The following is a 53,261-nucleotide window of genomic DNA, read 5'->3' as shown; positions in this document are numbered from 1 at the left end:
ACTGCACTTAATTGAGAATGTGCACTTAATATGATAATCAAACCGAGCCATTGGCATTCAATGTGAGAAGCAGTGTCGGCAACGTAACGGCATCGAATTTACCCAAGACGGCGCATGAAATTCAAAAGATTCATGACCTTCACACTGATGCGAGTGCAGTTAAATTGAGAATCTGAGCTACCCCATTCTCACAATTAACTGCCAAACCAAACCGAAACGACCGCATTCTCCCGATTAACTGCCAAGCGACACTTTTAGTAAAGAATACGTGGTCCTCATGACATGGCCGCGGCGGCTTTGGCGCGCTGGGAAAAGCCGAGCCTCGTGAGCCTGATCTGGATCTCCGGACAGCTCATGAAGAGGCGCCACAGAAGCCCGCTCCGGTAATTCTCGATCATGACCATGATCGGCCCCTGATCGATCGCCAAATAGGAGTCCGCGTACCAACCCAACGCAGGGCTGAATGCATCCCTGAAGCCATACTCGCCCCACAGCCGGTCGCCGCGCGAAGCGAAGTGGCGAAGCGCCAGCTCGCATTCCGCCGGGGCATAGGGGAAGGAGCCGAGCGCAGCGGATGGAGTGATCACGCCGAGGTCGCGGTCGGGAGCGTGCGCGACATAGCCGTCAATACTGTCGCTCGCGGTCAGACCCCAGCACTCGGCGCTATAGCCGTCGAATTTCTGGGGATTGCGGATGCAGTGCGCCTGATTGATGCGCGTGCAGGCGACGTTCTGCTGCCAATAGTCGGCGTAGCGGTCCCGAAGCCATCGTGGGTCGAGCCCCAGAAAGGAATAGTGCGCGAAGAAGAGGGGACCTCCATGATCAGGCCCGAGGGGGAGCGGAATGCCATCGAAGCTTCGGCCGTTGGCGAAGGCTTGGCCCGCGGCCCAGCCGCGGTGATAGACACTCGGCTCGATTGCATGCCGTGGGGCGGACGCGGCGAGAACGAATGCGATCAGGCATTCGTTCCAGCCGTTGATCGCGTGATCCATCGCCCATCCGTGCACCGGGCTCCAGTGCCAAAGGAGCGAGTCGGAGCCGTGCGTGAACCAGTCCCATTCGACGTCGTGCCACAGCGTGTCGATGAGCCTGCGCAAGACGCGCTCCTTGGCTTCCGGGCCTCGGAAATATTGCCGCGCCGAAAGTAGTCCCACCATCAGATAGGCCGTCTCGACGATGTCGCCGCCGTCGTCGAACTGGCTGAAGGGAATTGTTCGGCCGCTGTCGCCATCCATCCAGTGAGGAAAGGCACCGTGGTGGCGTTCGGCCTCGCCGAGAAAGTACACCATGGTAATCAGGCGATCGAGAGCGACCTGTCTGCCGATCCATCTGCGCTCAACCCCAGCAAGGATTGCCATAATGCCGAAGCCGGAACCGCCGGTCGTGACGACATGCAGTGTCGCGTCGCTCCGCTCTCGCGCAAGGCCGCTCGTTGGATGGCCAAAATCCCAGAAATATTGAAGCGTCTGTCGCTGCACGGTATCGAAGAGTTCGTCCGAGGACGTGTCCGGCCGAGGGGTGCGGTCATGTTTGCGGTGAATGGAGGTTCTTGGCGGGGTTTCAATCGCGGGCGCAACGGGATCGGCGAATTCGGATTGTCTGCTGCTGAAAAGAGAGCTCCGATCCCCCGCCGGCAGTTGGTGGTCATGGAACAATCGCGGAGTACTGCTGTCGAACGGCGCTATCACGCCAGTGTGCGCCAGAAGCGCGTTCGTCAACATGGTGTCGCACCTTCGGAATTTGGGGCTGAGATGTACATTGCAAGGTTCCTTTTCGCTTGCGGTATGCGAGCGAGTAAAGACCGCCGAGGGCCCCAAATCGATCATCAAAAAGGCGGCACGATCAGCGACTACGTTTGATAGTGGGCGAATCGTTTAGCCGGGATGCTCATGTGGATAGCGAACCAAGTACGTTGTAGCTGCTCCGGAGCCGCGCCGTGCTGGGAAGCTGTGACGATAGGTGGCGAATTTGGCCATGATGGACTCTGCTTCCGTGACACTGTAGTCTTGGAGAATTCGAGGCTGGCGGTAAACCGAGTGGCTCTTGACCATGCTGTCAATCGAGGGCCACGCTTCTTATGGAGGGCGCGCACGCCCGAGGGGCAGCTCAGATGATCGAGGCAGGCCATCATCGCTGGCTGTCTGACACGGCGGTGCGCCATGGCGGCGGTGTGGCACTCGGGCAGCGGAAGGAAGCGGGCATCGGTCGGATTGCCATCCAAGATTGGCGTAGCGATTTATCGCACGACCATCCAGGAACATTGGGGATGGCTACGGGCTAGGTTGATCCGCTATAATGCCGACGATCGTGTTGCCCTCCGGCGACCGCACGGCTTGTTCCGAGTGGCAGCGAGCTGTTGGCCTCCGCATTCGACGCTTGGTCGCGCTCAAGATACGGCGCGGGAGAAATGATCATCGGCTGATGATCAAATCCTGGCTTTCCGAGCAACCGCCACCAACCCGGGGTGGGAACAAGAGCAGTGCGAAATCGTACGCGGCCTTTATCAACCAAAGACAGCTACGGCCGATTTGATGGTGATGCCGCCATCGGGGCTTCGGCGCATCTGACGTCCCGTGGCGGCGCGAAAGACAGTCGGCAGTTGCAGCGCTGGCGGCACCCGTGACCAGAGAGTTCGCATGATTTCCCGGCCGTGCCGAGTTTTCCGAACGGCGCTTCCAGACACGACGCGCTGAGACCAGCGGAAGCCGATTTCATGGAAATACAGGTCGGCATGTTGCGGGCTGATATGGTGAAAGACGCCGGCGATCGTCCGCCGGACGCGGGAATTGAAACCCTCCACCGAATTGACGTGGACCGTGTCGCGAACATATTCGTGGCTGGAATGCTTCACGGTCTCATGCTTGGCAAAACTCTCGCCGATGGCCATGAATGCCTTCACCTCATCACTCATCAAATGCGCGTGGGTTTCGATCTGTGTTTCAATCGCACGTTCGGCAGCACGCAATGAAAGACCGGTCACGACCGCGGCCCGTGCGTCACCGGCCGGAGCGCCGGGCGTGACGTCGGTCGGCCGCTGCACCATCGCCATGACCGGCGCCTTCTCCGTATTCGCCTGACCTTTCCGGCCCCGTCCCGGAGGTGGGTCATCCGGCCGCTTTCGGGGACTTCCCCCGAGATGGAAATGGTCGATCTCAACCGTGCCGTCGAGCATGTCTTCCCGCGCCACCATCAGCCGCAGTGCGTGACCCATCCGCCAGGCCGTTGGTTGGCTCACGCCAAGGATCTCGGCGAGCCGTACCGAGGACAAGCCCTTGTCCGACTGGAGCATCAGCCACATGGCTTTCAGCCAAACACGCAAGGGCAACTTGGTCGAGTGCAGCGGGGTATGGGTCGTCACCGTGAACTGGAACCGGCAAGCGCCATTGGAACATTGATAAAGGCCCGGTCGCGCACGCCGCTTGCCTGTATCGCGGCCGGCAAGCGCGATCGAGCGTTTATATCCGCAGGCCGGACAGATTCTGCCTTCTGGCCACACCATGGTTTCCAGCAATCGCCGGCAATGCTCTTCATCCCGGAAGGCCACGATCATTTCTTCAACGGTCCGAATGTTGGAAAGCGCTGCGAGCATCGTTTCAGGCATTCTCATCTCCGCCAGATCACGCTCCAAGAATCGCATGGAAAGGCCATGATCGCAAGCCTATTGCTGTCTTTGGTTGATAAAGGCCTCGTACGCTAAGGGCGAACGGAACATGAACCGTGCCGGAGCTCGGATGTGCAGCCTCTGATCTCTGTGGATTGGCACTGCCAGGCACCAGTTTTGATTTCTTCGTCCGTCCGACTCGACAACGCTCCCGGCAGATTGGTTGTGGATGGGTCGGGCGATGGCAAAACGGAAGCTTTTCAAAGTTCAGGACCGACGGAAGGTTTTCGACATACCAGCCGACGAGGATAGCCTGATCCGGCGCTATTCGTTGTCACCGGCGGATCGTCTGGAGATTGAACTGCGGAGGCGTGAGCATAATCGGCGGTGTTGTCACGTTCTCTGAAAATGATTGCGACGATCCCAGCGGTGCTCAATTCACGCGAGTTTCCCAACCGCAGCTTCCCATTCCGCCATGGCTTGCAGGCGGTGAATATGTGTGGCGAGAGCGGAGCGTTTTGAGCGAGGTGGAACGAAGAGGTTGCGCAGAGCCGAGAAGATCGAGACGAAACGCTGCAGGCTTCCTGGCGATCGGAAGCCCTGCATCACCCGCTCTCGTTTTCGCAGCGGCACATGGGAATTCTCCGCGCGGTTGTTCAATCCTTTGTGTGACCGATGCTCGACGTCCGGCATCACCTGACGCTTGGCCGCTCCATACGAGCGCAGCTTGTCAGTGATCATGCGCTTCGGTGCGACGCCCTGTTTCTTCAATAGGCGCGTCAGCAATCGCTTGGCCGCCTTGATGTTGCGGCGGTTCTGGACGATCTCGTCGAGGACATAGCCGTCCTGATCGACGGCCCGGCCAAAGCCAATGTCACCGGCGATGCTGATGACGACTTCGTCCAGATGCCAGATATCATTCGGGCCTGGACGCTTTCTTCCGAGCCGGCGGGAATAGTCCGGGCCGAATTTCAGTCCCCACCGGCGGATTGTCTCATAGGAAACGACAATGCCGCGTTCCAGAAGCATCTCTTCGACGAGGCGCAGGCTCAGCGGAAATCGGTAATACAGCCAGACCGCATGGGCGATGATCTGCGGCGAGAAACGATGGCGCTTGTAGCTGATGGCAGGCATTATCATGCCGCCGTCCCTATGCCGCAAAATGCTGACGCACGGTTTACGTGACAACACCCTCCCGTGCGACCTCGGCGTTACCCCATTCTCGCAATTAACTGCCAAACTTAACCGAAACGACCGCATTCTTGCGATTAACTGCCAAGCGACACCAGGGGCGCACTGCGGATCACCTCATGGGGGCTGACCGATGGACGCTGATCCGGAACTTGCTCAGAACTTCACGACCGTCTCGAATCCTACGAAGTGAGCTGTCTTGGATGGGCCTGTGTCCTTGATGAATTGTCCGGGCACGAATACCGAATAGGACAGTTCGGCGCTGAACGAGCGGACGGGCTCCCACCCGAGAACCACATCTGCTTGAGTTCCAATGTACCGCGATCTGCTCCCGCCAGAAGGCCGGACGAGGCCGCCACCAGCGTCGTAGATGCCATCGTCCAGGCTTTCCCGCCAATAGAAGACCGCAGCTCCTGACAGCGTCCACTGATCGTTCAGATGAAACATCAAGTTCGGATGCACATCGATCAGATTGCTCGGACCGATCAGGCCAATCTCGCCAAAGTATTTCCCTCTCGGGAACAGTGGGTTGAAAGTCTGCAGATCAGGATTGTACGGATTGCGATCGCCACTTATGATGTTTGCCCTCAGCCCGACACGCGGGCTGAAGATCAGGTTCGTGAAAGTGTAACCTGTGTCGGAGGCAATGGACCAGGCGCGGATGTTGCCACGGTTGAAACTGCCGAACTGGAACATCCCCTCGAAGTTCCAGTCCCAGCCCTGCCCCTCGCCGAAGAACCGGCTACCGAGCGTGTGTCGGATCTCGTCTCCGCTGCCTTGGTTGAACTCCGCATCGGCATTGCGATTGCCGATGTAGTAGAGATCCAGCCCTGAGCTCGGGCTGATCTCATCCAGTTCGCGGGCCGCGTAGGCCGACCACACCGACCGGTTGCCGTCGAAGCGGTCGTTGAAGCTGTCGATCTCGTTCTGGACTGGGCGAGCATAGAATGCATCGACACGCCAGTGGCCCGCTTCGATGGACGCCAACCCTGCGTCGAACGAGCGAAGCACGTTGGGTCCATACCGCAAGCTGATTAGACGTTCCGAGCCGTATGACAGCAACTGACGTCCCCCGCGAAGGGTCAGGTCAGCGCTATCGCTCAGAGGCAGCTTGAGATCGGCGAAACCCTGCAGGAGTTCGAATCCGGTCTCGTCGACGCCCGTGACGTTGGTTTCCTTGCCGGTGGCCCAAGCTCCGATCATCTGGCCGAACAGGCGCACGTTGGGCCCGAGATGCAGGTCGGCATAGGGCATCATGCGGTACCACTGATAATTATCGACCGGGACTTCACCCCAGTTGAAGTTCCAGTAGGCCTCTTCCCTAAACCGGAGTTCCGCACCAAGTGTCAGATAGCTGGTCCCGGAAGAATCGAGCGGAATATATTTGAGCGGCTCCCACCAAGCTCCGGTCCGTTTGGACGGATCCCGCAGGTATGAGTAGTCTTCCGTGTAGCGGAGATTGGTGAGACTCGGAGGGGAAGCGGAGTTTTCAGGGGCGCCGCTCTGTTTACCGGTCGGTGCGGTCTCGCCCGAAGATTGGGCGCCGGCTTCCGGAACAGAGGCCAAAGCGATTGCAAGCAGAGCGGCTCGCGAAGCCCACAGCGCGACGCAGTGTCGGAGCCGGGTGCAAGTCCGGGGAAGATGCGAATTTTCCGGACTGAGATTCTCCGGGTTTACGGTGGTGTCCACCAAACTCGACATGCCTCATATCCTTCTCGTGAATTGGACGTGACCGGCTCGCGAGAACCTAACGCACAACTTCCTCCGTGACTTGCTTTGCCGCTGTTTCGGCTACCAAGCTCTCACTTCCATCCCTAGGCCTTGATGAACGCCAGAATGTCGGCGTTGAAGGTGTCGGGGTCCACTTGGGCAAGTCCGTGGCAGCCGCCCGTGTAGACTTTCAGTTCGGCGCCCCTGACGACCTTGGCCGCTTTTTCGGCAGAGGCGGCGATCGGGACAATCTGGTCGTCGTCGCCGTGGATAATGAGTGTCGGCCCGTCGATCTTCTTCAGGTCGGCCGTGTAGTCGACTTCCGAGAATTCGTAGATGCAGTCGTACTCGCCCTTGATGCCGCCCTGCATGCCCATCAGCCAGAAGCTTTCGCGGAGGTCGTCGTTGACTTTCGCACCATCGCGGTTGAAGCCATAGAACGGTATGGTCAGGTCCTTGAAGAATTGCTAACGGTTGGTTGCTGTGCCCTTGCGGATGCCGTCAAACACCTCGAGCGGCGTACCTTCCGGATTGGCTTCCGTCTTCAGCATCAGCGGCGGCACGGCACCGACCAGCACGACCTTGGCGACACGCTTGGAACCGTGACGGCCGATGTAATGCGCAACTTCGCCCCGCCCGTCGAATGGCCGATCATGATCAGGTCCTTTAGATCGAGCGTCTCGATCAATTCGGCTAGGTCGTCGGCATACTGGTCCATGTTGTTGCCGTCCCAGGTCTGGTCGGAACTGCCATGGCTGCGGCGGTCGTGGGCGATGACGCGATATCCGTTCTGGCCGAAGAACAGCATCTGCGCCTCCCAGGCATCGCCCGCAAGCGGCCAGCCGTGGCTGAACAGTATTGGCTTGCCTTCGCCCCAGTCCTTGTAGGCGATCTTGGTTCCGTCTTTGGGTGATGATGGTACCCATCGGGTTTTCTCCTTTCGTGGAAGCGGTGGATGGAGCCGCACTCGCCCATGCCGGCAGAGTGAGGGAGGCGGTGAGCGCTGCTCCGGCAAGAAGCGTGTCGCGGCGCGTGAGTTGGAGTTCGGACTCGGGTGATTGCGGCATGGTCTATCCTTCGGTGTTCATCGGATATCTCGTGCGGGACGGTTGATCGCGAGGAAGTGCCGAACGACCGGGCTTTCGGGCCCTTTATGGAAGCGACGGACCTTCTCTTGCACGTCGGCATCGGCCTTCGAAACACGCCGGTGCTGGCGAAGATGCTCGGCCCAGGATTCCACCATGAACCACTCCAGGATCCGTTCCGGATCGGCGGCATCCTCCGTCACGCCCCATTCATAGGCTCCGTCACGGCGACGTTCGCTCGAAAGTTTCGTCAGCGCCTTCAGGAAGTCCGGACGCTCGGTCTTCTCGACCCTGTACTCGATGAGGATGAGGACGGGACCGCGGTCGTTGTCGACGGGTGCGGCGATCAACGGTTCGGGCCAATGGTTCGAAGGTACAAGATCGGCCTCGCCCTTCGGCAGCTTGATGAAATGGAAGAGAAGTCCGGCTGCGGCAAGGCCAATGGCACTGATGATGAGAGCAAGCGGGATGCCCAGCGCCTGGGCGACAGCGCCCCAGGCGAGACTTCCCGCCGTCATCGCACCGTTGAAGACGGTTAGATAGACGGCCAGCGAGCGGCCCCGCACCCAGTTGGGCAGGATTGCCTGGGCAGCGCCATTCAAGGTGGTGAGCGCCGTGATCCAGGCCGCGCCAAGGGTAAGAAGCGCAATGATGGCCGCCCACTGCGGCGGCGCGAACGACAGTGCGCCCATGACGAATGCCGTGACGGCTGCCGCACCGAGCAGGAGCACGTCGGCATCGAAACGCGCGCGCAGCCTCGGCATGATCAGAGCGCCGCCGATGGCTCCAACGCCGACCGCGCCAAGGAGGATGCCGTAAAAGCCTGCGTTCCCGCCGAGAAGATCGCGGGCGATGAGGGGTAGAAGCGCCCAGACGGCGCTGGAGAATGCGAAGAAGACGGCTGCGCGCAATAGCACGACGTGCAGCTCGCGGCTGGCCCTTGCATAGCGGAGCCCGGCGCGGAAGGCTCCAAAGAAGTGCTCGGAAAGTGCATCGTCAGCGGCGGCGGCGCGCTTCCACCAAAACAGTGCCGCGATGACGAATACATAACTGATGACGTCGACGCCGTAGGTAACTGCCGCGCCGAACCAGGCAAGCAGCAGACCACCGACCGCCGGACCGATCGAACGGGAAATGTTGATGCCGAGCGAGTTCAGGGCGACAGCGCTCTTGAGGTCCTGTTTCGACACAAGCTCGGGAACGATCGCCTGCCATGTGGGAGCCATCAGCGCTGCGCCGATGCCGCCGACAAAGGTGAGCGCGATCAACGAACTGACCGATTGAAGTCCAGTCGCAGAAAAAAGCATGAGGCCGATGCTAACGGCTGCGAGGAGGAACTGGATGAAGATCAGGAACTTGCGGCGGTCGAGAATGTCCGAGAGCACGCCAGCCGGAATTGCCAGGAGGAAGATCGGGAGCGTCGCGGCGGCCTGCACCATCGCGACGGCTGCCGGCCCCGCCGACAGCTCGGTCACCAGCCACGAACTGGCGACATCGCGGATGAAACTTCCGGTGTTGCCGACGACCGCCGCGACCCAGAGGACGGCGAAGACCTTCTGGCGAAGCGGCGCGAAGCCACTTGTCGGCGCCGTCGCGACCGTCATAGCGCACCCACCTTTCCGGAAACTGCGCGCTCGCGCAGATCATGCCAGGCGACGAGCACGAACGCGCCCGCGAGGCCGAGATGCTCGAAAAATCCGTTGGTCGCCATCATGCGCTCCATGCCGGGCGGCAGCTCCCAGAAGTGGAACGCTAGGAACGTCGCCATCAGAGTGAAGCCCGCCAGGCAGAGCGCGTCCGCCCAGCGGAAGATGCCGAGAAGGATCAGAGCCGACATCAACAGTTCGAAAACGATGATCCCGGCCGCGAACAGCGGAGCCGGGTTCAGGCCGAAATGGTTCATCTCCGCGATCGCGCCGTCGAAGTCGTATATTTTCATGAACGGCCTCTGGATGTACACCGAACAGAGCGCCACCAACGCGAATAAGCGCAACGGCGGAGATGTAAAAATGGGCCGTGCATAGGTCGCTGCACGTGCTTCCTTCGAGATGATGATCATTGTCCCGTTCTCCCCCTACACCGCCCAGCAGGCACAGCCGAGCGCACCGAAGAAACCCTTGAGGTCTGAGATCGGCAGCTGGGACGTCCATGCTGAGGCGTGATCGTGGCCATGGACGCTGCAGTCGTTGGCGCAGCCGCATGCTGCGACCGCGGTTCGGCGGAGGGATTGCTTGCCCGCTCCCTCCGGATCGCCCCAGGCAGCATAGCCGCCAAAAGTTCGCACCGGCGACCAGTCCGGCATGGCCGGCGGAACGTCATTTTCGTCGAAATCGGAGAACGGGCCCGCCCCGTAGACGATCTTGCCGCCGACCATGGTGAGGTCGGACGTCAGGAAAGAGATCTCGTCCTCGGCGCAGGTAAAGAAGTCCTTGTCCGGGACGATCAGGTCGGCGAATTGGCCTTTCTCGATCCGGCCCTTCTTGCCTTCTTCGTTTGAGAACCAGGTCACGTTCTCGGTCCACATGCGCAGCGCCGTCTCGCGGTCAAGGCAGTTGTGGCGCGGATAAAGCTGCATGCCGCCGAGAGTTTTTCTGGTGATCATCCAGGAAAGGGAGACCCAAGGATTATAGGAGGCGACGCGTGTGGCGTCGGTGCCAGCGGAGGCGTGGACGCCTTTCTCCAGCATTTTGGCGATCGGCGGCGTCGCCTGGGCGGCACCATGCCCGTACCGTTCGACAAAGTATTCGCCTTGGTAGGCCATTCGGTGTTGGGTGGCAGCAGTGGATGCTTGCCTACGGGCAGTTGTTTGTCGTGGGTCGCGCCGACGATCGGACGATTGATGGAGGCGAATGTGCCGCCGCTGGCTTTCTCCCAGGTCCAGACCTTTGACGGAATGTATTCACCGCGGTCGCACATAGCGCGTCCTCCTCCGGGATCTTGTTAGGCCGCTGGCGGGAAATTCGACGGAAAGAGCGCGGGGGTACCGGTTCACTTCGTAGTCCAGGCCTTCGGGTGCGGCGAATTGGAAATGCACGGCCTGGCCGGAGAATGGGCCGAGGCCAGAGGCGATGAAGAGCAGCCAGGAGAGCAACTCCGGTCGATCTTCAGGCGTGCCCAGAAACTTTCCTGTCTTCTCGGCGAGGTAGATGAGGATCGCGGTGGAATCGAAGACTCGTGTGTCGAGGGCGCGGGGTCCTTCAGTGTCGACGACAGCGGGAACCTTGCCGTTCGGATTCATCGCTCGGAATGAGGAAGTGTGCTGCTCATCTTTACTGGTGTCGAGCGGGATAGCTTCGTAGGGCAGGCCGGCCTCTTCCAGAAAGAGTGCGATTTTCGCGTGGTTCGGCGTTGGATGAAAATAGAAGCGGATCACGTGAATCTCTGTTCGGGTTCGGTTGCTTCGGGCTTGTTTGGGCGGCGGCTGGCCGCCTGCGCAGTGATGTTCGGCAGCATCGACGCGTCGATCGCTTCATTCGATGGAGGGATGCGAGCGAGTGCAGCGACCATGAAGATCGAGGCTTTCATTAGCTTCCCTCGTGGCTGTTCGCCAATTACCTGTCGCTATAGAATTTATATATCCCGGCTATTGGAAAACCGCGTCTCGTGCTGCGACAACTGAGCACCAGTGTCGCAGATCTCATCGAGCAACACCGCGAGCAGACAGCAACTGATGACCCAGGATTCGCCGTCAACAAGCGTTTGGAGACACAAGGAGCCCGTCTGCTTAATCGAAAAAGATCAGCGCAGCACGGGCTTGGAGATTGGTAGGCGGGGTGAAACCAGCCTTGTTACGCCGCTCAGCGCATGGATCGATCCGAAGGAGGGCATCATGCATCTGCACCACAACCTATCATCAGGGTCGAATATTTCGGCGTGCCCCGGAAGGCAGCTCAGCCACGATGAGGAGGCCAGGGTTATCGGGCCCGCCCCGGTCGATGCAGCGGGAAGGATCTTCGACTTGGGCACAAGCCCCCGGGAGGTCGCCATGTGGGACAGGACGCCGCTCGGCACGGTCTCCGTGCTGCTCAACCGCCTGCTGGGCGGTAGGCCGGGCGAGAGCTTGTGCTTCGCGGTGGCCTCCAGGCGGGGCCCGGACTGTCTGCTCTGCCGCATGGTCAGCCGGGTCCTCCGCGACCCGGGTCACTGCGAGGATGAGCTGCGGACGAGGTCCTGGCGCCTGTCCGTGGATCACGAATATGGAACTGCAGATGCGAACGGCTTACGCTAATGCGGCCTGGCTTCTAGAACGGTTGCCGCAACGCTTGACAATGTGGTCGAGGTGACACTTTGCATTCTGATCGTCGATACAGCCTTCGCCGTGGAGGGAGCCTTACGCAAGTTCGCGTACGGGACCGAGCGTCCTGCTTGCGCAAGCACGATCGCAGGAACGACGCGGCTGGCTTTCCCCAACAGTTCATCGAGATCAGCTTTACAGCTGTCCTGCCTCAGTCGAAAGCCAATGTTGCCGTCAATTTGAGTGCGCGACGGCAGCGCCTTGCCGCAGAGAGGAGACATTTCCAACGTGAGGGTTAAACGATGAGGAGAGTAAACCGAAGCTGCTCGTTGGCCAGTATTCACAGCAACGGCAGTAGGGCTTTCGCCCGGGCACGGCTCGCATCACAGGATCAGTGAAAAATGCGAGTGACAGAGAACTCGCGAGCTTATTGGCTGTCTTCGTCTTCGATTCCAAAGACAATCCTGACTACACCAGACCAGAAGCAAGGTTCTCGATAAATCGCCTGACGTTGGCATAAGGAGCATGAGATGGCCCTCAGCAGCAGCGTTCATGAATCCAATGAGGACCGGGCGCATCCTTCAATGGTGACCTGGCGCGTGCATCAGTTTGGGCCCCCAGACGTCATGAGGTTCGAGCAAGTCCTTCGGCCCAATCCTGGCCCTGGCGAGGTCCTCATCAAAGTTGAAGCCGCTGGGGTCGGTCCATAGGACGGCTGGATCAGGGCCGGCAAGAGCGTTTTGTCACAACCGCTCCCCCTTACCTTGGGCTCGGATCTGTCTGGTGAGATCGTCGCCGTGGGGTCCGGGGTTTCTGACCTGCGTGCAGGAGATCAGGTTTATGGGGTTACGAACCCCCGGTTTATCGGAGCCTATGCTGAGTATGCTATCGCTTCCGCAGCGATGGTCTCGAGGAAGCCAAGCTCGCTAACCCACATTGAAGCGGCCTCTGTTCCGGTCATTGCCGTGACGGCCTGGCAGGGGTTGTTTGATCAAGCCCAACTAAAAGCAGGCCAAACAGTGCTCATTCACGGGGCGGCAGGAAACGTTGGAGCTTATGCGGTTCAGCTGGCCCGTCGCGCGGGCGTGCGAACCTTCGCGACCGCAGCAATGGAGGATATGTCCTTCGTTCATGAGCTGGGCGCCAGCACAGTGATCGACTTTCAGACCCAGCGCTTTTGAGGAAGCGGTTCGCGACGCGGACGCGGTCATTGATCTGGTCGGTGCGAAACACAAGAGCGTTCGTTTCAGGTTCTCCGTCAAGGCGGCAAGCTGATTTCGGCAGTGTCCCGTCCAGATCAGCATCTGACGCAGACCCATGGCGTGGAAGCCGCCTTCTTTCTGGTCAAGGTCACAAGCCAACATCTGGCGGAGATCGCAGGCCTCATCGACGGTGGAAAGCTAAGAACGCGTGTGGGTGCAGTCCTACCCCTCGCGGATGCGCGCGAGGCCCATCTAATGCTCGAGGGCGTCCGGCCTCGGCCGAAGGGAAAGATCGTGCTCACCGCGGCGGGACGACAAGCGGACGGAATCGGAAATTCAGGCGGACGTACGACAGTTCATTCTGTCTGCGCCGTTCGAACTCGACTATGACGATGTCCGTATCGTAAATCTTGAAGCCCAGGTGGGTGAAACGGTTAGGAGAATACTACACCCCCGACTGGCTGGCTCATGTGATCGTAGCGAAACAGTCATTGACCCGTTGAACTCTCGAGTACTAGACGCCGCCTGCGGGTCGGGAACATTCCTGTTTCACGCGATCCGAAAATATGTGGCGGCCGCGGAAGCCGCTGGTACCGGCACTCGGGACATGATCGACGGAATCACGAAGCACGTGGTCGGCATGGATTTGCATCCTGTCGCCGTCACGCTTGCCCGCGTCACATATCTTCTGGCGATCGGGCGCGACAGACTCACCGACGAGAATCGCGGCGTAATCCAGATTCCGGTTTACCTGGGCGACTCCTTACAGTTTCAGGAACAGGGTGTAGATCTTTGGTCGGCAGGAAATCTTGTCATTCGTGCCGACGACAGACGCGAGATGTTCGATTCCGAACTCCGCTTCCCCGATGCCCTGTTGGAAGACGCGGCCAGGTTTGACCTTCTAGTGAACGAAATGGTCAATAAGGCAGCAGGCAGAAAAGCGGGTGATCCAATCCCTTCGCTGAACCCCGTGTTCAACCGGTTGGCTATTCCGGAGCAGCACCGCGCGGTTATCAACGGCACCTTCAAGACGATGTGCCGACTTCACGACGAAGGACGAGACCATATCTGGGGCTACTATGTCCGGAACCTTGCGAGGCCACTCTGGATGTCGCGCCCGGGCAACCGCGTGGATGTGCTGATCGGGAATCCGCCGTGGCTCGCTTACCGACACATGCCAGCTAACATGCAGGCGACATATCGTAAGATGAGCGAAGCCCGCGGTCTTTGGGCTGGTGCGGAAATCGCGACCCATCAGGATTTGTCAGGTCTCTTTGTCGTCAGGGCCAGCGAACTTTATCTACGCAAAGACGGCAAATTCGGTCTCGTGCTACCGAATGCGGCAATCGACCGGGATCACTACGACGGTTTCCGACGCGGTCATTATGGCGACGGATCTGGAGGACTTGCGCTTTCATTCGGCCCTCCATGGGATCTCCGGCGCATACGGCCTCACTTTTTCCCAAGGGCGGCGAGTGTGGCATTCGGAACGAGGTCGGAAGTCAGCCGACCGATGCCCGAAGAAGCGGAAATCTGGTCCGGCCGTTTGCGGACGCCCAACAGCCATTGGGAAGAAGCCCGCCCTTCTCTCGTGCGGGCTGACGGCAGAGTCCGCCGGGTCGGGCAGATCACGAAATCGCCATATGCTCCGGCGTTTACGCAAGGGGCGACATTCACGCCGCGAGTCGCTTTTGTTGTCGAGAAACAAGAGGTGTCACCACTTGGACGGGTTCAGGGCACTGTTGCGTTAAAATCGTCGCGAAGCGTTCAAGAAAAGAAACCATGGAAGGACTTGCCCGCGATCGAAGGCGTGATCGAGTCCGAATTCGTGCGGCCGTATTTTACGGGCGACAACGTTTTCCCTTATCGGGTTGGCGATCCGCTTCTTTCAGTGATCCCATGCAGTGCGCGAGAACTTCTCGACCAAGGGCAGATCGAAATGCACCCGGGCCCGATGTCCATTTCGCGGCTTCGCGTCGGCATATCCGGGAGCTCCTGGATTCCATCGTCGAAGGCCGCGAGATCAATGAGATCGTGTTCGAACTGCTGTCGTAGTCAGACGCCAACCCGCATGACCAATGCACTGGAAGATGTTCTACCTGCATCGTTTGGCGGATGCTGGATCGTTCCAGCCTTCGATCATCGCGGCTATCCTAGCGGCTTTGCCGGGACGCGACATGGAAGGGCGGCGGTCGAGAATCTCGGTTACCGACAACGCCTCGAGGCCAATCCCTTCCTTGCGCAACGCTGCGAAGCTGGTCGGCCTCCAGTTCCTGCATGGAGTTTATAGGGGTTCCGAGGTACCTGCAGTGGTGATGTCCGAGTTCGTGGCCGATAATCGCCATCGCACCGGTGTGGCCCAATATCGATGACAGCTCGCGGTCGTAGACGATGATCCGATTGCTGTCGAGGATAGTTGCGATAGCGTTCCCGCCAAGATCAGCGTTCATCAGCCTTGGTGCACGGATCGTTTAGCGGCGATGGCGTAGTCGAGGGGCGATTGAAATAGCCGGTTCGTCATCTTCATGCCCTTCAAACATAATGCCTCCCGCCGCCATCGCATCGGCAAGATGAAGCTCCAGGTAATGAACTGGCGGGAATGTGAGGCAACCGTGTAAACCGGCCTCTTGAGGCAATCGGGGCGGATGTTGCGGCTGGACTGGCGGACATGGCGCCGGTGGGGCGTTGGGCTTTGGCCAACCCTGACCTGGTCGAGCGGCTGCGCCGCAATGCGCCGCTCAATACCCCCGACGATACTACATTCTACGGCGGCGGAACGCATGGATACCCGGACTATCCGACACTGGTTGAAAGCGATCGGACCATAGTTTCCGCATAGCTGCGGGCAAAAGGTCCCAATCTCTTACGCTCGCGATCTTTGAATGGACCATCATGATGGTCACTGCATTGGGAGTATCTACGACGGCCGGGCCGGCGGCCAGGGAGATTTTGAGCGTGACGAGCACCTGCTTCAGGATGGCCGTCGACATCCGGTCATCATGATGAGTCAGAACCGGCAGCAGGACATCGATCGCAAGGCCGCGGAGAACGACTACCGGATCAATGTGAAGGCAGAGCTCGAGATAGAGCTGTTGCATGAGAAGATCGACCAACTGCGTGAGCGCGAGGTCCTGGAGCTAACGGAGGCCGTCAGGATGCTGACCGAGCTGCTGGAGCAGTCAGCGTCGGGTGCACGCGAGTCCGATGCGGAAGGCGGACGGCCATCATAACGCGCGGCTATCGACTTCATGGCGTGACGTCATTTCCCATTCGCCGCACGGCATTCCATTACTCACGGTACGTTGTGAGCGGCAACCTTTCGCGGCCACTGCGAAGTCGAACAAGGGTCCACAATCAGGAGGCTACAAATGTCAAAGGACGTTACCATGAGCAAACTCGGTTCCATCTCCGCCGTTCTAGGGATTGCCATGTCGTCGGCGATCCTGATTTCCTCTCCGTCCCTTGCCGAGCAGATGAAGTTCGAGGCCCAACTGAACGGTTTGCAGGAGGTACCGCCCGTTGACAGTGCGGGAAAGGGGACCGCCCAGATTACCTTCGACACCGCATCAAGGGACCTCAGCTGGACGATCGAATATTCCGGTCTTACCGGGCCGGTCCAAGCCGGTCATTTTCATGGACCGGCCGAGCCCGGTGAAAACGGCGATGTCGGGGTGCCGCTGGAGACGCTCGAGAGCCCCATCGAAGGCTCGGCAACCCTGACGGAGGATCAGGCCAAGATTCTGCTTGATGGCAAGCTCTACCTGAACCTGCATACCGCAGAGTATGGCGGCGGCGAAATACGTGGTCAGGTTATGAAGCCTGCGATGTGATGATTGCGGGGCCTGGCTCCTGCCTCTGAGCAGCGGACGCTCTCTTCCAATGGAACGTCCGCTGCGCTAGGTGGCAGGTAGCATCCCGGTGTCATGATGCGGCTTAAGCCGCCCGGAGGCGATCGATGGACAAAATGCAGTTTCCACTGCCGGTGCGCATCGTGGCCGAAGCCGGTGACCCGGTGACCGAAATCTACGATGTTGAGGAAGCGCTCACATTTCTTCAGAACTGGCCCGCGGCGGCGCGGGGCAGCCCGATCTTTCAACGCGCCTTGAATGCCTGCTTCGCCGTTACAATCGATGAGGGCACAGCCGAGGAAGCGCGCAACGCCTTGGCGGCGTTCGCCCGGATTGCCGGTGTTCTGGCCAAAGATGAGCCGCTGCCGAGATTGCGGGAAGCCGACGATTGGGCAAGGTCGCCGACAAGATGAGCCCCCATGCTGCGGGAAATGTACTGGACCAAGCCTGTGCGCGTCGAAGCAGCTGGCAGATTCCGTGTGATCAGTTCCACGCGTGCCGCGGCACAATGGCTGCTCTACCATTGGCCGACAGAAGGTGGCCCCGAGCACCGGGCGGCTCGGCTCGCCTGCAACGCCGTTCTGAAGAACTAACAGCCGCCAGACCATGCGCGGGAGGCGTTCATCGCCGCCGCAAAGGAGGCTGGCATACTGATCAATACCGACCCACGCTGAGAGCAGGGCCGCCACACTTAATATAACCTTTGCATGAAAGTACTGCAACGAAGGGCTGGCTCGCACCTGGCCGAGCGCTCCGTGCATACTGGGGCAGATTTGTCCAGCGCCAAGGCAGAAGGTCTTCGATCCGATTGATCGGGTGCCCATCGGCAATGCAGCCAACACGCCGGTGAGCCAGGCTCCGGATTGACGCCGTTGAGCCTGACTGCCACGTCGAAGCCGTCGGCGGGCGTAACGCGTACGTACCGTCGAATGTCGTGAGCATGGTTAGCCGTTGCAGAGACCGGACTTGACGTCCCACTCATCATCATCATCATCGCGGCGAGCTACCCGTTGGTGTCACCGCTCAGGATTCGAATGAGGACTTCGATGCCGAAGTTCGCGATCGACGATCGACTCGAAGAGGTCGATATCCATCTCGGCGGACGGTTCGATCCGCGCCACCTCGGCAGCTATCTTTGCCCAATGGAGGAACTTCCCCGTCTTCGATCGCGCGGTAGTATGCGCATTCGCCGAGCCATGGCAGCAGGCTGTGGTTCTGGAACACCACCGCGCGATCCGGCCCGGGGCTGTTGACCTCCTTATCCGCCCGCAGCACGGCTCCAGCCGAGACGTGGCGGCCAGCGACAGCGGCAGCCAGGCGAGCGGCGGCACTGTGCGCAGGATCGTCGCTGGCCTCCTGAGTCGGAACGCACGGTAGAGCAGCCCCCCGGTAGCTCGGTCGAAGCAATTTTGATGCTTTGTGCAATGCAACACCTTTTCCCTCTTGCGTGTTTAGTAAATTGAGCATTTACTAAACAAATTACTCAACATCGCGTTTGCGGTTTTGAGGCCCCTGAGGAGAGGGGTTCGCGCTCTGAGGCCGTCATCCGGACGATCTCGCTAATGGGAGGTAGGCATGAAATCGACATTGAAAATGTCGCTCGGCCTGACCGCGGGGCTGCTTGCCTCGTCGGCCATGACGGGCGTTTCGCAGGCCGAAGACCTGACGCTCTGCTGGGCCGCGTGGGACCCGGCGAACGCGCTGGTCGAACTCTCGAAGGACTTCACCGCCGAGACCGGCATCGGCATGAAGTTCGAGTTCGTTCCGTGGACCAACTACGCCGACCGGTTCCTCAACGAGCTCAACTCGAAGGGCAAGCTCTGCGACCTGATCATCGGCGACAGCCAGTGGATTGGCGGCTCGGCCGAGAACGGCCACTACATCAAGCTCAACGATTTCTTCGATAAGGAAGGGATCAAGATGAGCGACTTCGTCGACGCGACGGTCGTCGGCTATTCGCAGTGGCCGAAGGGCACGCCGAACTACTGGGCGTTGCCGGCGATGGGCGACGTGGTCGGCTGGACCTACCGCAAGGACTGGTTCTCCAATCCTGATCTGCAGAAGGAATTCAAGGAGAAGTACGGCTGGGATCTTGGCGCGCCGGCCACCTTCGACCAATTCAAACAGATCGCGGAGTTTTTCCAGAACCGGGAGATAGACGGCAAGAAGGTCTATGGCGCCTCGATCTACACCGAGCGCGGCTCCGAAGGCGTCACCATGGGCGTCATGGACGTGCTCTATTCGTTCGGCTTTAAGTATGACAACCCAGACAAGCCCTACGAAATGGACGGCGTCGTCAATTCCGAGAAGTCGGTGAAGGGCCTCGAATTCTACAAATCCCTCTATGATTGCTGCACGCCGCCGGGAGCTTCGAACAGCTATATGGGCGAAGGCATCGACGCCTTCAAATCCGGCCAGGTGGCGATGCACATGAACTTCGCCTTCACCTGGCCAGGCCTGCAGAAGGACGAGGCGGTCGGCGGCGAGAAGGTCGGCTTCTTCGCCAACCCGGCAGGTCCCGACGGCGAGCAGTTCGCCCAACTCGGCGGTCAGGGCATCTCGGTCGTTTCCTACTCCGACAAGCAGGAATCGGCGCTGAAATACATCAAGTGGTTCGCCAATCCCGAAGTGCAGAAGAAATGGTGGTCGCTCGGCGGCTTCTCCTGCCTGAAGGCGGTGGTCGAGGATCCGGCCTTCCCTGACAGCCAGCCCTACGCGAAGACCTTCCTGCAATCGATGGCGATCGTGAAGGACTTCTGGGCCGAGCCGAGCTACGCCTCGCTGCTGCAAGCCTCGCAGAAACGCTTCCATGACTATGTGGTGGCCGGACAGGGCACCGCCAAGGAGGCCCTCGACGGCCTCGTGGCTGACTGGACCGAAGTGTTCCAGGACGACGGCAAGATTTAGCCGTCGCCTCCCAAGCCCGCCCCGAGCCACGTAGAGTGGCGCGGGGCGGAGATATCCGAGACATGCAAGAACTTTTGCCCAGCGGAAAACCTGTCGTGACCGACACCACCTCGTCGATACTGGATCGGGCGGCGGAAGCTGCGGCACGGGCGACGCCTGAAACGCTGGCGAGCCGTGTGCGCGGGCTTTCCGACCGGATGGTCGCCTGGCTGTTCATCGCGCCGACGATCGTTCTTTTGCTGGCGATCAACATCTTTCCGCTGATCTGGGCGATCCAGCTCTCCTTCACGAACTACCGCGCCAACCGGCCGAACGAGCCGATCAAGAATATCGGCCTCTCCAACTATTCGCGCATCCTAACCGACACCGACACCTGGATCGCCATGCAGGCGACCGCGCATTTCGTGTTCTGGACGATCCTCTTGCAGACGCTGATCGGCTTTTCGCTCGCCTATCTGATCGACCGCAAGTTCCGCGGACACGCGTTCTGGACCACGATCATCCTGGTGCCGATGATGCTGTCGCCGGCGGTGGTCGGCAACTTCTGGCGCTTCCTCTACGAGCCGCAGATCGGGCTCTTCACCTATGTCGTCTCTTTCTTCACCGGCATCCCCACCACCGACATACTGATGTTGTCCAACGTGACGCTGGCGCCGTGGGCGATCATCATCGTCGATACCTGGATGTGGACGCCCTATGTGATGCTGATCTGCCTCGCCGGCCTGCGTTCGATCCCCGACTACATCTACGAGGCCGCCGAGGTCGACCGCGCGTCGAACTGGCGGCAGTTCTGGTCGATCACGCTGCCGATGGCGCTGCCATTCATCATGCTGGCGGTGCTCTTCCGCGGCATCGAGAACTTCAAGATGTTCGACATGGTGAACCTCCTGACCGGCGGTGGGCCGGGCTCGACCACGGAAGTCGCATCCATCACGCTGAAGCGTGAAGCCTTCGAGAAATGGCGTACCGGCTTCTCATCGGCCTTCGCCATCATTCTCTTCGTCGCCGTCTTCGGGCTCGCCAACATCTACGTCAAAGTGCTGAACAGGGTGAAAAGCCGATGAGCGCCGCCGCCCATTCGGTCGTCGAGCCGAGCACGACCTCGAAGCGCGCCGCAGCGACGCTGGTGATCGTCTATGCGCTGATCTCGATGATCCCGCTGTTCTGGATCTTCGCGACGAGCTTCAAGACGCCGCCGGACTCGATCGCCTATCCGCCGAAGATCGTCTTCACCCCGTCGATCGAGGGCTATTGCAATTTGTTCACGACGCGCACGCGGCAGACGCCGGAATACATCAACTCGCTGCCGCCTGCGACGAGCTTTTGCGACGAGACCACGCGCAAGCGCAACATGGTGATCGCCGGGCCGTCGAACTTCCTGCCGCGCTTCGTCAACTCGCTGATCATCGCCTTCGGCTCGACATTTTGCGCGGTGTTCCTCGGCACGCTCGCCGCCTACGGTTTCTCGCGCTTCCGCGTGCCGCTCGCCGACGACTTGCTGTTCTTCATCCTGTCGACGCGTTTCATGCCGCCGATCGCCGTGGCGATCCCGATCTATCTGATGTATCGCGAGCTCGGCCTCTCCGACACGGCGCTCGGCATGATCCTGCTCTACACGGCGGTCAACGTGTCGCTGGCGGTGTGGCTGCTCAAGGGCTTCATCGACGAGATTCCCAGGGAGTACGAGGAAGCCGCGATGATCGACGGCTACACGCGGCTGCAGGCTTTCCGCAAGGTAGTGCTGCCGCAGGCGACGACCGGCATCGCTGCGACGGCGATCTTCTGCCTGATCTTCGCCTGGAACGAATACGCCTTCGCGTCTCTCCTGACCTCGGGCACAGCGCAGACCGCGCCGCCCTTCATCCCCACCATCATCGGCGAAGGCGGCCAGGACTGGCCGGCGGTGGCCGCCGGAACGACCGTGTTCCTGGTGCCGATCCTGGTGTTCACCATCCTGCTGAGAAAGCAGCTGCTGCGCGGCATCACCTTCGGAGCGGTGCGCAAATGAGCGCGGCAACGACAAGGAAACGCCGCTCGAACTGGCCGGCCTGGCTGCGCCGCGGGCTATTGGAGAACATCGCAACAGGGATCATCGGCATCGGCTTCCTGATGTTGTTCCAGCCTTTCGCGCTGACGCTCTACACCTGGTCGTTCGTTACGATGCTGTTCGGCACCGCTATGTTCATCATCGTCTCGAAGTTCCCGGAGTAGGCGATGGCCGAGATACGCGTCCAGAACCTGAGGAAGGAATTCGGATCGTTCGTCGCGGTCCAGGATTCCAACTTCGTCGTCAATGACGGCGAGTTCTTCGTCATGCTCGGGCCATCCGGCTGCGGCAAGACGACGACGCTCAGGATGATCGCGGGGCTGGAACTGCCGACCGGCGGCAGGATCCTTCTCGGCGGAGAAGAAGTGACAATGTTGCGCGCGAGGGAACGAGATATTGCGTTCGTCTTCCAGCTCTTCGCGCTCTACCCTCACATGAACGTGCGCAAGAACATGGGCTTTCCCCTGCTCGCGCAAGGCATGCCGAAGGCCGAGATCAGGCAGCGCGTAGAGGAGACGGCCAGGCTTCTGCGCATCGACCATCTGCTCGATCGCCCGGTGTCGGGGCTCGCCGGCGGCGACCGCCAGCGCGTCGCGCTCGGCCGCGCGATCGTCAGGCGGCCGAAATGTTTTCTCATGGATGAGCCGCTCGGCACGCTCGATGCCGAGTTCCGCGACCTGATGGTGCATGAGTTGCGCGAGATGCACAACCGCATCCACGCGACCACGGTCTATGTCACGCACGACCAGTTGGAAGCCATGTCCATGGCCGACAAGATCGCGGTGATGAACCACGGCGCCATCGAACAGTTCGGCACGCCAAAGGAGATCTACGATCATCCGGCGTCAATGTTCGTCGCCGACTTCATTGGTTCGCCGCCGATGAACTTTTTGAAATTCGGTGGCAGCCTCCAGAAAGGCGCGAAGGAAATCGTCGTGCAGGGGGCGAGTGTCGTCGTGCCGGAAATCCGTGAGGATTTCGCGCTGGCCGATTTTGCGCTCGGAGTCAGGCCCGAACACATCCGCTTCGACGATGCCTCGAAGCTGCGCGGCTCGATCTACGGCACCGAATATCTCGGCACCACGCAGATCGTCGCGGTCGAGACGGCGGACGGGATGCTGAAGGCGCGCGTGGCCGCCGACCTCCCGCTGCGCATGGGCGAGCCGGTAGGGCTTTCGTTCAATGCCCAACGGCTTTCCTTGTTCGAAAAGGCCTCGGGCCGAGCGATCCTGACCGGCGCCAGGGACAATATGGGAGGAGCCGCGCATGGCTGACGTTTCGCTGCGCGGCGTGTGCAAGGCGTTCGGCGACACACAAGCCGTCGACGGGCTGACGCTCTCTATCAAGGACGGCGAGTTCGTCGTTCTGCTCGGCCCGACAGGCGCCGGCAAGACGACGACACTTCGCCTCGTCGCGGGGCTGGAACGACCCGACAGCGGCTCGATCGTCATCGGCGGGCGAGATGTGACGAAGCTCGAGCCGGCTTCGCGCGACGTGGCCTTCGTGTTCCAGCAATATTCCCTCTATCCTCACCTCACTGTTGCCGAAAACCTCGCCTTCCCGCTGCGCTCACCCGCCCGCAAGTGGTCGGAAGCCGAGATCAAGAGCCGGGTGCTGGAAGTCGCGAAGCTGGTGCGCATCGACCACAAGCTGGAAAGCAGATCGACCAGGCTTTCCGGCGGCGAGATGCAGCGCGTGGCGATCGGCCGTGCGCTGGTGCGCAAGCCGGCGATCTATCTGATGGACGAGCCGCTATCTTCGCTCGACGCAAAGCTGCGCGGCGATCTGAGGCTTGAGCTGAAGCGGATCCAAGCCGAGCTCGGCTCAACAATGCTCTACGTCACCCACGACCAGATCGAGGCAATGACCATGGCCGACCGCATCGGCATCCTCGCCGAGAGCCGGCTGGCGCAGATCGGCACGCCCAGGGAGATCTATACGGAGCCGGCGAACCTGCATGTCGCCGCCCGGCTCGGCCAGCCTGCGATCAACCTGCTGCCCGCCGACCTGCTGCCGGAAGGGGCGGCGCCGACCGGTACTAAGACGATCGGCGCGCGCACCGAGCACCTGACAATCCGCAAGGCCGCGAACGGCCCCGCCGACGGGACGGTTGACTGGGTCGAGCATCTGGGCGACCAGAACCATCTGCATCTTAAGGTCGGGAATCGCAGACTGGTGACGTTGACCGACCCGGATACGCTGTTCGACAAGGGCGACCGAGTTACGGTCCGGCTGAAGTCACCGCTCTATTTCGACGGCGCAGGCAACAGGATTGCTGAATGACGATGAATACCGCGGCTATGACTGGGATTGACCTCAAGGCGCTGATCACTGAACTCGCCGACACGATAGCGGCGCATGCCGACGAACTGACCGCGCTCGACCGGGCGATCGGCGATGGCGATCACGGGCTGAACATGAAGCGCGGCTTCGAGGCGGTGCGCGCGGAAACGGCGGCGCTGGCGGAAAAGCCCCTGCCCGAAGCGTTGAAGGCCATCGGCACCAAGCTGGTGATGACCGTCGGCGGGGCTTCCGGACCGCTGTTCGGCACGCTGTTCATGACGCTTGGCAAGGAGCTACCGGCCGAGCCAGACCGTGCCGAGCTGGCCGCTGCTCTTGCGAAGTCAATCGATGCCGTCGCCGCGCGCGGCAAGTCGCAGGCCGGACAGAAGACGATGCTCGACGTGCTCTATCCGGTGCAATGCGCAGTCGCGGAGGGCAAGAGCGCGGACGAAGTGGCCGCTGCTGCCGATGCCGCTGCCGAGGCGACCAAACCCATGAAGGCGATACGCGGGCGCGCGTCCTTCCTCGGCGACCGTTCGATTGGCCATATGGACCCCGGGGCGCGTTCTGCGGCCTTGATTACGCGCGCCATCGCCGAAACGCTGGAGCCCAGTGCATGAAAAATGTCGGCATCGTCATCGTCTCGCATTCGCCGAAAATAGCCGAAGGCACCGCCGACATGGTGCGCCAGATGGTCGGCGAGGAAGTGCCGCTCGCCTGGTGCGGCGGCAATCCTGACGGTGGGCTCGGAACGCAGGTCGGCGCGATCATGGAGGCGATCGAGAAGGCCTGGTCGGAAGCGGGCGTTGCGATCCTGGTTGATCTCGGCGGCGCCGAGACCAATAGCGAGATGGCCGTCGAAATGATAGGCGAGCCACGCGCGAGCCGCATCGTGATATGCAATGCGCCGATCGTCGAAGGTGCGGTGATGGCCGCGACGGAAGCGTCGGGCGGAGCTTCGCTCAAGGAAGTCGTGGCGACTGCGCATGAGCTGGCGCCGGCATGAATGAACGGGAACAGATAATGTCGGCGAGAGCAGCGGCACGGGTCGAAATCACCCACGAGGTCGGGCTCCACGCCCGCCCCTCGGTGAAGTTCACCAAACTGGCGAAAACGTTTGCGGCCGATGTCGAGATGGCGCTCGCTCCCGAAGGGCCGTGGTTCGACGCGAAATCGATCGTCAAGGTGATGGCGGCGAAGGCGCCCAAGGGCACCATTCTGCACCTGAGGGCCAGTGGTGAAGGCGCCGAGAGCGCCGTCAATGCTTTGGTCGCACTGGTCGAGCGGGATTTCGACGAGGCGGCCGAGGGCGAAGCCCATGTCCGGACCGCTTAGGCTCACTGGAACGCCCGCTTCAGGAGGCTATGCGGAAGGCCCGATCTTCTGCCTGGAGGGCGGCGCCGTCAGCTACGTCGCCAAGGGTTCCGGGGCAGCAGAGGCCGAAGCGCTGAGAGCGGCAATCGAAGCGGCATCGGAGCAACTTGCGGCGCTTGCCGCCGCCTCCACCGGCGAAGCAGCCGACATGCTGGAGTTCCAGCTCGCCATGCTCACCGACGATTCGCTCTCCGGGACGGCTTTCGATGCGATCGATGCAGGCGTCCCAGCGGACGAGGCGTGGTCCGATGCCCTCGTCGAACAGATAGAGGGCTACGAGGCGGCCGAGGACGAATATTTCCGGGCGCGGGCGGCGGACCTGAGAGACATACGCCAGCAAGTGCTCGACGCGCTGACCTCCGCCGGAGACAGAATCGCTCCGCCCGGCGCGATCCTGTTCGGCGAGGACATCGCGCCGACCCGTTTCCTGGCGACCGACTGGTCGGCCGGCGGCGGCATCGCGCTGTCGAAGGGCAGCTCTGCCAGCCATGTTGCGATGCTCGCCCGCTCGCGCGGCGTGCCGATGGTGGTGGGTCTCGGACCGGTCCCGACCGATTTCCAGGGGTCAGCGCTGCTCGATGCCGAACATGGAAGCATCCTGCTTGGCGACGCGAGCGAAGGTGCCGATCTCTTCCGGGCGTCGGCGGAGGCGTTCGCAGCGCGTCGCCGCGCAGCTGAGGACCATCTGCGCAAGCCGGCAATGACAACCGACGGAACGCCGGTGCGCGTGCTGGTCAACATCGCCGATCCCGCCGATGTCGACGGCATCGACATCACGACCTGTGACGGCGTCGGGCTGATGCGGACGGAGTTCCTGTTTGGCAAGGAATTGCCTGACGAGGAGACGCAGTACCGTGCCTACCGGAAGGTTCTCGAATGGGCCGTCGGCAAGCCGGTGACGATCCGCACCATCGACGCCGGCGGAGACAAGCCGGTGCCAGGCTTCACCGTCGAGGAAAGCAACCCCTTCCTCGGCCTGCGCGGCATACGCCTGTCGCTGGCGCGGCCGGACGTTTTCCGCGTTCAGATCAGGGCGTTGCTCCGCGCAGCGATGCACGGCAACCTGAAGGTGATGTTCCCGATGATCGCGGTGCCGGAGGAATATGCCCGCGCGGCGGCGCTGTTCGCGCAGGAGGCGAGAAACCTTGCCGATACAGGCGAACCGCATTCCATTCCGCCGCTCGGCATCATGGTCGAAGTGCCGTCGGTGGCGATCGCACCGGAACTCTTCTCCGACGCCGCCTTCTTCTCGATCGGCTCGAACGATCTGTCGCAATATGTGATGGCGGCGGCGCGCGACAACACGGCGGTGGCGGCGCTAAATTCCGTGACCACCCCGGCGGTGTTGAGGCTCATCGCGTCGGTGGCGGAATTCGGTACGCGGCACGCCATATCGGTCAGCTTGTGCGGCGACGCCGGCGGCGATCCGGCCGCCATCCCTCATTTGCTCGAGGCCGGTCTGCGCGACCTCTCGGTGGCGCCGGCGCAGCTGGCCCTCGCCAAGGTGGCGATATCAGGCGTCAGGCTTTAGCGATGGCGACAAAGCCGCCACCCGCACCGGTCGACGCCGAGACAGCGATACGCGCCTACAAGAGCGTGCTGTCGGCGGTGATCGAGCAACGCCCGTCCGGAACGCGTCAGCGGCTCGCCGATGCGCTGGGCAAGCATCGCAGCTTCGTCACGCAGATCACCAGCCCGACCTATTCGACGCCGATCCCGTCAAAGCACCTGCAGGCGATATTCTCCCTCTGCCATTTCAGCCAGCAGGACCGCGATGCGTTCCTCGCCGCTTACCGCATCGCACATCCGGGAAAGGTGCCAGTCGACGGCGAGATGCGCCGGACCCGCCACATCTCTCTGACCGTGCCGGACCTTGGCGACGCCAAACAGAACGCGGCGCTCGACCGCGCCATCAACGACTTCATCCACAGGATCACCAGCATCGCCAAGGGCGGGTAAACCAGCAATCCATCCGGACCGCCGGCTGAGGGGTCCGCGAGACGGGCAACGGGAGGGAGACATGAAGAAGTTCATCAACGCCGTCGATACAGTGCTGACCGAAAGCCTCGATGGCTTTGCGGCGGCGCATTCCGACATCGTTACGCTCGGCGGCGGCCATAAGTTCATCCGCCGCAAAGCGCTGAAAACAGGCAAGGTGGCGCTGATCTCGGGCGGCGGCTCCGGCCATGAGCCGCTGCATGGCGGGCTCGTCGGCCACGGCATGCTCGACGCCGCCTGCCCCGGCCAGGTGTTCACCTCGCCGACGCCGGACCAGATGATGGAGGCCGGCGCCGAGGTGAACACGGGCGCCGGTTGCCTGTTCATCGTCAAGAACTACGAAGGCGACGTGATGAACTTCGACATGGCCGCCGAGATGTCGGAAGGCGTCATGCAGGTCGTCACCAATGACGACGTGGCGGTGGAGGATTCGCTCTACACGACCGGCCGGCGCGGCGTCGCCGGTACGCTGGTGGTGGAGAAGATTCTGGGTGCCGCAGCCGAGGAAGGTATGGCGCTGAAAGATCTCAAGGAGCTCGGCGACAAGGTCAACCGCGCCACCCGCTCGATGGGCGTGGCGCTTACCTCGTGCACCGTTCCCGCCGCCGGCAAGCCGAATTTCGAGATCGCCGACGACGAGATGGAGTTCGGCGTCGGCATCCACGGCGAGCCCGGCCGCCGTCGCGGCAAGCTTTTGCCGGCCGACGCCATCGCCGAGGAGATTTGCGCGGCGATCGCCGGCGATCTCGGCTCGGCCGCGAATGGCAACGCGCTGCTCTTCGTCAACGGCTTCGGCGGCACGCCGTCGATGGAGCTTTATCTGATGTACAACAGCGCGCGGAAAATGCTGGAAAAGCACGGCGTGAACATAGCGCGCTCGCTGGTCGGATCCTACGTGACATCGCTCGACATGGCCGGCTGCTCGATCACGCTCACCATGCTGGATGGCCGCACAACCAAACTCTGGGATGCGCCGGTGCAGACGGCTGCTTTAAGGTGGGGCATTTAAATCGAAGCACGGGCGAGGGATCTGGGGAACCTCCGCCGCCATTTTGGGAAGTTTCCTCAATCTCAAGGCACGACAGCGTCAATACAGGTAGATTCGGTTAACTGAGGTGACCGCCGCCTGGTTTGCCAATTGAAGGCTATCGTTTCCACTCGAGTTCTTTCGGGGCCGGTAGGCGATCGTTCGTGATCGCGCTTTACGGCCGTTCTGGCGTCTCCAGTTGCGGACACGGCGAGCATGTTAAAATTCTGGACGCGCTTAAAGACGGCAACTCCGAACTGGCCAGCGCGCTGATGCTGCATCACATTGATCACATCGAGGCCGACCTTGATCTTCGCATCAAGAGTAGCCCGACGTTGAGGGAGGCGCTTGAACTCTGACGCCGTCGGCATCAGAGGCGGTCGGCGCGGACCTTCAAAAATTGATACAACAGGTTCCGGATCTGCCGCAGCCTTGTCCACCACTTCTTGCTCATCGTAATTTCCGCCCTCGCCAACGGCGTTCCACCATCGCCATGCCAATCAGCAAGGCGATGGTGATCTGGGGCCACGTTCAATGCCCGGCAATGTCGATTTGTGCAGCAGCGGAACGGTCCGCGAGGGCTCGCGCGGCGGCAAAGCCGAGATGCCTTTGTTCCGTGCCGTCATGATAGACAAAGGAAAGGCGCCGCCGGTGCGAAGTCAGCTTCGCAGGCAGCGGATGATACGTCACGCCGGCGCCGCCGACGAGCGGCATGACCGCGCCTACGTCGACAAGATCTTCGGTCTCGACGCGCAGCAAATGGAGCCGCAGGCCGTCCGCCGTTTCGCCTACGAAGGGTATGCCGGCAAGGCGCAGGAAGCTGGATGGATCGGGCGCACGCGCAAATCCTTCGAGAAAGGCCGTTTCGACAAGATCGATGTCGACCATTCTTGAATCGATAGGCTGTTCGTTGAGAACGTCGTGAGGCAGATGCGGTGTCTGCCACTGCAGAGGCTTCCCCGCCGGCCCGTTGTGGCCAGGCGGATGGGGATGGTGATGGTCGTCACCGTCATGGTGGTGGCCGTGGCTGTGATGATGATCGTCGTGCATGTTCAGAAACTCACCGGCTTGTCGATGATGGATTTATGCTTGCCGAGATTGCCGTGCGCGACCATCGAGCCAAGCGCCTCGACGACGACGCGTACGCCGAACAGAGCAGTGATGTCGGAGGTGTCGTAGGGCGGGGAAACTTCGACCACCTCCAGCCCGCAGATGCCGGGCGCCGCCACGAGTCCGAGAAGCTTGAGCGCCTCGCGCGGCAGAAAGCCACCCGGCTCCGGCCAGCCCGTGCCGGGCACGAAACCGCAATCGATGCTGTCGACATCGAAGGAGATGTAGACGGCGTCGGCGTCTTTCCAGGCGAGTTCGAGCGCTATTTCGGCCGCCTTCTCAAGGCCCATCTGTTCAATGTCGGAAATGGTCAGCACATTCGTGCCCCGCTTCCGCGCTTCAGCCACGCCGTAGCGGGGAACCTGCCAGCCGCCGATGCCGAGCTGCACCAGATTTGTCGCCGAGACATTCGGCAAGTTGGTTGCCCAATACCAGGGCGTGGTGTGCATGCGTTCATCAAGATCCTTTTCCTGGATGTCGATGTGACGATCGAAATGGATGATGCCTATGCGCTTGGAGGTGACGTCGGCGATGCCGCGAACGCAGGGAAAGCCGATCGAATGATCGCCGCCCAGCATGATCGGCAGTGCTCCCGAGGAGGCCACATGGCTCACGCCCTTGGTAATCTGGTCGAAGCTCTTTTCGAGGTTGGCGGGGATGGTGAAAACGTCGCCAGCGTCGCAGAGCGTCATCTGCTCGCGCAGATCAACGCCGAGTTCGTAATTGTACGGCGTGTAGAGCGCCGAAATGCGGCGGATGCCCTGCGGCCCGAAACGGGTTCCCGGGCGATAGGTGGTGCCGCTGTCGAACGGGATTCCGATGACAGCCGCGTCATATTTGCCGACATCGCGGACGTTCTCGACATAGGGCGCCTTGAGGAAGGTGTTGATTCCGGCGAAATGCGGAAGCTCTCCGCGCGAAAATGTCGGGATCGACTTGTCGATGATCGAATCCGATCCCGGCAGGCCCATGTCGAGCGCCCATTGCTGCTCCTTGCGCCAGCCGGCCTCTGACAGCTTCCCTTCGGCCTCGATCGATTTCCAGCCCTGCGTGCCGCGGGCGTCGAAATCGGGATGGTGAAAGCGTTCCATCGGCTCCCGGGCGACGAGGCCCGCGCGGCGGTGGCTGCGTTCGGGAATGTTTCTGGACATTCAAGGTCTCCCTTGCGACGCCGTCGTCGCTACTGCGGTATCCAGCCGGGCCGTCCCGACCATCGAGGCCACTTTGGCCACGTCTTGGGAAGAAGCCCGGGTCTTGCGGTCGAGCTTCAGATCGTAGGTGATCGTCGCGCCGTAGGCGGACGGAAACTGGGGATCGTGGCGCACCTTGTCGAAGACGAGGACGCGTGTGCCGAGCTTGAAGGCCTCCCCGATGTCGTGCGTGACCATCACCACGGTCATGCCGTGTTCGGTCCAGATTTCTGTTAGCAGTTCGTGCATCTCGACGCGGATGCCGGGATCGAGCGCGCCGAACGGCTCGTCGAGAAGCAGTACCCGCGGACGGCCGAGCAGGGTCTGCGCGATCGCGAGGCGCTGCTGCATGCCGCCGGAAAGCGAAGCGGGATAGAGGTCGCGCGCATGGCTGAGGCCGACTCGTTCCAGCATAGCTTCGGCCTCTTCTCTCGCGCGCTTGCGTTTTACGCCGAAGACGCGGCCGAACGGGCCGCCTGAGCGGAAGTCTTCGACCAGAATCACGTTCTGCAGGGCCGTGAGATGCGGAAACACCGAGTAGCGCTGAAAAACGATGCCGCGCTCGGGAGTCGGCTGAGGTACGATCGGGCTATCGCCGACAACGACCACACCGCCGCTCGCCTGTTCCTGGCCGAGCAGGATCCGCAGGAACGTCGATTTTCCGCAGCCGCTTGCACCGACCAGGGACAGAAATTCGCCGGCCTCGGCGACGACGTTGACCCGCTCCAGGACGCGGGCGTCGCCATAGCTTTTCTCCAGCCCATGGACGACGATACGGCTCATTTGCCTTCCACCGGATGAGCCCACGGGGAAACGGCATGCGAAAGCCGCACCAGCAGCCAGTCGGTCATGACGGCAAGCAGCGTGATCCATGCAACGTATGGCAAGATGACATCCATCGACAGATAGCGGCGGACGAGGAAAATGCGGTAACCAAGGCCCTCGGTTGAGGCGATGGCTTCGGCGGCGATCAGGAAAAGCCAGGCCGGTCCGAGCGCCAGCCGAACGCATGTCAGCAGGCGCGGCATGACCTGCGGCAGGACGAACCTCAAAACCATGGTCCAACTGTTGCCGCCCAGCGTCTGTGCCTTGGCGACAAGCTCGGGCGGCAAGTCAATGACGCGGTTGGCGATGTCGCGGACCATCACCGGAGCGACGCCGGTCGCGATCAGCGTGATTTTTGCTGTCTCGCCCAAACCGAGTGCGATGAACAGGATCGGTAGCAGCGCCAGCGGCGGGATGACGCAGACAACGGTGACGAAGGGAAGAAGAAGCGCCCGCACCCGCGGGATGAAGCCGATGGCGATGCCGAGCGTGAGTGCGATAAAAGTCGCCGCGCCCACCCCGATAAACAGCCTGATCAGACTGGCATAAGTGTCGACCCAGAGGATGAGATCGCCGGAGCGCCTGTCCGGCACCGTGGCAAGGTCCAGAAAGGCCGACCACATGTGCACGGCCGACGGCAAGAGCTTGTCATTGGGATTGGCCGCCAGCCTTTCGCCCGAGGTGACCAGATAGGCGACCGCCACGACCAGAAACGGCAATGCGCCGAGGAACAAGGCGCCGCCTCGCGAAACCCTCGCGTTAATCAGGCGAAGGCGCACTTTCGATCTACGCTGCGCGCGGCGCGGGACTATTTGGCCCGCGTCGTGTCCTGCATTCAGCGTATCGATTCCTCTGGCCACCATGTCGCGCCTGCGTCAGAGCGTTCCAGCGGCGGCTTCCGCCATGTAGGTCGGGTCGAAACGAAGCTTGATGTTGTTGACGTCGCCAAGGGTGGAGCCGCCGGGGAAACTCATGCCCACCACGTCGACACTCGTCGCGTTGGTGCCGAGGATACCGTGGTCGAACAGAAAGTTGCGGACAATATCCATCGTCTTCGGCAGTTCGGCGCCTTTGGTGAACTCGACCGCCTTGGCGGCTTCGAAGAACATTGCGGTCGAGGCGAGTTGCGCGTCGAAGCCGGCAAGGTCCGTGCCGGAAGCCTTTGCCATCTCCTCCTTGGCTGCCTGCCCTTCGGGCGTTTCCGATGTCATCAGGTCCATCGCTTCGTACCAGGCGCCGACAAGCGCCTTGCCCAGCGCCGGATTGTCCTTCAGCGTCTCCGTGTTCACGACCATCATGTCGATGATCTCGCCGGGAATCTGCGATGAATCGAAGACCTTGTGCGCGCCGGGCATGGTGACAATCTCGGAAACCAGCGGGTTCCAGGTGACGACGGACGTGACGTCACCGGTACCGTAGGCGGCGACCATGTCGGCATCGGAGGTGTTGACGACCGTGATGTCTTTTTCAGCAAGATTGACCGTCTCCAGCGCCCGCGCCAGCAGATAGTGAGACACGGAAAGCTCGACGAGATTGACCTTCTGGCCGGCAATGTCGGCCAGCCCTGTCTTGTCTTTCAGGATCACGGCGTCGTTGCCGTTGGAGAAATCGCCGATGATCAGCGCCGTTGTGTCCACTCCGCCGCCGGCGGGTATCGACAGCGCATCCATGTTGGTCATCGAACAGCCGTCGAAGCCGCCGGCCGTATACTGGTTGATGCTTTCGACATAGTCGTTGATGCGGGTAATCTCGACATCGATGCCGTACTTGTCCGCCCACTTCTTCATGATGCCGCTGTCGGAAAGATAGCCCCATGGCATCCACCCGACATAGATCGACCAGCAGATCTTGAAGTCCTTTTTGGGCGCCGCGTCGGCGGCTGGAATGAACGAAAAACCGAGTGAGGCGGCTAAGACGAGCCCGGCCAGCTTGCGAAGCATTTGCATACCCCTGGTCTCGATCCGGATTGCGTCCGGATATTTGTTGGGGGTTCACGGAGCGCAACCGGGAGGAGGTTCGCGCCAGCAAACCCGTGCAGGGTTCTCCCGGGATTTTGGCCCGCCGTGTTCCGCCGGATGCCTCAGTGCATCCCTGGCGGTCGCGTCTCTTGGACCAGCACCGCTTGGTGGCGGCCGGAACCCTAGACGCTCTGCACGGAATTTACGAAGCAAAGAGCGTGCCAGCCCGAATTGCGGCCAGACGCGCCGGCATTTTCCCGTGTTAGCGGATTATGCAACGCACATATGGCGTAGAAATCATCGCAACGCCGACGGATTAGGCACTCTCCGCCGCAAATGTGCGCCTGGAGACAGAGGCCAGGCCTGGTAGAAAGAAGGCTCTCATTCAATGGCTCCGCAGACCACATACTATGCGACTTTGACTTTGACCCTCGCGCATACGAGCGAACAGCTCTGCGCCAAAAAGGAAACCGATCTACTGCCGCCGGGCGACCGCTTCCCGCCGCCACCACCCGTCATTGCGCGAGTTCGAAGCGGTAATAGCACTCGCAATACGTCAGGCCGTCTCGGTTGTCCCAAGCTCAGCGCACTTTGGATTCCTCAATTAGCTCGGAAGGCCTCGCCAACGCCCGTCCTGCGAGCACGAGTACTATTAGGCCGCAAGGATGCCGATGCGCTAAAGGCCGTCGACCCCTTGGTGCGGATGTCGGCACTTTCCTAGCCAAGTGAAACAAGAATGGGCCGAGTTGGATGTCGTCAGCCTGAACGATTTCTGAACCGCGCCTACCCGGCCGCGATGTTCATGCTGGCGATGTATGGCCGCCATCCACCGTAAGACGAAATCTCAATCGCACCTTCCAACCCGGCCTGCTCGACCAGGAAGCCTTTCGGAGAACTCCCGTCCTCGAGCAGAATTGTGCCGATGCCGAGCGGCGGCGGGACCGCAGCGACGAAGCGGCCGAAGGCAGCAGCCGACAGGCCCCAAACCTCTACCTCGATAGGCACGCCGGCTCCGCCCGCGCATCGAAGCATGCCCGGCTTCGGTGCCGACTGGCCCGCAAGGGCATAGAGCTTGTAACAGGCGGCAGTTCGCGCGGTGCGGTGAAATTGCGCGCCAATTTCCCTAAGCTGACCGTTGAGCGCCATGCCGGACAGATGCGCGCCGACGACCACGAGCTCGATGTCGCCCCTTTCGGATGCTGCGCGGTCGCGGCCGGTAGGCGCGGCCCAGCCCGTCGCCCCGAGCGGCAGTCTGCTCGCCTCGTGCACGTCGCGGGCAAGTGATACGACGAGCCGGTCCTTGCCGGCTGGCGCAAGCAGCGTCACGCTCATCGGAAATCCGTCGCCACGCATACCAGTCGGCACCGCGATGCCGCACATGTCGAGCAGGTTGACGAAATTCGTATAGGTTCCAAGCCGGCTGTTGGTGACGACTGGATCCGCGAGAACGGCATCGACCGTATAGTGGGTCGGAGCCGTGGGTACGCAGAAGAGGTCGAGCGAAGCGATGATCGGAGCGATTTTCGTCTTGAGCGCCTGGAGCGCATAGAGTCCTTTGAAGGCGTCGGCGGCGGATAGTTTTCGCGCGCCGCCGATGATCGTGCGCGTCACCGGGTGCATTGCGTCTTCGTGTGTATCCATGAAGTGCTGGATTGCTGCGTAGCGCTCGGCGACCCACGCGCCCTCGTAAAGTAGATCGGCGGTCGCGTAAAAATCGCCGAAAGGGATTTCCACCCGCCTGCAGCCGAGTTGTTCGAGCTTGTCCAGCGCCGCATCGAATCCGGCCCGCATAGTCTCGTCGCCAAAAAATTTAAGGTCAGAGCCGGTCGGCACGCCGACGGTCAGCACCGGCGGACGCTGACCCTGCGAACCGACCGGCATCGCTCTGGAATAGACGTCGTCGGGGTCCTCTTGGGCGACGACATCGAACACGGTCGCCGCGTCGTCCACTGTCAGGGCGAAAATCGATACGCAGTCGAGCGTACGGCAGGCCGGCACGACACCGGCGGTCGAGAGTACGCCGACGGTGGGCTTCAGGCCGACGATGTTGTTGAGCCCTGCCGGAATGCGCCCGGAACCTGCTGTGTCGGTACCGAGCGCGAACGAAACGATGCCCCGCGCCGTCGCAACGGCGGAGCCCGACGACGAACCGCCAGGCACCAGTGCGGCATCGATCGCATTCCTCGGGATTGGATAGGGCGAGCGGACGCCGACCAGGCCCGTGGCGAACTGGTCGAGATTGGTCTTGCCGACGACCAGCGCGCCCGCCGCTTTCAGTAGTGCCACGACCGTCGCGTCGCGCCTGGGCATATAGGCATATTCGGCGCAGCCGGCCGTGGTCGGCATGCCGGCCACATCGATGTTGTCCTTGGCTGCGAAGGGAACGCCCCAGAGCGGCTTGTTTTCGGGATCGAACGCGCCGAGCGCCTCCGCCTCGGCGAGAAGTTCGCCTTTTGCGGCGAGATGGATAAAGATGCCGGGGTCATTCGCTTCGGCGATCCGCAGAAACACGGTCTCGATCATTTCGGCGACGCTCAGGCCCGCGCCATAGGAGGCATGCAGGCTGGCAATATCGAAGTGAATGTCGCTCACTTTCCCTCCCCGAGGATAACAACCGGCAAATCCCACTGGATCAGCACAACGCAGCCCTCCTTCGTCCATACCGAGTGTTCGGTTCCGACGGGATTGAGGACGACCGCCCCTGCGACGTAATCGCCGTTTTCGTCGCTCTGGGTACCTTCAAGCACAATGATGGTCTCCAGCCCCGCATGTCGATGGCGTGGCACGCTCGCGCCCGGTTCATAGTTCAGGATCGCTACCGACGGTTCGGCAGGACTTCCCTTCAGGAGCCAGTGGATCGTGATGCCGTCGCGAAAATGCTCGAACGCCATATCGCGCCAACCCCCCTTTAGGAAGCCGGCAAAACTCAGATTAGCCATTTGCGATCCCCTCGAGAATCTGGTCCGTCATCGCCGTCCAGCCGACGATGGCGCCCTGGGCCCTGATCATAGCGAGGGTTGCCTGCTTGAACTCGACAAAATAGCTTTCGGTAGCGTCTTCGCCAAGCAGGCATTCATAGCCACGGTCATTGGCCTCACGCATCGTCGTCTGGACGCAGACCTCGGTAGTGACGCCGGCGAAGACGAGTTGGCGCGCGCCCATCCGGGTCAGCACGTCGCTCAGCGAGGTGGCATAAAATGCGCCCTTGCCGGGTTTCTCGATAACGATTTCACCAGGCAGGGGGGCGACTTCCGCTATGATCGCGGTTCCGGGCTCGCCGGCGATCAGGACGCGTCCCATCGGACCTGGATCGCCGATGCGGATCGCGGGACTGCCGCGATCGCGCTTGGCGGGCGGCAGATCGGAGAGGTCGGGCCTGTGGCATTCCATCGTATGGATCACCGGCAGGCCGGCGGCGCGAAAGCCGTCCATCAGCCGCCGCACAGTCGGAATTATCGCCTGCACGCGTGACACGTCGTTGCCGAGGCTTGCGCCAAAGCCGCCTGGCTCGGCGAAATCGCGCTGCATGTCGATGACCACCAACGCGGTGGTGGACGGATGAAAGGTGAAAGAGAAGGGCTTGGCCGCTATCTCCGGCATCAGTGATGGCCCGCCATGTGCTCGCCGATCGTCTGCACGCTCGCCATGGCGATCGGCGTCTCGTAGACGAGCGCGCCGTCGGACATGACGAAGATGCGGTCCGAAAGTTCAAGCAGTTCGTCGAGATCTTCCGACATCAGCAGCACGGCCGCACCCGCATTGCGCGCCTCCATGATTCGCGCGCGGATTTCCGCCACAGCCGAGAAGTCGAGGCCGAAGCAGGGGTTGGACACGATGAGCAGGTCGACATCTCCTGTCAGTTCGCGCGCCAGCACCGCACGCTGCACATTGCCGCCCGACAGCGACTCGATCGGCGAAGAGAGCGATGCCGTCTTGACCTTGAACTGCTCGACAAGCCCCGCCGCAAAAGCCTTGATCACGCGGCCGTTGATCCAGTTGACGGGCTTGCCGGAGGTATCGAGATCGAAGTTGCGGAACGACATGTTCTCGGCCACCGTCATCTTCGGCGCGCAGGCGTTGCGCAAGGGCTCCTCCGGGATGAACCGGACATTCAATGTTTGGGCCTCAACGCGGCTTGCGCGGTAAGGTGCGCCTTTGACCAGCACCTCGCCGGCATCGCGCTGGCGCTGGCCGGCGAGAACTTCGAGGAATTCCTTCTGGCCGTTGCCCGATATGCCGGCAATGCCAACGATCTCGCCGGATCTGACGCTCAGGTCTTGGATCTCGATTGTCTTCAGGCCCGTCCGGTCGGGCGCCTTCAACGTCCTGACCGTCAAGACGGGTCGCGCGTCTCTGGTAACCGGAGCGCGGCTATCCAGCGTCGCGATCGGCTGATCCCCGATCATCATCGCGGCCATGACCTTGCGATCGTGCTCGGCGACCCTGCCGGTCCCAGTCACCTTCCCTTTGCGCAGCACTGTGAAATCATCGGCAAAGGCCTTCACCTCGGGGAACTTGTGGGAGATCATCAGGACGGTAACGTCGCCAGCCACAGTCATGGCCCGGACGAAGCCGAGGACTTCCTGGGCCTCTCCGGGCGTGAGCACCGAAGTCGGCTCATCCAGGACGAGAAAACTCCGGCCGAGATAAAGCTGCTTGACGATTTCGAGCTTCTGCTTCTCGCCCGCGGCCAACGTGCTCACCGGTACGTCCAGCGGCAGCTCGAACGGCATCGTCTCCATGAAGCGGGCCAGGTCGGCGCGTTCCTTGCGCCAGTCGATGACGCGCGGCACGCCCTCTCTAGAAATGACCAGGTTCTCCGCACTGGTCAGCGACTGCACCAGCGTGAAATGCTGATAGACCATGCCGAGGCCGAGCGCGGATGCGTCCTTCGGGCTCGCGATCTTCACCTCGCGCCCTTCGACCAGCATGTCGCCCGAGGTCGCACGATAGAAACCCATCATACACTTCACCAATGTCGACTTGCCCGCGCCGTTCTCGCCGAGCAGCGCATGGAAGGAACCGGCGGGAACCTTCAATGAAACGTCGTCGAGCGCGGTGAACGCGCCAAAGCGCATGGTCATGCCGATCGTCTCGACACCGACAGCTTTCTTCTCTCTACCATTCAGCATGAACAGGGCCTCACGGAAGCTGCTCCACGAAGGCTTTCGAATTCGACACCGCGCCGAAAACGCCGCCCTGCATCTTGATCATCTTTATCGCGGCCAGATGGTTGCCGTGGTCGGTCGCGCCGCAGCAATCTTCCAGCATGACACATTCGAAGCCGCGGTCGTTGGCCTCGCGCATAGTCGTGTGGACGCACACATCGGTTGTGATGCCGGTCAGCACAATGTTGCGGATGCCGCGCTGTGTGAGAATCAACTCGAGGTCGGTGGCGCAGAACGAGCCCTTGCCCGGCTTGTCGATGATCGGCTCGCCCTCGATCGGATAGAGGTCCGGAATGATGTCCCAGCCGGGTTCGCCGCGCACCAGGATGCGTCCGCACGGTCCGGGATCGCCGATGCCGGCATTGATGCGCTGCGAGCGCCAGCGCTTGTTGGCCGGCAGGTCTGCGAGGTCGGGCCGATGCCCTTCGCGCGTATGGATAATCGTGTAGCCCCTCGCCCGCATGGTGGAGAGCACCGACTTGATCGGCTCGATCGGCGCTCGCACCAGCGACAGATCATAGCCCATATGGTCGACATAGCGGCCGGGACCGCAGAAGTCGGTCTGCATGTCGATGACGATCAGCGCCGTGTTTTCCGCCCTGAGGTCGCCATTGAATGGCCAAGGATACGGGTCGGCGTCGATGTAGTTCTGGTTGATATCGGCTCGGGCGTTCATCGGAAGTTCCGGTTCACTTGGTTATCGACAGTACGCCAGGCGCGCCGGCAAGCGCGCGACCGGGCGACGAGGTCGCGATCATGATGAGAAGGGTGAGGATGTACGGCGCGGCATAGAATAGGTAGTAGCCCTGCGTGACGCCGACCGACTGCAGGGCCGGGCCAAGCGCGCCCGCACCGCCGAAAAGGAGTGCTGCGGCAAAGCAGCCGAGCGGGTTCCAGCGCGCGAAGATGACCAGCGCCACCGCCATCAGCCCCTGCCCGGACGAGATGCCCTCGTTCCAGCTTCCCGGATAATAGAGCGAGAGATAGGCCCCGCCGATGGCTGCCAGCGCGCTGCCGATCGCGGTAGCCAGCAGCCGCACCGTGTTCGGGTTGATCCCCATGGCGCGCGCCGCGTCGGAAGAATCGCCGACCACGCGCACGATCAGCCCGGCTCGCGTGTTCTTGAATGCCCACCACAGGAAGACGGCGAGCGCTGCGCCGATAAGGAACAGGATGTTGATGTTGAGCGCGGCCTGCACCTGCGAGGAGTTCGACCATAAGCCGAAGGGGATGGCCGGCAGGTCCGGCGCCGAGGGCTGGATGAACGGCTTGCCGAAGAAGAAGGCAAGGCCCGAGCCGAGCAGCATCAGCGCAATGCCAATGGCGATGTCGTTGACCTTGGGAAATTTGCAGATCCAGCCGTGGAACAGTCCGAAGCAAGCGCCCGAAGCAGATGCGGCCAGAACGCCCAGCCAGGGTGAACCCGTCAGTACGGCCACCGCATAGGCCGTCATCGCGCCGAACACCAGAACGCCTTCGAGGCCGAGATTGATGCGCCCGGATCGCTCGGTGATCGCCTCGCCGAGCGAGACGAAGATGAAGGGGGTCGAGACGCGGATCGCCCCGCCCAGAATGGCGAGCGGCACGCCCCACAGGCCGAGGTCGGTCTGCTCCATCAGGCGGGCCTCTTCCAGAGATCCGGGTTGAACACCCTGAGGCGCCCGTAAAAAGTTTCGCTGAACAGGATGACGATGAAGATCATGCCCTGGAGCACCTGCACGGTGGCGTCCGGCAAGTCCATGCGTCGTTGCAGCAGGCCGCCCGATGCGTCGATGCCGCCGAGCAGGATGGCGACCGGGATGATCGCCAGCGGATTATGGCGAGCGAGGAAAGCGACGAGGATGCCTGTATAGCCGTAGCCGGACGCTAGCGAAGCATTGGCGTTGCCCTGGACGGCGGCGACCTCGATCATACCGGCGAGCCCGGCGAATGCGCCGGCGAGCGCACAGAAGCCGACGATCAGCGGTCCGACGGCGAGGCCCTGGACCTGCGCGGCGCGTACATTGCCACCGGCGATGCGGGCGGCGAAGCCCCAGCGGGTTTTCTCGATCAGTATCCAGGAGATGACACAGGCGATGATACCGGCGACCAATCCCCAATGTACGTCCATGCCCGGTACCGCGCCGACGACGAAGGCCGGGTCCATGGGATGCGTAGACGGCTTGTTGAGCGAGGCAGGATCGCGCAGCGGCCCCTCGACCAGATGGTTCATCAGCGCGATGGCGATATAGGCCATCAGCAGCGACGAGATGGTTTCGTTGACGGCGCGGTAGTGGCGAAGTGCGCCGACGGCGCCTATCCAGACGCCGCCGGCGACCGCCCCCGCGATTCCCATCAAAATAACGCCTATGAGCGCCGGCGCCCCCTGCACCAAGACGGCCATCGCTGCGGCGGCCACGCCGCCAAGCACGATCGCGCCCTCGCCGCCGATAACCACCAGGCCGAGCCGCGCCGGCAGCGCAACGCAGAGTGCCGCGAGCAGCAGAGGTGCGGCCCGCGACAGCGTATTCTGGACGGAAAACCAGGACCCAAAGCCACCCCGCCACATCAGATCGAACAGCTGTGCCGGCGATTTACCAAGCAACATTATGAAGATGCTGAACAGAGCCATGCCGACGATCAGTGCGGCGAGCGGGATGACGAGGCCCTCCGCCCTCCGCGCGGCCCATTCGAGGGCGCCCGCGAGCGCCGGCCCGCCAAGGGTCGAAGCAACCGGGCCGCTCGCTATTTCTGTCATGACGCCATCACCGAACTCCGGGCCAAACCAGGTTCAGGAAGTCGAACCGACAACGCCCTCGACGAGATAGTCCATGCTTTCCAGTTCGATGGCGGTTTCGACAAAGGCCTGGCCTTCGGTGGCCACTACTTCGCCCTTATTGTTGTTGAGCGGCCCCTTGATGACGGAGAAACCGCCCTTCATGATCTCTGCGAGCGTGCCGTCGAATTGGGCTCGCGCCGCCTCGCTTACGCCGGATCCGAGCGGGCTCATCTTGACGAAGCCGTCGGCCAGGCCGCCGCGGGTGAAGTTCGGCAGTTCCTCGCCGGCCACCAGCTTCTCGACGTACATCTTGTAAATATTGGCCCAGTTCCACTCCGCTCCGGTCAGGTATTTCTCCGGGGCGAGCGGGCTCTGGTTGGCATGGTAGCCGCAGATGAAGGTGCCGCGGCCGGCAGCCGTCTCTACGACCACCTTCGGGCTGTCGACATGGCAGGTGATGACGTCGGCGCCCTGGTCGACCAGAGCGTTGGTGGCTTCCGCTTCCTTGACCGCCAGCGACCATTCGCCGGTGAAGATGACCTGACAGGTGATCGCGGGATCGACCGATCGCGCGCCGAGCAGGAAGGAGTTGATGTTGAGCAAAACCTGCGGGATTGGCTTGGCTGCGACGAAGCCGATCTTTTTGGTCTTCGTCGCATGACCCGCGGCAACGCCGTTCAGATACTGTCCCTGGCCGATATAGCCGAAATATGAACCCGCGTTCTTCGGGTGCTTGCCCTCGCTCCACATGCCGCCGCAGTGACGGAACCGGATTTCCGGAAACTTCTCGCACATCGCAAGCATGTGCGGATCGAAATAGCCGAACGAGGTTGGGAACAGCATTGTCGCGCCGTCGAGATTGATCATCGACTCCATCGTCTTCTGGACGTCGACCGTCTCCGGCACGTTCTCCTCTTCGATGATCGAGATGCCTTCCATGCCCTTCAGCACGGCGGCGCCCTCGGCATGCGCCTGGTTGTACCCGTAATCGTCCTTCGGGCCGACATAGATGAAGCCTATGGTCGCGCCGGCGGCAAAGGCGCTCCGAACCGGCAGCAGCGACGGGGCGAAGCCGAGCACTGCCCCGGCTGCCGAGGTTTTCAGTATTTGGCGGCGGGAAAACATGAGACGGTCGGTCATATGGGGGCTCCTGAGTTGAACGATGACGGCCTGTTGAGGAAGTGCATGCAATCGCTATGCCAAGTCCGAAAGGCGGCGATTCCTTGCAATCACGGACGTTGTGTCCGGTATGATGCATAAATCATGCGCAAGTGTATGCACTTGCCGCCTAAGTTCTAGCCAACTTGACCTTCTGCCCAAGTCTTGGTCATAAGGATTGACCCATGCTGCATCGGGATTCGGCGTTGCCGAGATGCGGCTTTCAGCGGAGCTCAGCTTGGCGCGACGACGCGGACTCATCAGGACGGGAACGACGGTGGACGAGATGGTGCGCGCTATCGCCGACCGGATCGTCACAGGCGTTCTTCGTCCCGGCGAAAAGCTCGACGAGATCAAGCTTGCCGAACGTTACGACGTCTCGCGCACGCCTGTCCGCGAAGCGCTGCGCCAGCTCAGCGCAATGGGTCTGGTCGATCGACGGCCCAATCGCGGCGCGATCGTTGCGGTGGTCGAACCCGCGCACCTGACTTCCATGTTCGAGAGCATGGCCGAATTGGAGGCGATCTGTGCGCGCCTTTCAGCCGAGCGCATGAGCCCCGCCGAGCGCCGAACGCTCGAAAGCCGGCATCAATCCTCGGCGGCGCTGGTGCGGCTCGGGGCCGAGGCCGACTATGAGGCCTACAATACCGATTTCCATTCGATGCTCTACCGCGGCGCGCATAGCAAGCACATTGAGGAGTTGACCCTCGCAACACGTGCCCGCCTCGCGCCGTTCCGCAGGGCGCAGTTCCGCTTGCCCGGTCGGCTTTCGAAGTCCTGGAGCGAGCATGACTCAATTGTCAGAGCCGTGCTGCGCGGGGACGGCGCGGCCGCCGGCACGGCCGCAAGGGAGCATGTTTCGATTGTGAGCGAAGCGAGCACCGTCTTCGTATCAGCAAGCTGAAGCGACGCAGCCGAACGTCCGCTCCTGCTTCGATAGCAGGCCTCAAATGCCCGGACTCGAAAGACTGCACCGAAACTGGATGTAAAAAAGATCCGGAATCCTAACAGCGCTAGTACCGGATCAATTTACGCTCGACGGTGACGACCACCAGGAAAAGGCCGATGGACAGCAAGGAAGACAGCACGATCGCCGCGTAAAGCCGGTCGGATTGATAGTTGAACGTCGCCTGGATGATGAGTGCGCCAAGACCTTTGTCGGAGCCGATCCATTCGCCAACTATGGCGCCGATGACAGCCGTGGCGGACGCAATGCGCAACGAGGAAAACAGCATCGGCAAGGCGCGGGGCAGCCTCAACCGCCAGAATAGCTCGGAGCGGTTCGACGACAGGACACGGAACAGTTCATGTTCATTTGCAGTGGCTGAATCCAGACCGCGGATCATGTTGATAAGGGTCGGGAAAAAACAAATGACGGCGGCGATCACGATCTTCGGTGTCATGCCAAGCCCGAAAATCAAAATGATGATCGGCGACAAGGCAAGGACCGGGATCGTGTTGAAGAACAGAACGACGGGGAAGTAGGCGGCTTGCAGAATCCGGCTGTGAACAAAGACGATCGCAAGAAGGATCGCTGAAAAATTGCCGATCGTGAAGCCCGCTATAGCCTCGATTGCGGTCGGCCAGAAATTACCCAGGAGTAGCGGTCCGCTCTTGGCGAATACGGCGAATATAGCCGATGGCGTGGGCACGATGTAGGCCGGCACGCCGGCGGCTGGCAGCAAAAACTGCCAAGCGACCAGCAACGAGCCAACTCCGAGGATTGGCAGGACGGCTTGGGCGGTCGGAGAAAGTCCGCCGTGCGCGATCATGATGCCGCCTCCAGCGCCGCGCGCATGCCGGCCATGGTGGCGACGATCACCGGGTCTTCCCGAGAGCATCGGTTGCCGGGCTGCTTGACGGATTGGAGATCACGATCGGCAACGACACGGCCGGGATTGGCTGCAAGCACAATCACCCTTTCGCCCAGATAGACCGCTTCGGCGATCGAATGCGTGACGAAGAGGATGGTGGTTCGGGTGCGCCGCCAGAGATTGAGCAGTTCATCGTTCAGCCGGTCGCGCGTGATTTCGTCCAGCGCGCCGAAAGGCTCGTCCATCAACAGCAATCGCGGCTCGCCGAGAAGCGCGCGAGCGATGGCCGCCCGCTGTCGCTGGCCGCCGGACAGTTGATGGGGAAATCTGTCGGCCAGAGCCGAAAGGCTCATCAGAGCAAGGAGTTCTTCGGTCTTGTCCTCGATTGGACGGGTGAGGCTTCCACGTCCAATTTGAAGCGGAAGCCTCAGGTTGTCGCGAACTGTGCGCCACGGCAGCAGTGTCGAATCCTGGAACACGAAACCCACGTCGCGGCGCGATCTGACTGATCGCGGTGTTTCACCCAGCACCCTGATCTCTCCAGCCAGCGGTTCGATCAGATCGGCGATGACCCGCAGCAGGGTCGACTTGCCGCAACCCGACGGACCGAGGATCGACAGGAAAGTGCCGGCCTCGACATCGAGGTCGAGGCCGGAGAGCACTGTGGTGGGGTGATGAGGGCCGGGATAGCCGACGTCCAGCCCCGCAGCGTGAATCGCGTTCCCCATCGTCCGTTCAGGCACCAGGTGCGGCGAGCTTGGGGCGTTCGGCTGCCGAAAGACCGAGGACCTTGGTCGTATAGACATCCGCGGATTTCGGCCGTCCGTTCGGATACTGCCCGATCTGGTCCAAAAGTGCGATCTGGCTTTCGATGGAAGCAGGATCGAACGTGCCCCAGCCGTCGCGCGCTGTGTCGGAGTCGAAGCTAAGCTTCAGGACCAGGTCGATCGTCTTCAACTCCCAGTCGAGATCGATCTCCGGATAGGTCGCAACCAGTTTCTTCACCGCCTCCTGGGGATTGGCATGAGCCCAGCCCCAGCCCTTGGCGACAGCGCCGATGAACTTCGCCAGCGTCTCCGGGTCCGTCTCGATTGCCTCGTCAGTGGCGAAATACACGTTGGCATATGATGCCAAACCGAGATCGCTCAACAAAAGATCAACGCGATCGTCGCCGACAACGCTGAGCGCCTGGGTGTTGGTGATCCAGCCGCCGATGGCATCAACTTCGCCCCGGACAAGCGGCGCTTTGTCGAAGCCGACATTGAGGATGGTGACGTCGGCCGGATCAATCTCGTTCTTGGCCAGCACGGCATCCATGGCGAAGCGGGCCGTCGGTTGAATGCCAATCTTTTTTCCCTTGAGGTCGGCGACCGAGCGAATAGGTTTGTCCGGCTTCGATGTCAGTGCGTAGGGGCCGGTACGAAAGCCACAGGCAAGGATCTTCACCGGAACGCCGCTGGCGCGAGCGGCATAAAGCTGCGGTGTTTCGGAAAACTGGCCGAGTTGCGCCGAACCCGAAACAACCGGCGGCACAGTTGCCGAGTTTGGTCCGCCCGGACTGAATTCGACCTCCAGACCTGCTTCCTGGAAGTAGCCGTTGGTGACAGCGACGACGTCGCCGATCTGGCCGTTCGACATCAGCCAGTCATACTGGATGACCACCTTGGCGGCAGCGTTTGCCGTGCCGCCGAACAGTTGGATGCCCGGCCCGAATGCCGCGACGCCCGCGATACCGGCCTTCATAAAGGACCGGCGGTTCCAATTCTGCGTGTTCCCACTCATTGTTTTGCTCCTGTTGTTTGCCAAGGATGCTTGTCGCCTGCGGCCGGCCTGGCCGAAGGATCGGTCACGGCTGTTCGTCGTGGTAGTCGCCGGGGCCACCCTCGAGCCAGGCGTAGAGTTCCCAGAGCGTGTCGTCCGGATCGGTGAAGTAGACGCAGCGGGCGTTCCAGACGTAGTCGTCCGGCGCACGGTGGAAGGAGACGCCTTTGGCCGAGAGCTCGGCGTAGAGGCGGTCGATCTCGCCAGGCGTGTCGAGTTGCATTGCGACGCAGACCTTGTGCGCGCCTTTTGGCGCCCGCAGGTTGGAGACGCCGGCATGACGGTTGATATGATCAAGTTCCCAAGCAGCAAGGGTGATGCCGTCGTTGTGGAAGTCGGCGAATCCCTCGGCGCGGCGGCGCGTGCGGAATCCGAGCTTGTTGACGTAGAAATCGACTGTCCGATCAATGTTTTCCACGAGCAGGCAGACATCGGAGATCTTCTTGGCTTGGCCGAGCGGCATGGTTTACCTCGAATTGGTAGGGCTTTGCGGCAGCGGAAGGCGGATGCCGACACGATCGGCCGCGCCGATAATATGCTCGCGCATTGCTTCGCCGGCGGCATCCGCGTCGCCAGCCACGAGGGCCTCATAGATTTTTACATGTTCACCGACATTGATCTCGACCAGGTCGTGCAGTGGATTGGTCTGGCGGGCATAGTGGATGGAACGGCGTATCTGCTCGCAGACGAAGGAGATGAAGGTATGGATATAGCTGTTGCCGGTGGCTCGGGCGATTTCCCGATGAAAAGCCAGGTCGGCCTCGATGCTGCCTTCCTCCCAGCGCTCCTCGCCGCCCATTCGGTCGAGCGCTTCCTTGATAGCATCGAGATGTTCCTGGCTGCGCCTGGTGGCGGCGAGCGTCGCTGACTCGGTTTCGAGGATGCGCCGCAGCTCGAAGAGATGCTCCATATTCGCGTCGTTCTTCAGGGCCTCGCGATCGATGCGGATGGCGGTGCGCTGCTCGGGCGCTAGCACGAATGCCCCGACACCCTGTCGAGCCTCGATCATTCCGTCCGCACGAAGCTGGGCGATCGCTTCCCGGACCACGTTGCGGCTAACGCCGAATTTTTCGGCAAATTGCTGCTCCGTCGGAAGCCGGCTGCCGGGACTGACTTCGCCAGATTCGATCTCCCGGCTCAGCAGCGCCGCGACGCGACGGGGCAAGGCTTCGAAGACGCCGATCATCGGCGAACGCTGCTTCATGCGAGTTCCTTTTCCTCCGAAAACAGGCATCCCGGATTCATGAGTCCGTCAGGATCGAAAGCGGATTTGACAGCCCTGAGCATCCGCTTGTGCACTGACGGCAGCGACGACCAGAACAGCGTCACTAGGGGTTGATGTATGTCACATCATCCTACAACTGGACAAGCGCGATTTCGCGCCTCAATTTGTTATTCAGCCTGGCGTCCGGACAAGCCGGGCGATTGCGGAGCCGTCATGCCTTGCTTTGTAACATCGTCGCACAAAGTGCTGCACCGTCTCAAAGCCATCCAGAAGATCCGCGAGTGCCGGCTGAACATCGTCCGGGCGGCCGAATTGCTACGACTGCAAAGTTCGCGCTGAGATTCGCGAACAAGAATGATGAGCCAAGAGCTGTGACTCACGGCGAGATCGCGCGAAGCTCACCCCATCATTGCAGGCATCCGCGCCGCCAGCGCGTTGATGAGGACGCGTACACGCGATGGCAGGAAGGGCGTGCGCGGCCAGAGCGCTGAACTGTTGAATTCGGTTGCGGGCAGATCATCGAAGAGGCGGATAAGCTCGCCCTTGGCGATGCGCGAGCGGATTAGCCAATAGGGCAGCCACGCAAGCCCCAGACCGGCCGCGGCGGCATCTCCGATGGCCTCGAGGTCGTCGAGCCGCAGGCGGCCCTTCATGACGATCTCGACATTTTTGCCTTGCCCGTCGGGGAACAGCCAAGTCCTGGTGTAGCGCGGATTCGCATAGTCGATCGCCTGGTGGGATGACAGGTCGGCCAGCGTCGCGAGCCGGCCGTGTCTTTCGAGATAGGCCGGAGACGCGCAGACCGACATTCTCTGGCGGGCGAGCGTGCGGGTCATCAGCCCGGGATCTTTGGGCAACGTGCCGTTACGCACCGCTAGGTCATAGCCTTCCTCGATAATGTCCACAGGTCGGTCGGTGAAGGCGATTTCCAGCACGAGCCCGCGATGCTCGCGCGCCACGTCGTAGAGGATGGGCGCCACGCAATGCCGGCCGAACACGACCGGAACCGTGACGCGCACCTTCCCCGCCGGCTCCGCGCGGCCGCTTTCCAGCGCCTGCTCCGCCTCATCCAGTTCCCGAAGGGCGCGCGTGCAGCGCTCATAGAAGGCAAACCCGTCCTCCGTCAGGCTGAGCACCCTTGTCGTTCGGTGGCATAGGCGCACCCCAAGCCGCGCCTCCAGCCGCGCCACCGCCTTGCCGACCGCCGAACGGGAAAGGTTCAGCCGCGCGGCCGCGGCGGCGAAGCTGCCCGCCTCCACCACGGTGACGAATTCGCGAATTCCGCTCAGCCGGTCTGTCATGCGCACCATTGCAGAATGAATGGATACATTTAGAGGAGAAATCATCCGCACTGCAACTCCAATGGAGCGAATATGTTGCGAGTCTATGTTCAGCAGGAGCAAAATCGATGAACCAGCATGTCATGACGGATACGATGAAGCAGTGGACGCTGAAGGATGTCGGCCGCGCCAATCTTGGGTTGGTCTCGGCCGCGGTGCCGGCACCTGCCGAACACGAGATCCTGGTGAAAGTCTCCGCCGTTTCGCTGAACTATCGTGATCTCCTGCTTATCGAGGATGGGCTGGGCTTTGCCGCCAAGGCGGACCCGTTCGTGCTGGGCTCCGACGCGGCGGGCGTGGTGGTTGCGGCAGGGGCTGCCGTGACGCGTTTCAAGCCGGGGGAGCGAGTGATCTCGACCTTCATTCCCGGCTGGATCGACGGTCCCGGCTTCGGCACAGCGCGTGAGCCGAATTACCGCACACTGGGCGGCGCCATGCAGGGCGTGCTGTCCGAATACATCGTGCTTGATCAGGGCTGGGCGGTGAAAGCGCCCGAAAGCCTGAATGATGTCGAGGCAAGCACACTGCCCTGCGCCGGCCTCACGGCCTGGACCGCGCTGGTCGAGCGCGGGCGCCTTCATGCCGGCCAGACGGTGGTGGTGCAGGGCACCGGCGGGGTCGCTCTGTTCGGGCTCCAGATCGCGGCCGCGCACGGCGCGGACGTGATCGTGGTCTCGGGCGACGACGACAAGCTCGAGCGCGCAAAGGCATTGGGCGCAAGGCATGGGATCAACCGCAAAAAGGAAGACTGGGTGGAGGCGGTCTACCGCCTGACGGGAGACCGTGGCGCAGATCACATCCTCGAAATCGTCGGCGGTGCGCATTTGGGACGCGCCCTGCAGGCGGCTGCCGTTTTCGGGCGCGTCTCGCTCATCGGCGTATTTGAGGGTTTCGACATTTCAGGCCATTTTGCCCCGTTGGCGCTCAAGCACCTGACCGTTGAAGGCATTCAGGTCGGCCACCGCAAGGCACTTGAGGATTTCGTCCGCGCTATCGATCAGACCGGAATCAAACCTGTAGTCGATGCGGAGTACGCATTTGCCGACTTGCCGGCCGCGCTCGATCATCTGGCCCGCGGGCCATTCGGCAAGATCGTGATGAACATGCCGGGCTAGACGAGGCATGCCAACGGAACACGTCAATCACCGCGATTAGTAATGCGCTTGGAATGGCCGCTGGAAGGTAGAATTCGGAGAAAAGTGGTGCACACCTGTAGTTCCTGCGGACGCTCTCGTCGCCATGCTGAACACTGATGCACGCCGCCTCTACCTCGCCAGACGTTGATGGCGCTGTTCAAAAATGGACCTTCGGTTCACTGAACCTGTTCTATCACTTGGGTAGCAGCCGTCGCGCGGGTTTACTGGCATTGCAGACCAGGCGCGCCCGTTCGTCTCGCGGCACAACGCTGGCAAAAAGATGATGCATTGCATCGGCGGCCATCGGATCGCGGCGGTAGGCGAGTTCGGTCGTGCCCGTATGCGCGGCTTGCCCGGTGATCGTCACGTCCAGCCAACGCGTGCCCTGAACCTCGGTGACCACACCGATCGGGATATTTTCCTTTTCAAGCGCCGGTCCTTGCTCAATGTGCAATTCAAGAGAACCTGCGACCGGCCGGCCACTACGAGAACGTCGATTTCTTATCACTGAGAATTGGAATCGCACCAATCCACAGAAAAATTCTGTTGGTATTTATGTTGGTATTGGCGGCTCTTTTCGCATCGAAAATGTATTCCGAAACAGCCACATAGGCAGTTCTCTCGGTTCCGCCTCTGGGCACCATGACCCTTTCCCAGAGCTTCTGTAGGCGGACGGAAGGTTTTGCCTTTTAAGGTGAGTTTCCGAGTTTCGGTCGCCAAAGATTTGGTCAGCCCGTGCTTGCGTCTTAGGTCTGGCAGGCAAAAACCACAGCGAATGGAGGCATTGCGCCGCAAGTCAGCCATAGAGATTGACTTTGCCTACGCCCGGAAGCGGACATAGCGAGTGACAATGCTGGAAATCGTGGGCGCGCCTAATTTTCTTTGGATCGCACGCATGCCATAATAAAAGGTGTGGTGGGGCTGCAAGGAACTGGTGAGTACGGGGGATAGAATGGGGGCGCGGTTCGACATCAGTCATATCAATCTGGTCGGCTATCTTACCGACGAAACGGGCGCCCCCGCACCTCGCGTCGATCGCGAAACACTAGGCACCTTCCTGATGTCGCTGGCATACAACGGTAACCTCATCAGTTCGACCCAGGGGACGCCTGTCGATTGGACAGCTGAAGTGGCTAATGCGGCGTCCCAGCAATTTCGAGAACTCGATTTCCAGTTCGACGACCTAAGAAATCTTCAACCTGTCGACCCGCGGAAGTATATCGACCCACTTCGCACCTATTTCATCGGGTACGACTTCTACGCGCTCATCCTGCCAGAGAACGATTGGAGGCTTGACGAACGAAGCCTCCAATTCTTCATGGAGGCGGGAATAAGCTCGGGTGCAAAGGGCCTCGTCCTTCTACCTCATCAGCGATTTGGAGGGGGCCTGTCACAGTTCGTCGACCCTTTTCCGGCACTGCGAGAGCTTGCTCGGCAACCCATCGCACCGCCCGGAGTCCTCTTCTGGACACGGCTGGGCAGCGCTTGCGCACTTGGCCTCGACGACGCTCTACGTTTCCTGCGTCACGATCTGCTCGATGCGTTGGCCGGTGGTCTGAGGGCGACGGATGACGCTATATTGAGACAGGCATCTCGCCAAAGCACAAAGCGGATCCTCCACCTCAGCGATCTCCACATCGGCCTTGAAGAGGCGACGCTTAGACGATCCTACCTAAAGCGTCATTTGCGCGGCGTACTTCCAACAGTTGACAGGGTTGCGGTGACGGGCGATCTTTTCGACACCCCGAGCGAGGGTCTGCGGGCTTCGTTTGATGAGTTCCGGCGCGACGTTGAAGATTCGACCACCAAACGCCTCTTGGTCGTTCCGGGGAACCATGATGTCCGCGTTAAAGGCAACGCGCTAGGTCGGATAGGCCGGGCGGCCGAGTATGTCACCGACCTCGATTGGTCACCAATTGAGGTCGATGACGATATCCAAGCGGTCTTCTACTCCTTTAATTCGAGCGAGAGCGGGGACTTCGCGCGGGGTTGCGTGAGCAAGCGCCAGCGGCTCGACCGCGCCGAGCGCTTCGAGGATGCGGTCGCTCGCGACAATCATGTTGGCTCCTACTTCAACATTGCGCTCGTCCACCACCATCCCGTCAGCTACGGCTCACAACCCACCGCGCTCTATGAACGCCTCCTCGCCAGATTCGGGGGTGATGAGCGGTTCATCGCTTTCGAGGGAGCGGAGGAGTTTTTGAGTTGGTGCATGGGACGTAATGTCGGACTCGTTCTGCACGGCCATAAACATATCCCACATCTCTCCACCGTTCGGCCGACCGCTGACGCCGAGGTCACGGTGGTCGGCTGCGGATCAAGCGTCGGAGCAGAAGGCAAGCCGATGTGCTACGACGTCGTGTCCATTGACCCGGCAACAAAGCGCTGGAGTGTCAGCTTCCATCATGACGAGCGCGGGGATGGCAGCGGTTTCCGACTGCAAAATGTGGCTCTTGATCTCCGAACTCCAAGCTAGAGTGGGTGCTACCGGAAGTGCGGAGAGCGGGCCAAACGTAGCGTAGCCGGTGCGAGAAAATTGTGGGTGCCGTCGTCAGCGTTCATCTTAGGCGCCTTTTGGGATGCGCGCCCCTGTTGAATGGTAGCTATCCTGCGTCATCGCACTCAAAGCAGCCCGTCAACTCCCGGCCCCAGGACTGCCGGGCCGCAACGCAGCATCTCGGCCGTAAAGATCGGCTTCCTGAAAGCAGACCGTGCCCGCGATCACGCTGGAGGTCGGGGGTTGCGCCATCTCGCTATATTCATGGCGCCTCTCAAAAGCTGTCCACGCGTGGGCTTGAGTTAGACTCGGGGGCTCTTACAACCCTGAAACTGGGAGCACCGTCGTACCCACTTCTAGCCAGACGCCGCCGCCAGCGCCGCTTCCGCTCGCCCCAATGTAGTCCAGAGTTCGGGAACTATGCTGCACAAACATCTGACGTGTGAGTGGAGTCGTGTCGTCTCGTCGCGCGACAGGTCCCAATACGCAAGCTCGGTGGTCCACTCACCTACATACCCGCACCATTCGTCGAGCTCAGGGTGGGATGCGGCAGCAATCATGCCGATTCGAAATAAATTGTCAGCAGTGACGTCGATCGCCCCGGCTGCTTTTGAGCGCCGGATGAGCACTCGCAATTCCTGCGCCAGTTGAGGGCTGCGGGTTACCGCTGCTACCGAAGCCAATCCGCTGAGCACATGAAACAGGCTGCCGTTTTCAGCACCCTGCTTGAGGTAATGCTTAGCATTACAGTTGC

Annotated in this window: 49 protein-coding genes, 9 pseudogenes and 1 riboswitch; of the genes and pseudogenes, 24 read left to right on the top strand and 34 right to left on the bottom strand. The window is 61.4% G+C overall.

The window, feature by feature from the left end:
• Positions 1-275: 275 nt before the first annotated feature.
• The gene (locus G6N73_RS22815) at positions 276-1,289 is read right to left on the bottom strand and encodes a glucoamylase family protein (protein ID WP_246252450.1); all 1,014 of its coding nucleotides are present in this window, start codon (positions 1,287-1,289) and stop codon (positions 276-278) included.
• On the opposite strand from G6N73_RS22815, the gene G6N73_RS37115 reads away from it, so the two are divergent.
• Positions 1,254-1,859 carry a hypothetical protein gene (locus tag G6N73_RS37115; RefSeq protein ID WP_246252448.1) on the top strand — a complete coding sequence of 202 codons (606 nt, stop codon included), beginning with the start codon at positions 1,254-1,256 and terminating at the stop codon, positions 1,857-1,859. The two genes, G6N73_RS22815 and G6N73_RS37115, sit on opposite strands and share 36 nt — an antisense overlap.
• A 644-nt stretch (positions 1,860-2,503) precedes the next feature.
• Here the strand turns inward: G6N73_RS37115 and G6N73_RS22810 are convergent.
• From G6N73_RS22810 to G6N73_RS22765, 10 genes and pseudogenes are all read right to left on the bottom strand, one after another.
• The gene (locus tag G6N73_RS22810; protein WP_165031798.1) at positions 2,504-3,601 is read right to left on the bottom strand and encodes an IS1595 family transposase; all 1,098 of its coding nucleotides are present in this window, start codon (positions 3,599-3,601) and stop codon (positions 2,504-2,506) included.
• A 438-nt stretch (positions 3,602-4,039) separates the two neighbouring features.
• The gene (locus tag G6N73_RS22805) at positions 4,040-4,735 is read right to left on the bottom strand and encodes an IS6 family transposase (RefSeq protein WP_425484128.1); all 696 of its coding nucleotides are present in this window, start codon (positions 4,733-4,735) and stop codon (positions 4,040-4,042) included.
• A gap of 213 nt (positions 4,736-4,948) precedes the next feature.
• The gene (locus G6N73_RS22800; protein ID WP_343044710.1) at positions 4,949-6,481 is read right to left on the bottom strand and encodes an alginate export family protein; all 1,533 of its coding nucleotides are present in this window, start codon (positions 6,479-6,481) and stop codon (positions 4,949-4,951) included.
• A 125-nt stretch (positions 6,482-6,606) separates the two neighbouring features.
• A pseudogene (locus tag G6N73_RS22795) lies at positions 6,607-7,428 on the bottom strand (alpha/beta fold hydrolase).
• Between the two features lie 158 nt (positions 7,429-7,586).
• Entirely contained in the window at positions 7,587-9,191 is a 1,605-nt protein-coding gene (locus G6N73_RS22790; RefSeq protein ID WP_165031792.1) for an MFS transporter, read from the bottom strand.
• Positions 9,188-9,646 (bottom strand): DoxX family protein, encoded by a 459-nt coding sequence (locus G6N73_RS22785; RefSeq protein ID WP_165031790.1) that lies wholly within the window; start codon positions 9,644-9,646, stop codon positions 9,188-9,190. Before G6N73_RS22785 ends, G6N73_RS22790 begins: the two co-directional genes overlap by 4 nt.
• A 15-nt stretch (positions 9,647-9,661) precedes the next feature.
• Positions 9,662-10,363: pseudogene (locus G6N73_RS22780) on the bottom strand (amidohydrolase family protein); the annotation flags it as partial.
• A 2-nt stretch (positions 10,364-10,365) separates the two neighbouring features.
• Positions 10,366-10,503, bottom strand: a pseudogene (locus G6N73_RS37110) (glutathione-dependent disulfide-bond oxidoreductase); the annotation flags it as partial.
• Between the two features lie 64 nt (positions 10,504-10,567).
• Positions 10,568-10,960 (bottom strand): annotated as a pseudogene (locus G6N73_RS22770) (glutathione S-transferase family protein); the annotation flags it as partial.
• Positions 10,957-11,112, bottom strand: coding sequence for a hypothetical protein (locus tag G6N73_RS22765; RefSeq protein WP_165031788.1), 156 nt, complete (start codon positions 11,110-11,112; stop codon positions 10,957-10,959). The pseudogene G6N73_RS22770 and the gene G6N73_RS22765, both read right to left, overlap by 4 nt.
• A 1,293-nt stretch (positions 11,113-12,405) precedes the next feature.
• Between G6N73_RS22765 and G6N73_RS22760 the strand changes: the two are divergent.
• From G6N73_RS22760 to G6N73_RS38660, 7 genes and pseudogenes are all read left to right on the top strand, one after another.
• A pseudogene (locus tag G6N73_RS22760) lies at positions 12,406-13,326 on the top strand (NADP-dependent oxidoreductase); the annotation flags it as partial.
• Positions 13,327-13,630: 304 nt separating this feature from the next.
• Complete coding sequence (locus G6N73_RS22755) at positions 13,631-15,313, top strand: hypothetical protein (protein ID WP_165031786.1); 1,683 nt, start codon at positions 13,631-13,633, stop codon at positions 15,311-15,313.
• 402 nt (positions 15,314-15,715) lie between these two features.
• Positions 15,716-15,862, top strand: a complete 147-nt coding sequence (locus G6N73_RS36385; RefSeq protein WP_206079031.1) for a hypothetical protein — start codon at positions 15,716-15,718, stop codon at positions 15,860-15,862.
• A 43-nt stretch (positions 15,863-15,905) separates the two neighbouring features.
• The gene (locus tag G6N73_RS22745) at positions 15,906-16,253 is read left to right on the top strand and encodes a DUF1003 domain-containing protein (RefSeq protein ID WP_246252446.1); all 348 of its coding nucleotides are present in this window, start codon (positions 15,906-15,908) and stop codon (positions 16,251-16,253) included.
• A gap of 138 nt (positions 16,254-16,391) precedes the next feature.
• Positions 16,392-16,853 carry a CHRD domain-containing protein gene (locus tag G6N73_RS22740; protein WP_246252444.1) on the top strand — a complete coding sequence of 154 codons (462 nt, stop codon included), beginning with the start codon at positions 16,392-16,394 and terminating at the stop codon, positions 16,851-16,853.
• A 125-nt stretch (positions 16,854-16,978) separates the two neighbouring features.
• The gene (locus G6N73_RS22735) at positions 16,979-17,284 is read left to right on the top strand and encodes a DUF982 domain-containing protein (RefSeq protein ID WP_165031784.1); all 306 of its coding nucleotides are present in this window, start codon (positions 16,979-16,981) and stop codon (positions 17,282-17,284) included.
• A 6-nt stretch (positions 17,285-17,290) separates the two neighbouring features.
• Positions 17,291-17,545: pseudogene (locus G6N73_RS38660) on the top strand (DUF982 domain-containing protein).
• Positions 17,546-18,062: 517 nt separating this feature from the next.
• Here G6N73_RS38660 and G6N73_RS22720 read toward each other — a convergent pair.
• Positions 18,063-18,161 (bottom strand): annotated as a pseudogene (locus tag G6N73_RS22720) (ABC transporter ATP-binding protein); the annotation flags it as partial.
• Between the two features lie 285 nt (positions 18,162-18,446).
• Here G6N73_RS22720 and G6N73_RS22715 point away from each other — a divergent pair.
• The 13 genes and pseudogenes from G6N73_RS22715 to G6N73_RS22655 form a co-directional block, all read left to right on the top strand.
• Positions 18,447-19,778 (top strand): ABC transporter substrate-binding protein, encoded by a 1,332-nt coding sequence (locus G6N73_RS22715; RefSeq protein WP_165031780.1) that lies wholly within the window; start codon positions 18,447-18,449, stop codon positions 19,776-19,778.
• Between the two features lie 95 nt (positions 19,779-19,873).
• Positions 19,874-20,842, top strand: a complete 969-nt coding sequence (locus tag G6N73_RS22710) for a carbohydrate ABC transporter permease (protein WP_343044708.1) — start codon at positions 19,874-19,876, stop codon at positions 20,840-20,842.
• Positions 20,839-21,786 (top strand): carbohydrate ABC transporter permease, encoded by a 948-nt coding sequence (locus tag G6N73_RS22705; RefSeq protein WP_165031778.1) that lies wholly within the window; start codon positions 20,839-20,841, stop codon positions 21,784-21,786. Before G6N73_RS22710 ends, G6N73_RS22705 begins: the two co-directional genes overlap by 4 nt.
• Entirely contained in the window at positions 21,783-21,989 is a 207-nt protein-coding gene (locus tag G6N73_RS22700) for a hypothetical protein (protein WP_165031776.1), read from the top strand. Before G6N73_RS22705 ends, G6N73_RS22700 begins: the two co-directional genes overlap by 4 nt.
• A 3-nt stretch (positions 21,990-21,992) precedes the next feature.
• Positions 21,993-23,099 (top strand): ABC transporter ATP-binding protein, encoded by a 1,107-nt coding sequence (locus tag G6N73_RS22695; RefSeq protein ID WP_165031774.1) that lies wholly within the window; start codon positions 21,993-21,995, stop codon positions 23,097-23,099.
• Positions 23,092-24,108 carry an ABC transporter ATP-binding protein gene (locus tag G6N73_RS22690; RefSeq protein WP_165031772.1) on the top strand — a complete coding sequence of 339 codons (1,017 nt, stop codon included), beginning with the start codon at positions 23,092-23,094 and terminating at the stop codon, positions 24,106-24,108. Before G6N73_RS22695 ends, G6N73_RS22690 begins: the two co-directional genes overlap by 8 nt.
• Before the next feature lie 17 nt (positions 24,109-24,125).
• Complete coding sequence (dhaL, locus tag G6N73_RS22685; protein WP_165031806.1) at positions 24,126-24,728, top strand: dihydroxyacetone kinase subunit DhaL; 603 nt, start codon at positions 24,126-24,128, stop codon at positions 24,726-24,728.
• Entirely contained in the window at positions 24,725-25,114 is a 390-nt protein-coding gene (dhaM, locus tag G6N73_RS22680) for a dihydroxyacetone kinase phosphoryl donor subunit DhaM (RefSeq protein WP_165031770.1), read from the top strand. Before dhaL ends, dhaM begins: the two co-directional genes overlap by 4 nt.
• Positions 25,115-25,131: 17 nt before the next feature.
• Entirely contained in the window at positions 25,132-25,443 is a 312-nt protein-coding gene (locus G6N73_RS22675; protein ID WP_165031768.1) for an HPr family phosphocarrier protein, read from the top strand.
• A complete protein-coding gene (gene ptsP / locus G6N73_RS22670) occupies positions 25,427-27,013 on the top strand; it encodes a phosphoenolpyruvate--protein phosphotransferase (protein ID WP_165031766.1) in 1,587 nt (528 codons plus the stop codon). The genes G6N73_RS22675 and ptsP overlap by 17 nt, the downstream gene beginning before the upstream one ends.
• Before the next feature lie 2 nt (positions 27,014-27,015).
• Positions 27,016-27,441 carry a hypothetical protein gene (locus G6N73_RS22665; RefSeq protein ID WP_165031764.1) on the top strand — a complete coding sequence of 142 codons (426 nt, stop codon included), beginning with the start codon at positions 27,016-27,018 and terminating at the stop codon, positions 27,439-27,441.
• 61 nt (positions 27,442-27,502) lie between these two features.
• On the top strand, positions 27,503-28,489 hold the full coding sequence (gene dhaK, locus G6N73_RS22660) for a dihydroxyacetone kinase subunit DhaK (protein ID WP_165031762.1): 987 nt from the start codon (positions 27,503-27,505) through the stop codon (positions 28,487-28,489).
• 170 nt (positions 28,490-28,659) lie between these two features.
• Positions 28,660-28,866, top strand: a pseudogene (locus G6N73_RS22655) (FCD domain-containing protein); the annotation flags it as partial.
• A 172-nt stretch (positions 28,867-29,038) separates the two neighbouring features.
• Here G6N73_RS22655 and G6N73_RS22650 read toward each other — a convergent pair.
• From G6N73_RS22650 to G6N73_RS22590, 13 genes are all read right to left on the bottom strand, one after another.
• Complete coding sequence (locus G6N73_RS22650; RefSeq protein ID WP_165031760.1) at positions 29,039-29,557, bottom strand: hypothetical protein; 519 nt, start codon at positions 29,555-29,557, stop codon at positions 29,039-29,041.
• Between the two features lie 2 nt (positions 29,558-29,559).
• Positions 29,560-30,768 (bottom strand): agmatinase family protein, encoded by a 1,209-nt coding sequence (locus G6N73_RS22645; RefSeq protein WP_425484127.1) that lies wholly within the window; start codon positions 30,766-30,768, stop codon positions 29,560-29,562.
• On the bottom strand, positions 30,769-31,590 hold the full coding sequence (locus G6N73_RS22640) for an ABC transporter ATP-binding protein (RefSeq protein ID WP_165031758.1): 822 nt from the start codon (positions 31,588-31,590) through the stop codon (positions 30,769-30,771). It abuts the gene before it with no gap.
• On the bottom strand, positions 31,587-32,411 hold the full coding sequence (locus G6N73_RS22635; RefSeq protein ID WP_165031756.1) for an ABC transporter permease subunit: 825 nt from the start codon (positions 32,409-32,411) through the stop codon (positions 31,587-31,589). The genes G6N73_RS22640 and G6N73_RS22635 overlap by 4 nt, the downstream gene beginning before the upstream one ends.
• 96 nt (positions 32,412-32,507) lie before the next feature.
• A complete protein-coding gene (locus G6N73_RS22630) occupies positions 32,508-33,578 on the bottom strand; it encodes a putative urea ABC transporter substrate-binding protein (RefSeq protein ID WP_165031754.1) in 1,071 nt (356 codons plus the stop codon).
• Positions 33,579-33,672: 94 nt separating this feature from the next.
• A riboswitch (guanidine-I (ykkC/yxkD leader) is annotated at positions 33,673-33,787 on the bottom strand.
• 586 nt (positions 33,788-34,373) lie between these two features.
• A complete protein-coding gene (gene atzF, locus G6N73_RS22625) occupies positions 34,374-36,182 on the bottom strand; it encodes an allophanate hydrolase (protein ID WP_343044707.1) in 1,809 nt (602 codons plus the stop codon).
• Positions 36,179-36,529, bottom strand: coding sequence for a cupin domain-containing protein (locus G6N73_RS22620; RefSeq protein ID WP_165031750.1), 351 nt, complete (start codon positions 36,527-36,529; stop codon positions 36,179-36,181). Before G6N73_RS22620 ends, atzF begins: the two co-directional genes overlap by 4 nt.
• The gene (locus G6N73_RS22615) at positions 36,522-37,190 is read right to left on the bottom strand and encodes a cysteine hydrolase family protein (protein WP_165031748.1); all 669 of its coding nucleotides are present in this window, start codon (positions 37,188-37,190) and stop codon (positions 36,522-36,524) included. Before G6N73_RS22615 ends, G6N73_RS22620 begins: the two co-directional genes overlap by 8 nt.
• Positions 37,190-38,722 (bottom strand): ABC transporter ATP-binding protein, encoded by a 1,533-nt coding sequence (locus G6N73_RS22610; RefSeq protein WP_165031746.1) that lies wholly within the window; start codon positions 38,720-38,722, stop codon positions 37,190-37,192. The genes G6N73_RS22615 and G6N73_RS22610 overlap by 1 nt, the downstream gene beginning before the upstream one ends.
• A 10-nt stretch (positions 38,723-38,732) precedes the next feature.
• Positions 38,733-39,434, bottom strand: a complete 702-nt coding sequence (gene biuH, locus G6N73_RS22605; RefSeq protein WP_165031744.1) for a biuret amidohydrolase — start codon at positions 39,432-39,434, stop codon at positions 38,733-38,735.
• A 13-nt stretch (positions 39,435-39,447) separates the two neighbouring features.
• Positions 39,448-40,374 (bottom strand): ABC transporter permease, encoded by a 927-nt coding sequence (locus tag G6N73_RS22600; RefSeq protein WP_165031742.1) that lies wholly within the window; start codon positions 40,372-40,374, stop codon positions 39,448-39,450.
• A complete protein-coding gene (locus G6N73_RS22595) occupies positions 40,374-41,495 on the bottom strand; it encodes an ABC transporter permease (RefSeq protein WP_165031740.1) in 1,122 nt (373 codons plus the stop codon). Before G6N73_RS22595 ends, G6N73_RS22600 begins: the two co-directional genes overlap by 1 nt.
• Before the next feature lie 33 nt (positions 41,496-41,528).
• Positions 41,529-42,656, bottom strand: a complete 1,128-nt coding sequence (locus G6N73_RS22590; protein WP_165031738.1) for a BMP family ABC transporter substrate-binding protein — start codon at positions 42,654-42,656, stop codon at positions 41,529-41,531.
• A 232-nt stretch (positions 42,657-42,888) separates the two neighbouring features.
• On the opposite strand from G6N73_RS22590, the gene G6N73_RS22585 reads away from it, so the two are divergent.
• Positions 42,889-43,578, top strand: coding sequence for a GntR family transcriptional regulator (locus tag G6N73_RS22585; protein ID WP_165031736.1), 690 nt, complete (start codon positions 42,889-42,891; stop codon positions 43,576-43,578).
• 109 nt (positions 43,579-43,687) lie between these two features.
• Here G6N73_RS22585 and G6N73_RS22580 read toward each other — a convergent pair whose 3' ends face one another.
• From G6N73_RS22580 to G6N73_RS22550, 7 genes are all read right to left on the bottom strand, one after another.
• Positions 43,688-44,446 (bottom strand): ABC transporter permease, encoded by a 759-nt coding sequence (locus G6N73_RS22580; protein WP_165031734.1) that lies wholly within the window; start codon positions 44,444-44,446, stop codon positions 43,688-43,690.
• Positions 44,443-45,216, bottom strand: a complete 774-nt coding sequence (locus tag G6N73_RS22575) for an ABC transporter ATP-binding protein (protein WP_165031732.1) — start codon at positions 45,214-45,216, stop codon at positions 44,443-44,445. Before G6N73_RS22575 ends, G6N73_RS22580 begins: the two co-directional genes overlap by 4 nt.
• Before the next feature lie 7 nt (positions 45,217-45,223).
• Positions 45,224-46,270, bottom strand: coding sequence for an ABC transporter substrate-binding protein (locus G6N73_RS22570; protein WP_165031730.1), 1,047 nt, complete (start codon positions 46,268-46,270; stop codon positions 45,224-45,226).
• A gap of 64 nt (positions 46,271-46,334) precedes the next feature.
• Positions 46,335-46,772 carry a VOC family protein gene (locus tag G6N73_RS22565; RefSeq protein ID WP_165031728.1) on the bottom strand — a complete coding sequence of 146 codons (438 nt, stop codon included), beginning with the start codon at positions 46,770-46,772 and terminating at the stop codon, positions 46,335-46,337.
• A gap of 3 nt (positions 46,773-46,775) precedes the next feature.
• Entirely contained in the window at positions 46,776-47,513 is a 738-nt protein-coding gene (locus tag G6N73_RS22560) for a FadR/GntR family transcriptional regulator (protein ID WP_165031726.1), read from the bottom strand.
• Positions 47,510-47,608 (bottom strand): FAD-linked oxidase C-terminal domain-containing protein, encoded by a 99-nt coding sequence (locus G6N73_RS22555; protein WP_343044709.1) that lies wholly within the window; start codon positions 47,606-47,608, stop codon positions 47,510-47,512. The genes G6N73_RS22560 and G6N73_RS22555 overlap by 4 nt, the downstream gene beginning before the upstream one ends.
• Positions 47,609-47,932: 324 nt before the next feature.
• The gene (locus G6N73_RS22550; RefSeq protein ID WP_165031724.1) at positions 47,933-48,835 is read right to left on the bottom strand and encodes a LysR family transcriptional regulator; all 903 of its coding nucleotides are present in this window, start codon (positions 48,833-48,835) and stop codon (positions 47,933-47,935) included.
• 107 nt (positions 48,836-48,942) lie between these two features.
• Here G6N73_RS22550 and G6N73_RS22545 point away from each other — a divergent pair, with 107 nt between their 5' ends.
• On the top strand, positions 48,943-49,989 hold the full coding sequence (locus G6N73_RS22545) for a zinc-dependent alcohol dehydrogenase family protein (RefSeq protein WP_246252440.1): 1,047 nt from the start codon (positions 48,943-48,945) through the stop codon (positions 49,987-49,989).
• Positions 49,990-50,248: 259 nt separating this feature from the next.
• Here G6N73_RS22545 and G6N73_RS22540 read toward each other — a convergent pair.
• Positions 50,249-50,491: pseudogene (locus tag G6N73_RS22540) on the bottom strand (Zn-dependent hydrolase); the annotation flags it as partial.
• Positions 50,492-50,962: 471 nt separating this feature from the next.
• Here G6N73_RS22540 and G6N73_RS22535 point away from each other — a divergent pair.
• On the top strand, positions 50,963-52,486 hold the full coding sequence (locus G6N73_RS22535; protein WP_165031720.1) for a metallophosphoesterase family protein: 1,524 nt from the start codon (positions 50,963-50,965) through the stop codon (positions 52,484-52,486).
• Between the two features lie 377 nt (positions 52,487-52,863).
• Here the strand turns inward: G6N73_RS22535 and G6N73_RS22530 are convergent.
• Positions 52,864-53,261 (bottom strand): hypothetical protein (locus G6N73_RS22530; RefSeq protein WP_206079028.1); only part of this gene is annotated, 398 nt, incomplete at its 5' end.

This window comes from Allomesorhizobium camelthorni (assembly GCF_011045125.1).
Classification (GTDB): Bacteria; Pseudomonadota; Alphaproteobacteria; order Rhizobiales; family Rhizobiaceae; genus Allomesorhizobium; species Allomesorhizobium camelthorni.
This window is presented reverse-complemented; position numbering and strand designations above follow the sequence as displayed.

What these genes read in the sequence shown, in the direction of transcription:
- G6N73_RS22815 (WP_246252450.1), bottom strand. Translation starts at nt 1,289, where the DNA reads ATGGTGTACTTTCTCGGCGAGGCCGAACGCCACCACGGTGCCTTTCCT.
- G6N73_RS22810 (WP_165031798.1), bottom strand. Translation starts at nt 3,601, where the DNA reads ATGCCTGAAACGATGCTCGCAGCGCTTTCCAACATTCGGACCGTTGAA.
- G6N73_RS22805 (WP_425484128.1), bottom strand. Translation starts at nt 4,735, where the DNA reads ATGCCTGCCATCAGCTACAAGCGCCATCGTTTCTCGCCGCAGATCATC.
- G6N73_RS22790 (WP_165031792.1), bottom strand. Translation starts at nt 9,191, where the DNA reads ATGACGGTCGCGACGGCGCCGACAAGTGGCTTCGCGCCGCTTCGCCAG.
- G6N73_RS22785 (WP_165031790.1), bottom strand. Translation starts at nt 9,646, where the DNA reads ATGATCATCATCTCGAAGGAAGCACGTGCAGCGACCTATGCACGGCCC.
- G6N73_RS22765 (WP_165031788.1), bottom strand. Translation starts at nt 11,112, where the DNA reads ATGAAAGCCTCGATCTTCATGGTCGCTGCACTCGCTCGCATCCCTCCA.
- G6N73_RS22755 (WP_165031786.1), top strand. Translation starts at nt 13,631, where the DNA reads ATGATCGACGGAATCACGAAGCACGTGGTCGGCATGGATTTGCATCCT.
- G6N73_RS22745 (WP_246252446.1), top strand. Translation starts at nt 15,906, where the DNA reads ATGGACCATCATGATGGTCACTGCATTGGGAGTATCTACGACGGCCGG.
- G6N73_RS22740 (WP_246252444.1), top strand. Translation starts at nt 16,392, where the DNA reads ATGTCAAAGGACGTTACCATGAGCAAACTCGGTTCCATCTCCGCCGTT.
- G6N73_RS22735 (WP_165031784.1), top strand. Translation starts at nt 16,979, where the DNA reads ATGGACAAAATGCAGTTTCCACTGCCGGTGCGCATCGTGGCCGAAGCC.
- G6N73_RS22715 (WP_165031780.1), top strand. Translation starts at nt 18,447, where the DNA reads ATGAAATCGACATTGAAAATGTCGCTCGGCCTGACCGCGGGGCTGCTT.
- G6N73_RS22705 (WP_165031778.1), top strand. Translation starts at nt 20,839, where the DNA reads ATGAGCGCCGCCGCCCATTCGGTCGTCGAGCCGAGCACGACCTCGAAG.
- G6N73_RS22700 (WP_165031776.1), top strand. Translation starts at nt 21,783, where the DNA reads ATGAGCGCGGCAACGACAAGGAAACGCCGCTCGAACTGGCCGGCCTGG.
- G6N73_RS22695 (WP_165031774.1), top strand. Translation starts at nt 21,993, where the DNA reads ATGGCCGAGATACGCGTCCAGAACCTGAGGAAGGAATTCGGATCGTTC.
- G6N73_RS22690 (WP_165031772.1), top strand. Translation starts at nt 23,092, where the DNA reads ATGGCTGACGTTTCGCTGCGCGGCGTGTGCAAGGCGTTCGGCGACACA.
- dhaL (WP_165031806.1), top strand. Translation starts at nt 24,126, where the DNA reads ATGACTGGGATTGACCTCAAGGCGCTGATCACTGAACTCGCCGACACG.
- dhaM (WP_165031770.1), top strand. Translation starts at nt 24,725, where the DNA reads ATGAAAAATGTCGGCATCGTCATCGTCTCGCATTCGCCGAAAATAGCC.
- G6N73_RS22675 (WP_165031768.1), top strand. Translation starts at nt 25,132, where the DNA reads ATGTCGGCGAGAGCAGCGGCACGGGTCGAAATCACCCACGAGGTCGGG.
- ptsP (WP_165031766.1), top strand. Translation starts at nt 25,427, where the DNA reads ATGTCCGGACCGCTTAGGCTCACTGGAACGCCCGCTTCAGGAGGCTAT.
- G6N73_RS22665 (WP_165031764.1), top strand. Translation starts at nt 27,016, where the DNA reads ATGGCGACAAAGCCGCCACCCGCACCGGTCGACGCCGAGACAGCGATA.
- dhaK (WP_165031762.1), top strand. Translation starts at nt 27,503, where the DNA reads ATGAAGAAGTTCATCAACGCCGTCGATACAGTGCTGACCGAAAGCCTC.
- G6N73_RS22650 (WP_165031760.1), bottom strand. Translation starts at nt 29,557, where the DNA reads ATGCACGACGATCATCATCACAGCCACGGCCACCACCATGACGGTGAC.
- G6N73_RS22645 (WP_425484127.1), bottom strand. Translation starts at nt 30,768, where the DNA reads ATGTCCAGAAACATTCCCGAACGCAGCCACCGCCGCGCGGGCCTCGTC.
- G6N73_RS22640 (WP_165031758.1), bottom strand. Translation starts at nt 31,590, where the DNA reads ATGAGCCGTATCGTCGTCCATGGGCTGGAGAAAAGCTATGGCGACGCC.
- G6N73_RS22630 (WP_165031754.1), bottom strand. Translation starts at nt 33,578, where the DNA reads ATGCAAATGCTTCGCAAGCTGGCCGGGCTCGTCTTAGCCGCCTCACTC.
- G6N73_RS22620 (WP_165031750.1), bottom strand. Translation starts at nt 36,529, where the DNA reads ATGGCTAATCTGAGTTTTGCCGGCTTCCTAAAGGGGGGTTGGCGCGAT.
- G6N73_RS22615 (WP_165031748.1), bottom strand. Translation starts at nt 37,190, where the DNA reads ATGCCGGAGATAGCGGCCAAGCCCTTCTCTTTCACCTTTCATCCGTCC.
- G6N73_RS22610 (WP_165031746.1), bottom strand. Translation starts at nt 38,722, where the DNA reads ATGCTGAATGGTAGAGAGAAGAAAGCTGTCGGTGTCGAGACGATCGGC.
- biuH (WP_165031744.1), bottom strand. Translation starts at nt 39,434, where the DNA reads ATGAACGCCCGAGCCGATATCAACCAGAACTACATCGACGCCGACCCG.
- G6N73_RS22600 (WP_165031742.1), bottom strand. Translation starts at nt 40,374, where the DNA reads ATGGAGCAGACCGACCTCGGCCTGTGGGGCGTGCCGCTCGCCATTCTG.
- G6N73_RS22595 (WP_165031740.1), bottom strand. Translation starts at nt 41,495, where the DNA reads ATGACAGAAATAGCGAGCGGCCCGGTTGCTTCGACCCTTGGCGGGCCG.
- G6N73_RS22590 (WP_165031738.1), bottom strand. Translation starts at nt 42,656, where the DNA reads ATGACCGACCGTCTCATGTTTTCCCGCCGCCAAATACTGAAAACCTCG.
- G6N73_RS22585 (WP_165031736.1), top strand. Translation starts at nt 42,889, where the DNA reads ATGCGGCTTTCAGCGGAGCTCAGCTTGGCGCGACGACGCGGACTCATC.
- G6N73_RS22580 (WP_165031734.1), bottom strand. Translation starts at nt 44,446, where the DNA reads ATGATCGCGCACGGCGGACTTTCTCCGACCGCCCAAGCCGTCCTGCCA.
- G6N73_RS22575 (WP_165031732.1), bottom strand. Translation starts at nt 45,216, where the DNA reads ATGGGGAACGCGATTCACGCTGCGGGGCTGGACGTCGGCTATCCCGGC.
- G6N73_RS22570 (WP_165031730.1), bottom strand. Translation starts at nt 46,270, where the DNA reads ATGAGTGGGAACACGCAGAATTGGAACCGCCGGTCCTTTATGAAGGCC.
- G6N73_RS22565 (WP_165031728.1), bottom strand. Translation starts at nt 46,772, where the DNA reads ATGCCGCTCGGCCAAGCCAAGAAGATCTCCGATGTCTGCCTGCTCGTG.
- G6N73_RS22560 (WP_165031726.1), bottom strand. Translation starts at nt 47,513, where the DNA reads ATGAAGCAGCGTTCGCCGATGATCGGCGTCTTCGAAGCCTTGCCCCGT.
- G6N73_RS22550 (WP_165031724.1), bottom strand. Translation starts at nt 48,835, where the DNA reads ATGACAGACCGGCTGAGCGGAATTCGCGAATTCGTCACCGTGGTGGAG.
- G6N73_RS22545 (WP_246252440.1), top strand. Translation starts at nt 48,943, where the DNA reads ATGAACCAGCATGTCATGACGGATACGATGAAGCAGTGGACGCTGAAG.
- G6N73_RS22535 (WP_165031720.1), top strand. Translation starts at nt 50,963, where the DNA reads ATGGGGGCGCGGTTCGACATCAGTCATATCAATCTGGTCGGCTATCTT.